Here is a 57,671-nt window from a genome sequence, read left to right on the forward strand (position 1 = left end):
GTTTGATTCATATTGATGTGTATTTTGATTTTATTTGCCCTTGGTGTCTGATTGGCAAACGGCAATTAGAAGTGGCCATTCAATTGCTGCAACAGAGCGATCCTGATGTAGAAGTCAAATTGCAATGGAAAGGCGTACAGTTATTAACTGAAATTCCAGAAGAAGGTGTTCCTTTTCAAGCTTTCTATTTAAAAAGATTAGGGAGTATTACCGCAGTTCGAATGCGTCAGAATCAAGTACGTCAAGCTGCAAAAGCTGTTTGCTTAGAGATAAATTTTGATCGTATTCAACGTATGCCGAATACAAGAAAAGCTCATCAGTTAATTAAGCATATCGAAACTAAGGGCGATCTGATGTTACGGAATCGGCTATTAGAAGGAATATTTTCAGCCTATTTCTTGCATTCAGAAGATATTGGGGATGTAACAGTTCTAAAGAGGATTGCAGCCTATTTAGGAGTCCCTGAAGAAGAATTGAACAATATAAGTAATACAACAACGACACCATTTTTGTCGGCAAATACAGGAGGAAAGGGCGTGCCATATTTTGTATTTGATAAAAGTTTTGCGATTGCAGGGGCTCAATCAGCAGATGTGCTTTATCAGGCAATGCTTGAGGTTCTTGCTACACAAGGACAAGCCGTATGACAGTTCGTTTTGAAGTACCACAAGAAAAAATTCCTAAGCTAGGTGAACGAGCCTTTTTAATCATAGGGAATAAGGCATTGGCATTATTTAACATTGCAGCTCAATTTTATGCCATTGATGATCGATGTCCACATCAAGGAGCTTCATTATTTGGAGGGAAATTAGACGGGCGTGTAATTCAGTGCTGTGCACATGGTTTGCGTTTTGATTTAGCTAATGGATGTTTGATCAATTCAACACAACTAAAAGTTGCCTCATACCCTGTAGAAGTCATTGGCGAACAAGTATTTATTAAGTTGAATGCTGGAGAATAGTGTGAGTAATTTGAGTCAACTTGATTATATGCAACAAATTGGTCTGCATCAAAAAATCCGAGAACTCACACCAGGGTTCACGGTCAGTTTAGTAGCCGCTGCAGCAGCAAGCTTTCTTTCGGAACATTATGGCGCACCTGTAATGTTGTTCGCGTTATTGCTAGGTATGGGATTGAATTTTCTGGCTGTGGAAGGAAAGTGTAAAGCAGGCATAGAATTTACTGCCAAAACAGTCATGCGGGTCGGTATTGCTTTGCTTGGTATGCGGATTACATTAGGACAAATTACAGCATTAGGTTGGCAACCGGTAGCATTGGTGATCATACTTATAATTGTGACGATTTCCGTATCTATATTCGTTGCGAAATGGATCGGTTTTCAGAAACTATTTGGTATGTTGACGGGAGGAGCTACCGCGATTTGTGGTGCGTCAGCGGCACTCGCAATTTCTGTTGCATTACCAAATCATCCCAATAAGGAAAAAGCGACATTATTTACAGTCATCGGTGTATCTGCACTGTCTACTTTGGCAATGATTGTATATCCAATGATTGCCCATTGGCTGGCTTTATCTCCAAAAGAAGCAGGTATTTTCTTAGGGGCAACTATTCATGATGTCGCTCAAGTGGTGGGTGCAGGTTATAGTATGTCCGCGGAAACGGGTGATACCGCAACTGTAGTTAAGCTTATGCGGGTGGCTATGTTGTTACCTGTTATTGTTTGTGCTGCCACGATTACACGTATGCAAGGCGTCTCATCAGATGGAAAGCGACCACCTTTATTACCATGGTTTGCTGTGGGATTCCTAATTCTTGCTTGTGTTAATAGTTCTGGTTGGGTTCCAGTTATGGTGCAAGGTGGTATTAATGAGTTATCTCGTTGGTGCTTGATTATTTCAATTAGTGCTTTGGGTATGAAAACACAACTGAAAGAACTCGCAACGGTGGGTATTAAGCCGATCCTTTTGATGATAGGTGAGAGTGTTTTCCTTGTTTTGCTGGTCTTAACCATAATGCATTGGCTGTTCTAATCTCTTTTATCAAGGTTATGGATAGAGGTTTCATGGTTTCAAATGTTTGTTCTATGAAACTTCATCTCAGCATCCTTTACTTAATAGAAGGGTTTTGTTGATTACGCCATGTTGTTGGTGAAACGCCAAATTGGCTAATAAACCAACGAGTAAATGAGCTGGGTACAGAATAGCCCAAAATATCGGAAACTTGAGCCAGTGAGTAATTTAAGTTATTCAAATAACGAACTACTAGTGTGCGACGTACATCGTTGATTAAGATGCTAAAGCTAGTTTCAGCAGTTTCTAATTTACGTTGTAGTGTACGTACATTCACGCCGTGTGTTTGAGCAACTTGTTCAATGGTCGCACGTCCCATAGGTAAAAGAACATAGATACTTTTACGAACTTCAAAAACAGTTGAAGATTCATTTTCATGTTGCAATATATCAATATCGAGATAACGTCGGGCATGATCTGCCATTGCAATATTGGCTTGTGGGTTTGCTTTATCCAATTCAGAAGATGTACAAACAATGCCATTGAACTCACTACCAAATTCGAGTAAACAACCAAAGACCCGTTGATGAATGTTTAAATTCTGCGGAGCATCATGTGTGAAGTGTATACTGAGTGGGCGCCATTTCTGTGATAATAAAGCAGCACAAAAGCGGTGTGTGATTCCTAGAGCGAGTTCAATTGCTTGGCGACTATATTGCTGGGTAGCAGAGATCACTTCGATGTGAATAATGACTGTATGGCCAACTTCTTCAATATATATTTCTAAAGCATTATTAATGAGGTTTCGATAGCGAACAATTGTTTGTAAAGCATCACGCAAGGTTAGCTGATAATTGAGCAATAAGCTTAGTTCCCCAAAATCTGCAATTTGGCGTTGTTCTGCCATATGTAAGCCAAAAGTTTCACAACCACTCTCCTGAGCAGATTGTTCTAAAAGCTGAATGGCTTTGTCTACAGAAATTCGTAATTTTGGATCATTGAGTTGAGTAGGATAAAGCCCGACATTTGACAATAAATGGTAAGGATTGAGGTTTAACTGTTGGCTCACATTTAAATAGTTTTTGAGCATAGCTGTATGCGCGAGAGGAACCACGATCTTTTTCCTTCTGTATTTTAACCATCCTGGTTAGTTTCTAGTTATAACGAAAATATCAGATTTAGCAAAGTATTCGATATTGCTTCTACACCATAGCTTAGACCAAACCCACTCAATTTCTAAAATTGTTAACACCTTATTGTCGTCAAATGAAAAGGCGTTGTCGCGAAATGTATATCGAGCGTTTAACTGAAAACTTATTGTGAATAAGAAATAAAAATAACCATTAGCCTGAAAGAGCAAGGAGCTCAGGGTGTAGAACTATGGAAAAAATATTCACACACGCGACAGTTTTGATTATTCCAGGGTTACGGGATCATGTAGAGGATCATTGGCAAACCATACTGGCATCACGTTTAGGTAAAGTTTATTCAGTACCGCCCGTGGAAACAGAGAAGTTAAATTGCGCAAACCGTGTGGCACGGATTGAGGCGGAACTCAGAAAAATTGAAGGGCCTGTTATTTTGGTGGCGCATAGTGCGGGTGTATTGATGACGATACATTGGGCTGCTTTGTATCAATATAACATTCAGGGTGCACTTCTAGTTACACCACCTGACTTGTCTGAAAGCTGGCCTGATAGTTACCTAAGTCCAGAGACGCTTAAAAAAGAAGGTTGGTGTCCATTACCGAGTCAAAAACTACCTTTTCCTAGCATTGTGGTTGCCAGTACCAATGATCATTTAGCAACATTTCAAGCTGTTGAAGCTATGGCGAAGATATGGGGAAGTCAATTGGTTAATGCAGGAATAGTCGGACACTTGAACCCCGCTTCTGGTTTTGGGTATTGGCCTCTGGCGGAGCAATTGATTTTGCAGCTAGATGCTCTGCAAATTAAAAGTGTTTCTTAGTTTGTAGATGAATTCCAATATCTAAAAATGATTCCGTGTAAATGACTGAACGACTAATTGGTATGACTTAAAGATAAATTCGTACATTTTAAAACAGTCAATTTAAATATCGGGCCAAAGGATGGCTTTACAGAATAAATAGAGATGTGGAGCAAAAATGTTGAATTTAAACAAAAATGCTGCATGGTCAGTCGTGGCAAAGTAAGCAGAATTTTCAGCATTCTTATTGAAATTAATCACAGTATTTAAATTAAATCATATCGATATGGAGATGATATGGTCAGTTATTTTGTGTCTTTGAATGGACAAAATCATCATATTTCACTGATGAAAAAAACGGTTCTTTGTTTAAGTCTGAGCTTGGTTATGTGTGAGGTTTTCGCTGCAAGTTTCGATTTAAATGGGGAATGGAAGCTTGAAAGCAAAACGTCGCTCAGCTATGGGACAAATTGGAGTACTCAAGGTGCTTCTAGTTCACTGGTCTATAAACCTGATGCGAACTACATTGGAAAAGATGGTCATAGCATTGATATTAATGGTGATGACGGTCGCGTGAATTTCAATGAAGGCGATGCAATATCTCAAGTGATCAAAGGCTTGAGTGAGCTCAGCTTAACAGGAAAACAGCAGGGTGCTGTTGTTAGTGCAAAGTATTGGTATGACCATGCCTATGAAACTGGAGAAGGTGACTTAAAAGCCTTTGATGATTCTGCGTGGCCACGACTTGCTAATTTTAAAGGTATCGACTTGTGGGATGCTTATATCTGGAAAAACTTTGCTTTAGATCAGGGTCAAACGGCGAGTATGAAACTAGGCAAGCAGACTTTGCAGTGGGGCAAATCACAATTCTTCCAAAATGGATTAAACAGTGTAAGTGCTTTTGATTATGCTGCGATGAATCGTCCAGGTGGTGATACTAGAGAGCGTGTGATTCCAACAGAAATGTTTTCTTTTGAAGCAGGCATAAACCCGTATTTAAAGTTTGCTGGTTTCTATCAGTTTAAATTTAGACCCTCTGTGGTCGATGGCTGCGGAACATTCTTTGCTATTTCAGACTTCGTACCCGAAAACTGTGGACCAATTCTGATTACGGTCATGCCAGGTGATAAACTGTCTGATACCGCTTTACAGAACAAATCTTATATTCCGCGGAGTGAAAGTCGATATGCCAAAGACAGTGGACAGTATGGATTTTCTTTAAAACAAACTTTGCCTAAGTTCAATAATGCTGAGCTTGGGTTGTATTTTGCAAATTATCATAGCCGCAATGCTAATTTTGATGGAACCGCTGTAACTGCAGTCGGCCCTACAAATTTTAATACAGCGCAATTTTTCTCAATCTATCCAGAAGATATCAAAATGTATGGACTGAGCTTGGCAGCAAAAGTCGGTACGACATCTGTTTTTAGTGAATTAAGCCACAAACCTAATCAGCCTTTGCAGTTTAATGGTACAGATATTGTTTATGCTCAGGTCTTAGACAAAAATACGCCACTGACGGATAGAGGAACTTCTGCTGAATTTGGACAATATTTACAAGGTTATGTGCGTGCACCTGTAACACAGTTTTCATTTGGTGTCAGTGATAGCTTGAACAATGTATTGGGTGCGAATACCCTGAATTGGGCTACTGAATTGGCCATGAATCATATTGGTGATATTGGTAACTATCGCTTTGGTCGAGTCGGTGCATTTGGACGCAGTGAACTGTCATCTGGTGCTTATAATCCTGAAACCAAGGAAAATCAATGCACGCCTTATGGTACAGCGCATCTATCCAATGATGAAATTGACCATTTAAATAAACGTTTTTGTAACACAGATGGCTTTTTTACCCAATGGTCATATGGATACCGTTTACGTGGCGCTCTGACTTATAAAGATGTGCTACCTGCCACAGTTATTATACCAAGTGTGTTGTTTCGCCACGACCTATATGGCTTTAGCCAAAATTTTCAAGAAGGACAAATGAGTTTGACTGCGGCTGTTTCGGCAACGTATCAGCAAAAATATAATGTAGAGTTTGCTTACGTAAACTTTTTTGGTTCCAATAATTTCAGTACTATTGATGATCGAGATTTTGCATCAGTTGCATTTAAAGTTAATTTTTAAGTGTCGGTGATTTTGTTATAGCAATCAGTTTCTCAAGGCGTATTCAGTAATTCAATAGTGTGTTCAATCAAAAAACTCAGCAAACTAGGGGTTCAAATCTATTCCGACAAGGCTATTAAATGTTGTCAGATGAATAAAGTCATATTTTGCTTGTTTTTATCTATGGTGATTGGCTTTGAATTCGATCTTATTAAATCAAATTTGGCTCAAGCAGTTCTCATCATCTAGTGAATGAAATCCATATACATTTGACAATTTTAGATGGATTTACACAATAAGATGGATCTTATTCCACAAACTGTTGCTATTTATATTGATGGAGGAGGTATTCATTTTGTAACAGGATTGTTGTTATGAATTAGCCGAGTGAATGGGCGTTGTGGTACGACGAAATATGCCGATTTGTATTGCTGTGCATTCTCTTTTAAAAATGCACAGTGAACTAGATTTTAATAAAGTTGATAATGCCGTAAAGACTAGGATGTATTTAATATCAAACGATGATATTAATATCAGCGAGTAACCCACTCCACAGTCTTTTGCATGGTTTCTTTCAGCTCGGTTGGAGGGATTTTCCATTGTTGATTTAGTCGATTGAATGCTCCCAGATCAAGCTGCTCAGTTCTGATAAAGTTTAGCATTTCAGGGGACATATCTAATTTTTTTGCTAACCATTGCCACTTTAAAAGCCATGTTAAAAAAGAGATAGAAATAAAATGCCGTGGAGGATTAATTTCTAATGACTGAGCAACGATTTGTACTAAAGTTTGAAGCGATATTTGCTGAGGATTCGCCACTAGAATTTCCTGCTTAACTGTTTCAGGGTCTTCACTAGCATGTACCATAGCATTCACCAACATAGTAACTGATACCAAAGGTAGAGAATGTTGTGGTGTACCAGGAAGAGCACTCATTTTTCTTTGTTGAAGCTGTTGAATTAGAGCAGTAATAGGTTGAGATGCTGGAATTTCTCCCGTTATTTCATCTCCAATCACGGTGGCAGGGTGGATGACTGTCCAAGGTATATTTAATAGGTTTGCTTGTTTAATCCAGTTAAAATGCCCTTCAATTTTTGAAGCTTCATAAGCGCCTAGTGCCTCATAAATTTTTGGCCAGTCAGTTTTTTCGATATGTTCTCGGAATATGCCCGCTGCTTTTAAATGCTGATCGAGGGTCAACATAAAGCCTGATAAGTGTACTGCACGTTCTAAATGGCAATGTTTGTTCACGCTATGAAGCAGATTGGTTAGTCCATCAACATTGACAGCTTTAGCCTGCTGCATAGACAGATGCCATTTGAATAATGCACTAGCATTATATAGATAATTCACCTCTTTCAATGTTTTCCAGTCTTCAGGTGATAACCCTAAATTGGGTAAAGTAATATCGCCTTGAATAAAACTCAGCTCTTGATCATTGATGTTTTGCTGTGTCAGCCAACGACGAAATTGAGGTTCTTGTTCATTGATATTGCGACATAAAGCAAACACTTTTGCACGATCTCTAAGTAATTGTGCGACAAGGAACTTACCAATAAATCCAGTTGCACCGACTACAAGTGCAGTTTGCGATGACATAAGCATAAAATTAAACTCGATTAATTGTTAATGCTTAAGCTAAACTGTGGAGTATAGTCCACGGTCAAGAGTTTTTTAAAAAATATAAAAGGAAACTGAATATGCTAATCGGCGAGCTATCACAACAAATTAATTTAAGTCGGGACACGATTCGTTTTTATGAAAAGATGGAATTGATTCAGCCTTTAGTACGCAATAATGGCTACAAGGATTATCCTGAACAAACGCTGCAACAACTAAAACTTATCCAGACTGCTAAAAATCTAGGCTTTACACTTGCTGAAATAAAACAAATTATTAATATCGTGGGAGAAAACGAGATTCCCGCTGAGCAATTTCAACTAATTTTGCGAGAAAAATTAGTGATGATTCAGGAGAAAATGGGACAATTGCAACATATACAAAATATGCTTGAAAATTTGCTAGGGGGCGAACCTTGTCCTTTAAGGAAAGGATGTGAAGTCATCGAATTGAAATAGTAATGAAAAAGACCTTATTTAAAATGGTCCTTTGATGTGACTTTTAAAAGAGTAATTGTGTGATGTCATATTTTAAGTTTAAGAAATTTTTATAAAAACAAGCTTATATAAAACTAATAAAAAAGCGCTTATCTTTTGATAAGCGCTTTTAAAATTTTGGAGCGGGAAACGAGACTCGAACTCGCGACCCCAACCTTGGCAAGGTTGTGCTCTACCAACTGAGCTATTCCCGCAATATGGATGTGCATTATAGAGAGTTTAATTTGACTGTCAACTCTCTATAATGCAATTGCTGAATTAATCAGCACGACGCCATACTGTACCTTGGCGTGTATCTTCCAAAACCACACCCTGATCCAATAGTGACTGACGAATGCCGTCAGCTTTTGCGAAATCCTTCGCTTTCTTCGCATCTTGACGTTGTTGAATGAGATCTTCAATGTCTGCTTCAGACAAGCCTAAAGCTTCTTGCCCAATATCTGACTTTAAAAACTCTTCTACGTCATGCTGTACCAGACCTAGAATGTTGGTGAGGTGACGCAACGTTGAATAATAAATTACTGCTTGTTCAGCATTTTCTTCTTTGACTGAACGATTGAGTTCTTTGTTAATTTCAAACAACACAGCAATTGCTTCGGCGGTATTAAAGTCATCGCGCATTGCAGTATTAAAACGTTCAACCAAAGTATCATCTAGCTGTTCAACCACATTGGTGCCGTATATTTGTTGATAGGCTTTGAATGAGTGGTAGAAACGGCTTAATGTGGTTTTTGCTTCTTTTAAAGCCACATCTGAGAAGTTCACTGGGCTACGATAGTGTGAAGACACAATAAAGTAACGAATGACTTCAGGATGGAATTTATCCATTACATCACGGATGGTGAAGAAGTTGCCTAAAGACTTCGACATTTTTTCGCCATCAACGTTAATAAAGCCCACGTGCATCCAATAATTTACATATTGTTCGCCTGTCGATGCTTCACTTTGGGCAATTTCGTTTTCATGGTGTGGGAACATGAGGTCCGAACCACCACCATGAATATCAAAATGGTTACCTAGGCAGCATGTTGACATCGCAGAACATTCAATATGCCAACCTGGACGGCCATTGCCCCAAGGCGAAGCCCACGCAGGCTCATTTTCTTTGGCATGTTTCCAGAGTACGAAGTCGAAAGGATGTTTTTTCTCAACTTCCACATCAACACGTTCTGATGCACCTGCTTGCATATCGTCAAGTTTACGACCTGAAAGACGACCATATTTTGCAAATTTTTCTACTTGGAAATATACATCACCATTATTTGCAGGGTAGGCTGTACCTTTATTAACCAAATTACCAATCATGCTTTGCATTTGGTCAATATATTCTGTCGCGCGTGGCGCTTCATCGGGGTATAAACAGCCCAAATTCTCGGCATCTTCATTCATAGCTTGAATAAAGCGGTCGGTAAGCGCAGTAATGCTTTCACCATTTTCGTTGGCGCGTTTAATAATTTTGTCGTCAATATCGGTAATGTTACGAACGTATTTGACGTTCCAGCCCTGACTACGTAAAAAACGAATGATATAGTCGAATGCAACCATTACACGCGCATGTCCAATATGACAGTAGTCGTAGACGGTCATGCCGCAGACATACATGTCGATATGACCTTCTTTACGCGGTACAAATTCTACTTTTTTACGTTGCTCTGAATTGTAAAGAACAAAAGGTTGCATAGGGCTTACATATTGCGATAACAAAAAGATTTCTCATCATAACGTAAGGTCCATGATTCACAAAGTTTTATACGTTATTTTTATAAGTAAGTGAAAACTTATACATTTAGAAACGATGCATTTGCATAGATATGATAAAATTGCGAAAATTATTTTTTGCTTGAGACTGGGGTAAGTCATTATTTCGATAATGATGAAATACCCTGAAATGAGCTCTTATCGAGTTTAAGGTTGCCAACGTTGAATTTACAAACCATGCCGAATCCAATCGATTTTCAGAAAGCCGCATTAGAAACTTTGCGCATTGAAGAACAAGCTTTAGGGGTATTAGCAACGCAAATAGATGAGCGTTTCAGTCGTGCCTGTGAAATTATCTTACAGTGCAAAGGGCGCTTAGTGGTAACAGGTATGGGGAAATCAGGGCATATTGGTCGTAAAATGGCGGCGACATTTGCTTCAACAGGTACACCTTCATTCTTTATGCATCCTGGTGAAGCGGGGCATGGCGATTTGGGCATGTTGGTTCGTGGAGATGTATTGATTGCAATTTCAAACTCGGGAAAGAGTGATGAAATTATGATGTTAATGCCACTAATCAAACATTTAGAAGTGCCTTTAATTACCATTAGCGGTGATGATACTGGTCCAATGCCGCAAAATGCTGATGTGGCACTCACTTTAGGCAACATTCAAGAAGCTTGCCCATTGGGTCTTGCACCAACATCAAGTACGACTGCCACTTTGGCATTGGGTGATGCTTTAGCTGTAGCTTTATTGGAAGCACGTGGCTTCACGGCGGATGATTTTGCACGTTCGCATCCTGCTGGTGCTTTAGGTAAACGCTTGTTGTTGCATGTAAAACACTTAATGCACACAGGTGCAGAACTACCGAAAGTTGCACCTGAAACGCCAATGAATAAAGTGCTATACGAAATTTCAAATAAACGTTTGGGTTTAACTACCGTTGTCGATTCAGAAAATCGATTATTGGGTATTTTTACCGATGGTGATTTGCGTCGTTTAATTGATAAACAGCAAGGTTTTGATGTCAATCTTCCTGTATCTGAAGTAATGATTCAACATCCAGCAACGATTTCGCAAGAAGCACGTGCGGTACAAGCTTTAGAAAAATTACGCGACAAAAAAATCAATCAATTTGTAGTTGTTGATGATGCCAATAAAGTCATTGGTGTGATTAGCATGCATGACTTAATTCAAGCAGGGGTAAATTAATCCATGGCATCTTATGTTTTATTAGAACAAGCACGTCATATTCAAGCGCTCGTATTAGATGTCGATGGTATTTTAAGTGATGGTTTTGTGACTTTAACCAATTCGGGGGATGAAATTAAATCCTTTGATATTCGTGATGGTTTAGGCATGAAGTTGGTACAAAAGTCTGGTATGAAAGTGATTATTATTACTGGCCGTAAAAGTAATATTGTAGAAAAGCGAATGTCAGATTTAGGTGTCGACTTAGTTTTTCAAGGGCGTGAAGATAAAGGTGTAGCTTTGCGTGAGGCATGTGCTCAGCTTAATCTTTCACCAGATGATTGTTTATATATGGGTGATGACTGGCCTGATCTTTCAGCCTTTGCTATCGCAGGGATGAAAGTCACGGTGCCGAATGGTCATGTTGAAGTACGTCGTCGCGCTGATTTAGTCACACAAGCGATGGGTGGTCGTGGTGCAGTACGTGAAGTTTGCGACATGCTGCTGATGGCGAAAGGGACTTACCAAGAGCTACTTGAAAAATTTATTACAATCCCGCATTAATGCTTATATACGTACATAATTGTTTTTAGTGAAGAACCACACTTATGGATACCAAAGTTTTATATGTCACGGCGATTGCAATTGCTGCTGTAAGTGGTGGTTATTACTATTACAGTGGTAAAGGGAATAAATTAGAAACTGCATCTGCGCGAAGTATGACGTATTCCGCAGAAAAAATTAATTTAACCCAAACCGATGATGCAGGAAATTTATATATTCGTGCTCAAGTTGATCGACTTGAGCAGGATATGCAAAAACAAACCACTAAGCTCGAGAACTTGAATGCTTCAATGTATAAAGATGGCGCTGTAAATGCGACATTTTTTGCTAAGCAAGCGAATGGTTATGAAGACAATAAAAAAGTTGTTTTGTCTCAACAGGTCGTTGCTACCAAGTTATTAGATCAAGGGCAGGGGAAAATGCAGTTTTTAACTGATGAGCTGACGGCGTTCCCGCAAACCCGAGTTATAGAAACAAACCATCAAGTGACCGTGCAATCTCCACAAGCAGAGTTTGTCAGTCAGGGATTGAAAGCCAATTTAAATGATGGTCAATACGAATTTTTTAATATTCGAGGAAAGTATGAACCAAAATCTTAAGTTTCAAGCTTATAAAGCTTTCCTTAAAAAAGCAGTTGTACTCAGTATAGCAATTGTTGCGGCATCTAGTGCTTTTGCAATTCCTTCGGATCGCAATCAACCAATTTCTTTGGTGGCAGACCGTGCGACTTTTAACGAAAAAACTGGGGTAACGACTTACTCTGGCAATGTGATTATTGAACAAGGTACGATGCGTTTACAAGCAAACTCAATTGTTGCCAACCTGAATCAGAAAAAACAGATCAGTTCAATTACTGCCACGGGAGGCCCTGCGCGCTTCCAGCAACAGCTAGATGCCAATAAAGGCTTAGCTAAAGGGCAGGCACAAAAAATTGTTTATAATGCGGAAACAGGTATCATCACCATGTCTGGTGGTGCACTATTAGAACAAGATGGTGCGAGTATTCGTGGTAATACATTAAAATACAGCATGAATAAGGGTGATATTGAAGCGACAGGAACACCAAATAGCACGGGTTCATCATCTGGTCGTGTACAAATTGTGATTCCGCCTTCAAGTACTAAATCCTTCCCAGGAGCGCGTGATTAATGGATCAGGTTGAGACTGCGACACAAACCCTTTGTATTAAGCACCTTGCGAAGAACTATAGTAAACGTTGGGTTGTAAAAGACGTTTCCTTTAGTATGCAAAGTGGGAAAATTGTAGGTTTGCTCGGTCCGAATGGCGCGGGTAAAACAACCAGTTTCTATATGGTGGTTGGACTGGTGCGTATGGATAAAGGTGAGATCCATCTAGATAATTTGGATATGTCCGACCTTGCCATGCATGAACGTGCACGTAAAGGCATTGGTTATTTACCGCAAGAAGCCTCAATTTTCAGAAAATTAACGATTTCTGAAAATATTATGGCAATTTTAGAAACCCGCAAAGATCTAAATAAGCAGCAACGACAACAGCGTTTAACAGAGTTATTGGCGGATTTTAAAATTACCCACATTAAAGACTCGTTAGGGATGAGTGTTTCGGGTGGTGAGCGCCGTCGTGCTGAAATCGCCCGTGCCTTAGCTGCAGATCCTAAATTCATGCTGTTAGATGAGCCATTTGCAGGGGTCGATCCAATTTCTGTAAATGACATTAAAGACATTATTCGTACGCTTAAAGATCGTGGTATTGGTGTACTCATTACCGATCACAACGTGCGTGAGACTTTGGCAATTTGTGAACGCGCTTATATTGTGAGTGAAGGTTCCGTAATTGCGGAAGGTACGCCACAAGAAATTTTAGAAAATGAAACCGTTCGTCAGGTTTACTTGGGTGAAGATTTCATGGTTTAAGCTTAAACGCTGAATAATCTTTAAGAGAAAAACCTCCATATATATGGGGGTTTTTTATCAACTCGTGTTTAGGTTGGGAATTGAAACACGTTACAATTGAGCTATTCCTGTTAGTTATCTTTGAATATGCCATTCACTATCGCAGCCCAAGTCAGTTATGAAGAAGAAATAAAGAAAAGCCGTTTTCAAGCGATAGCTGTTCCTGTCGAAAATGAAGAGGCTGTAAAAACTTTTCTTGAAGTAAACAAAGATATCACGACGACTCATCAATGTTGGGCATGGAAAATTGGGCATCAGGTTCGCTTTAATGATGATGGTGAACCTTCCGGTACAGCGGGACGCCCTATATTGGCAACGATAGAAGGCAATGAGCTGACGAATGTGCTAGTACTCGTAAACCGCTGGTATGGCGGAATAAAGTTGGGCACAGGTGGTTTGGTACGTGCCTATGGCGGTAGTGCGGGACAATGTTTACTTCTAGCAGAGAAAATTGAATTAATCGAGAAGAAAAAGGCATATTTTGGTTGTCAGTTTTCGGAGTGGTCGATCTTTCAATATGAAATGCAACATCAGGGAATTGATTTTCAAGAGCAATATACTGCGGAGGGAGTTGTTGTCGAGCTACAGTTACAAGTTCACCAAATTCCAGAATTGGCAGACAAAATTCGGGATGTCACTCGTGGTCGTGAACAACTTAAGTTAGTGGAAGAACAGCATGACTGAGCCAGATCCATTACTGAAATATCGTGAACAGCATAAACACCGACTTAACTACATGCCTTGGCTTTACTGGACTTTAAAGCCGAAACATCGTGCATGGGCGGAACAATGGCAAAATGAATATCAACAATATTTGAGAGAAATGGAAACGGTTGAGATTGGAAAGAACTGTTTTATTTCTCCATTGGCCCATATTTTTGCAGAGCGCGGACGTACCATCAAGATTGGTGATAATTGTTTTATTGCCGCAGATTGTACCTTGCATGGACCACTGGACATTGGTAATGAAGTAGCCATTAATCATCACTGTATTTTAGATGGTGGGCGAGTCGGGATTAAATTGCATGATCAGGTACGTATTGCTGCTTACAGTCATCTTTATGCTTTTGACCATGGCACGCAGTTAGATCAACCTATTTACCAGCAACCTGTACGCTCACAAGGAATTGAAATTGGGCGTGATGTTTGGTTAGGTGCACATGTCGGGGTAAAAGATGGTATCAAGATAGGGGATCATGCAATTGTTGGAATGCAAAGTATGGTCACCAAAGATGTCGGGGAAAGAGAAGTTGTGGCAGGTAATCCAGCCCGCTTTATTCGTTACCGTGAATAGAATAATTGTATATTTTTCATCAATCTCGGTTACACAAAAGATGCCAACTCATTATTAGATGTGCTAAGTTTAGAGACAACAACTAGACCTATAGTTCCTAGAGACTAATTGAGAGGCGAACAATGAAACGGGTAATAGCGTGTATAGATTCTTCTCCCTGCATCAATGCTGTCGCAGAAGCAGCAGCTTGGATTGCAAAACAAACACAACGCGAACTCGTGTTATTACAAGTGTTGGACTACTATCCTGCCAGTTACCATTTAGGTGAAATTAGCGGAGTCATTGGTTTTGAAAGTAATGCAATGTTACTCAAAGAGCTGGCAGAACTTGAGCAGAAACAAAGCCAACTCGCACTCGATTATAGTAACAACCTACTCAATCATATTTCTGAAATGGTCAAAGATAAATATGGCTTAGATACGACACATATTCAGGAAAAAGGGGACTTTCTAGAACAAAGTTTTCATGTACTTAAAGAAGATGATATTGCTGTGATTGGTCGGGTGGGTGAACGCTCGGCAGAGCGTAATAAACCCATTGGTGGTAATGTTGAAAATTTTATTCGTGGTGTAAGTAGTACTGTACTAACAGTCGGAGAGAAGTTTGTACCGCCGACTCGCTTTATTTTTGCCTACGAATATTCTCCTACTTGTACCAAGATGATGCATCGAATTGCGCAAAGTGATTTATTGCGCTTGTTACAATGTCATTTGCTTTATGTTGGAGATCATCCCGAAATTTTAAATGAACCCTCACAGTTCTTAAGAGATGCGGGTTTAGATGTCGTTGTAGAATACCGTTATGGCGATGTTTCAGAAAACATCTTGGAATATCAGCGAGAACATGATATTAAATTAGTGGTTATGGGGGCATTTAGCCACAGCAAGATTCACCAATTCTTTTTAGGAAGTATTACCACCACAATATTCAGAAATTCAACAGTTCCACTCTTGGTTGCAAAATAAGAATTTAGAATGGATTGCATAAATTTATAGTTATCCGCATTATATGTGGATAACTATATGGACAATATTTGTAAGTAATTGTATTTTAAATTAAAAATACAATAGAGTGTTTTTTGTGCTTTGATTGCTATTTTACAATCGCAATTGCAAAACCATCATGCCCTTTACTGCCAACCGTCTGTAACGCTGTGCAAGACAGCAATCTTGGATGGTTTTTTAAACGCACAAAAGTTTCTCGAATACCTTCTATACTTGGCTTATGATTTTCTGGATTCACAATATCACCAGCACGAATCACATTATCGAGCACAATAATGGTGCCTGAGTGAGATAAGTCTAAGCTGAGTTCTAAGTATTCGGGATAGCTTTGTTTATCTGCATCAATAAAAATAAAATCAAAAGGTTCAAAATCTGCTGGAAGTGCTTTAAGTACGTCAGCAGCGCGTCCGACTTTCAGTTCAATGGTTTGTGGCAAATTCGCGCGGTCAATATTTTCTTGACCTAATGCTGCATGAGTATCACGTCCTTCAATGGTAAGAATATAACCATCTTTAGGCAGTGCACGTGCTAGCCACATAGTACTGTAAGCTGCAAATGTGCCAAGCTCTAGGACACGTTTACATTGATTCATTTGAATAAGCATTTGCAACAACATGCCTTGATTAGGAGCAACAGCTAGATGATCAGGAAAACCTTTTTGAGCTGTATTTTCAAGTGTTTGTAACAGAATTGGGTCTTCAGGAATTAAATGTGAATCGATAAAATCATCAATCTCTGACCACATTTCTTGCATAATCTTAGCGCCTAAATATCGAATCAGTGCATTTTAAACATTTCTAGACAGAGTTCAATTCTCTCAGAATATTAATCACTGAAAATAAAAGACAGAGGTGCTTAGACCTCTGTCATGGAATACATGTTAATAATTACACATGGATGAGGAACGACTTAAATCAGGCCCCCAAGTACGAAAGCCTTGAGTATCAATATGGATTTGTCCAGAAGCATACAAACCTAGACCCATATTGAGACTTTGACCATATTGTTCCCAGAACTGACACAGCTTAAATTTGGTATTTTCAATAAACGTGTAATCTTCCGGTTGTGGATATTCGGGGCCAATACGGAAGTCGATTGCTGAATTAAACAAGTGGCGTGAAGAGCTTGCACCCCCAGCACATTGGTTTAGCGTTAAGTCACGGTAAACAGACGTGACTTCAAAGTCGGTTAATACTTTGGATGCGACAAGATATTTAAAAACCTTAAGTGTGGGGATCTGATTTGCCCACAACTCACGAGTTGGAATCATATATTGAGAACGTCCACACTTTTGCCAGTCACGTGCGGTACGTAATAATTCAAAAGTCGGAATAATATTCCCGACATTATTTTTTTCTAGGAAAACTTCATATTCACGTACGCGTCGCAAGTTATCACTGGCAGCGACCCAACTATTATAGGTATATGGAATAATTTTAGGAGGGATTGGGCGTTCGACGCTTACACGTTCGTGAGGAATGAAAATCCGTTTTCCATGAGGTGTGCCTTGCCCAGATTTATGAGGAGATGAACTACATCCGATCATAACCAGAGGGATGATACTCAAACTGAGCACGCCCTTGAAAAATTGCTTCATGTATGAAAATCAAATGCTTAGAAATATAGGTGCTTATTTTAATCGAAAAGGGGGGAGTAAATTTGGAAAATTTGCAATCAAATGTGTGTTTTTGGTATAAAAAAAGATCAGCAATTGCTGATCTTTTTTTATGGCTTATTTTTCAAGATATTGTAACTTGTCTGCCTTACCATTCCATTCTTCACGGTCGGCAGGTTGGTCACCAATTTGAGTAATGTTTGGCCATTTTTGTGCAAGTTCTGCATTTAGTTCGATAAATACTTCTTGACCTTCTGGCAACTCATCTTCAGAGAAAATTGCATTTGCAGGGCATTCTGGTTCGCATAATGCACAGTCGATACATTCATCTGGGTTAATCACCAAGAAGTTAGGACCTTCGTAGAAACAGTCAACAGGGCAAACTTCTACACAGTCTTGATATTTACATTTAATACAGTTTTCAGTGACAACAAAGGTCATGGCGACAGCTACCTAAATAATATGGTTTTAATTACTCATCCCGTATTTTAGGCAAAAATGGGGATAACTAACAATTGCTTTTATTGATATTTGTTATTTAAATGCGTGACATACATTTAAGTAAATGATAATTGATAGCAATAATATATTTGAGAAACTGACATAAATATTGTTTATATATAAAATAAATTATAAAAAACAGTTTGTTACGGTATTTTTTGGTTTTCGTATTATGGCGTAATAAAATTACAGAGTATATTGGAAATGAAAAATTTCAAAGTTAAAGTAAGTACCTGAATGATTAAATTCTTAATTTTTTTGCCTAGAAAGTCATCGATATACCATTAAAAAAGTAGTTCATTCAAACAAAAGTACCTATTCAATAAGGCGCTATAAGCTTCAATAGTCTCTTTCATTTTTTTATCTGTCATGGTGTTGAATGATTTTTGCCAACTGAGTTATAGCGTGCTCCATTTGTTGAATATCAAAGTCTCCTAATCCGAGTATAAGTCCAGAACGTTTCGTTTGATTTGAATAAGTGGGTGAAATGGCTTTAATGGATATACCTGACTCAAGTGCTGATTGGGCAATAGCACGGTCATCTAAATGATCGGCTAGCCATAGCAACATATGCATACCTTGATCACCTGACTGTAAAACGCCAAGGTGTTTTGGTATGTGGCGTTCTATCATATCGATTAATTGCAGACGATTTTCTGCATAAACTTTTCGTATACGCCGAATATGTCTTTCTAAATGACCTTCTTGAATAAAGGCTGCCAATACATGCTGATCGGCTGAAGGTGGGTGACGGTCAATCAATGCTCTTAGCCCACAAAATGCAGCAACCAGTTTTTTTGGCAGAATGGCATAACCTAAACGTAATGATGGAAAAAGGACTTTGCTAAACGTACCCAAATATATGACTTGATCCGATGCCATGCCTTGTAGTGCAGGAAACGGTTGGCCACTGTAGCGAAGTTCGCTGTCGTAATCATCTTCAATAATCCAAGCATTCTGCTGTTTTGCCCATGCGAGTAATGCGGTTCGTCTTGCTAAGCTCATCGGCATACCGATCGGGTATTGATGAGAAGGAGTCACAAATGCAGCACGGGCATTTTCCGCAAGTGTACGACCTATATTGACTTGAATGCCTTCTTCATCAACAGGTACACGTATGATTTTTAAATGATGTAATGAATGCTCAAGTATGGCTGTAGTCCCACGGTAAGCAGGATCTTCAACCCAAACGGTATCATTCGCATTGAATAAAATTTGACTGCAAATATAAAGTGCTTGTTGGATTCCGCTAGTAATCACAATTTGTGCAGGGTCACAATGCACAGAACGCGAACGCCGAACATAATCAGCAATAGCAATGCGTAAAGACAATATGCCTTGTGGATCATCATAACTTGACGGTGCTGCTATGCCACGGGCACGGTATTGATTGCCATATTTCCGCCACATATCATTCGGTTGAGTACGGCCTGTGGGCACAGAAACGGCAAAAGGTCGATGCGGTAATGGTCTAAATTCTTTGAGTATTTCTGCAAATGCTTGTGCAGCTGATGTAAGCGGGATGTCGGTTTCTTGTTTTTCTCTTTTTAACGTCTCTGTAGTCGAATGGTTTAAAGTTTGTGAAACAAAAGTCCCTTTTCGGGCATGAGATTCAAATACACCTTCTGCGATAAGTTGCTCATAAGCTTCAATCACAGTACCCCGGGCAACATTTAATGTTTGTGCTAGCTCACGGGAAGAGGGTAAGGCATCACCAGATTGTAAATCACCCTGTTGAACGGCTGCTCTAAAAATATGAATGAGTTGAGTGCTGATCTGCCCATTCGCCTTATTCAGTTTTGTCATCGATGGAAGATCTATTACTTTGGTCATTCTTGCCATAATTCTGGTCTACTAAAATTTAGATAAACTGGTTCTTTTTTATAATCCAATTAAAACTGAAAATTTACAACAGGAAATACAGACTGAGATTAGGAACATAAGAGGAGTTATAGACCATGTACGTCCCCGTTGAATTTGAAGAAACACAAATAGATATCCTGCATGAACTCATACAACAATATCCTTTGGGAATTTTGCTAACGCATGGGCAAAGTGGTTTAGATGCGAATCATCTGCCTTTTGAACTTGATACTGAGGTGACTGAATTGGGTATACTGCATGCACATGTAGCAAGGAAAAATCCAGTTTGGCAAGATGTTCAAGATGGTGATGAAGTGCTGGTAGTCTTTCGAGCAGGTGATGCCTATATTTCGCCACAATGGTATCCGAGTAAACAAGAGCATCACCAGCAAGTGCCCACTTGGAACTATCGAGTAATTCATGCGCATGGCAAGGTCAAAATACGTGATGATGAGCGTTATGTACGTGGAGTGGTGGCACGTTTAACCCGTACCCATGAAGCCATGCAAGCTGAACCATGGAAAATGTCAGATGCGCCAAAAAATTATATCGAGCCAATGTTAAAAGCCATCGTAGGGATAGAGATTGAAATTACCAAAATTCAGGGCAAATCCAAATTGGGGCAGAATAAAGAGCATCGAGATATAGTGGGTGTCGCACATGCATTATCTACAACAGGACAGCGGGAGATAAGCAAAGCAATGTACCAAGTGGCAGCATCCAAAAATTAACTCTAAAGGAAGATGAAACATGTCGTGGTTAATGCCAGTCACTTTGGTGGGTAAAAACATTAAATTGGAACCTTTGAGTTTAGAGCATGAGTTAGCACTGAGAGAAGCTGTGTGTGATGGTGAACTCTGGAAACTTTGGTATACCTTTATTCCTAAACCTGAACTTATACATAGCGAGATAAAAAGACGACTTGAGTTGCAGCAGATGGGAAGTATGTTGCCCTTTGTGGTGATTGAACAGCACAGTGGTCAGATCCTTGGCATGACCAGCTATATGAACGTGGTTGCTGAGCATCGTCGCGTGGAAATTGGTTCAACATGGTATAGACAATCTGTTCAGCGGAGTGCTGTGAATACAGAGGCGAAGCAATTACTGCTTAAGCATGCATTTGAAATATTAAACTGTATTGCCGTTGAGTTCAGAACATCGTCTTTTAATTTGAAAAGTCGTGCTGCAATTGAACGCTTAGGGGCGAAATTAGATGGCGTGTTAAGAAGCCATCAAATCGTGCAGGATGATATTTTACGTGATACCTATGTATACAGTATTTTGAAAAATGAATGGCCTGCCGTACAACAAAACTTAACGTGGAAACTTGAGCAATCTCGATGAGTGAAGTGATGCTCAAAATGAAAAGGTCGGTGATATTCAACCGACCTTTTTTAAAAGCTTAACTTTCTAATTGTTCTTTCAGTTGATACAAATGCTGTAAAGCTTCACGTGGGGTTAGGTTATCGACATCTAACGCTTTTAAAATTTCCAGTGCTGGAGAGACTTTTTCAACTTCAACAACGCGTTCAATAATATTAGGCTCCGCTTGCACGGCAGGTGCAAATAAATCACGTTGTACCGCAGTATTGACGTGCTGTTGCTGTTGGCGCTCTAAAATTCTTAAACGGTTTTGCGCTTCTTTAATCACATTGGCAGGAATACCCGCTAATTTTGCGACTTGTAGGCCATGACTCTGACTGGCAGGACCTTGTTGTACTTTATGCAGCAAAATCAAATTACCATTCAGTTCTTTGGCGCTGACATGATAATTGTAAATGCCCGATTCTTTACTCAGTTCAGTCAGTTCAAAGTAATGGGTGGCAAACAAGCATAAGCATTTCACTCGTTTACTTAGGTCTAAAACACAAGCCCAAGCCAAGGACAAGCCGTCATAGGTACTGGTTCCACGACCTACTTCATCCATGAGCACCAAGGATTGGTTGGTGGCATGATGCAGAATTTGCGAAGTTTCAGTCATTTCCACCATAAAGGTCGATTTGCCTGTCGATAAATCATCGGCGGATCCAATACGGGTAAAAATACGGTCAATCGGACCTAGCGTAGCGGACTGCGCAGGGACAAAACTACCACAATAAGCCAGTAAACTAATGAGCGCGGTTTGACGCATAAAGGTCGATTTACCGCCCATATTTGGACCCGTAATAATCGCCATGCGATGTGCATAATCTAGATGTGTGTCATTTGGGGTAAATGCAGTTTTATTTAATGCTTCTACCACTGGATGACGACCTGCCATAATTTTGATGCCCGTTTCTGGGCTAAATTCAGGTCTAGACCAGTTTCTTAAACGGGCTTGATGTGCAAAATTACTGAGCAAATCAATTTGAGCGATGGCTGCGCTCATAACTTGTAAATTTGCAATATCTTGACGTAGCTCATCTAAAAGCATTTCAAACAGCATTTTTTCACGCGCTAATGCACGAGATTCACTGGATAACACTTTATCTTCAAAACTTTTCAGTTCTGGCGTGATATAGCGTTCGGCATTTTTGAGGGTCTGACGACGAATATAGTGTTCGGGTGCCTGTTCTGCCTGAGCACGAGTTAACTCTATGTAATAGCCACTGACACGGTTATAGCCGATTTTCAGGGTAGGAATACCAGATTGTTCACGCTCTTTAATTTCTAAATCGATCAGGAACTGCCCAGCATGGTCACGTATTTTGCGTAATTCATCCAGTTCACTGTCAAACCCTTCTGCTATGACATTGCCATCACGTAACAGCACAGGTGGATTTTCAACGATTGCTGCGAGGAGGCGCTGGTATAAACCATTAAAATCACCTAATTCCTCATTTAACTGTTGAACCAATCGAGATTGTTGATTGGTTACAACTGGGTTTAAAGCATGACGTAAAAATGGAAGCTGGGCGCTCGCCTGACGCAGTTGTACCAAGTCGCGTGGACGCGCGCTTCCTAGAGCAACGCGGCTAAGCACGCGTTCAATGTCCCCAATTTCTTTCAGGACTAATCGAATAGGAGCTTCATGATAACCATCAATAAAAGCTTGAATGGCGTCAAGACGTGCATCAAGTAGAGCTGTATCGCGTAGTGGTTGCATGAGGGTTCGGCTTAATAACCGACTTCCCATAGCAGTTTGGCAATCATTGATGAGTTGAAATAATGACGTCCCATGTTCGAATAACGGATCCACAATTTCTAAGTTGCGACGTGTCACAGGATCAAGTGCAATAAAGTCACTGCTTTGTTCTAACTGAATACTTCGGATGTGGGGCAATGCGGTTTTTTGTGTTTCTTTGGCATAATGAATCAGTGCGGCCGCCGCAGCTTTTGCCAACGGCAAATGATCAATCCCAAAACCAGAAAGCGTTGAAACCCCAAGCTGATCACACAAGGTTTTTTGCGCATTATTTAAATTAAAGTCCACATTTGGGCGCTTAGTCACAGGACAGTCGAGTTGTTTTTTGACTTGTTCTAAAATGTTGGGGTCAACAATATCTTCATCGACTAGAATTTCACTTGGCATAAGACGTGCCAGTTCGATGCTCAATTGTTCTAGCTTGAAATCCTGCTGTTGGACTTTAAAAATACCTGCACTTAAGTCGAGTAGAGCAATACCAATTTGGTTTTGCTGTAAGCATAGTGCAACCAAATTCGAAGATTGATGACTATTGAGTAAGGCATCATCAGTGAGTGTACCAGGGGTGAGAATACGAACCACCTGACGATCTACAGGGCCTTTGCCTGTGACTTCGCCCACTTGTTCGCAAATCACGACAGTTTCGCCTTTTTTGACTAGACGTGCGAGATAACCTTCTGCGGCATGAAAGGGTACGCCAGCCATTGGGATTGGGTTACCATTGGTTTTACCACGGTGGGTAAGCGTAATGCCGAGCAGTTTGGCTGCTTTATGCGCATCGTCAAAAAAAAGTTCGTAGAAATCGCCCATACGATAAAACATTAAGGCATGAGGATGCTGCATTTTGACTTTTAAATACTGTTGCATCATAGGGGTGTGTGAATCAATATTGGCTATGATGTCTTGCAAGCTCATGTATATGAAATCCTTAAGTTTCAATAATATAAAATATAGGTTGAATTTTAGAATTTACAAAAATATAGATTTGTAGATTCTATTCTAAGTAGAAAAAAGACCATCTATAAACATGTAAAAGATCTTGGCGGAGTGAGCGAGTTAGTTCTCTACTGACTCAGGTGCGTATGGTAGCAAATTCAGGTCAATGAACAAAAGAGAAATGAAATCTTAGAAAAGGTTGAAACGGCTTTGTTGCACAAATCTATTTTAAAGGTTTCTTCAGCAATATAATTTCAAAAAGAAGAAGTCTGCACCGAAAACCTATCGTACAGCCAATTTGTCCTCCTATAACAACCGAGCTTTGTCGAAATCAGATCTATTCCGATACAGCTATTCAATGTTGTTTGATGATCAAATCTCTATTTAGACTTTCTTTAAGGATGGCTACTGGCTTTGTTCAAAGTCTCATTAAACGATCTGGTTTGAACTGGACCGCTCTGGATTATTCTACCCTTTGCAGAAAACAAAAGCATATTGATATTGCGATTAGCTATCAAAAAAGTAGTGATGGTCTTCATCTACTCGTCGACTCCACTGGCTTAAAGTTTTTAAGTGAAGGTGAATGGATCAGTGCGAGAAACTTTCAAAGCCAAGTCAATGAGATGCATGCACCTTGCGTAGCAATGCTGCTCAAGTCTTAAATGAATTTACGGAATTAGGCCGAGCTCACACCCAAATTGCCATGTAAATTTGAGTAGATATAGGAAATCTTAATTTTTAAATCTTTGTTCAACAAAGCCAGTTTAGTCTAAACAACTTCTTTGAAATAAAATCCATAAAAGCCCTGATTTTGGGAGAAAGATGACGGTTTGACGGCCATAATGCCCAGAACTGAACGAGTTCCCGTTCGGCATTATTCAATACAATTTGAAGCTTTCCCTCGTCGAAAGCTTTATGCACCAAGAAATCAGGCATGTAAGCAATCCCGTGCCCATCAATCGTAGCAGTCAATACAGCCTCCATGTTGTTAAACGTTAAGATGGTATTTAACCGTAGTTGTGACCAGAGGGGATCGGCTGACATCGTCCATGCCATGAGCTTCCCAGTATTTGGAAAGCGATAACGTATGCAGTCATGCTGTTCCAATTCAACAGGTGTGCGTGGGATGCCCCTATGTGCCAGATATGCAGGCGCTGCACACAATACGTGGCGACACGTTCCTAGCCGCTGCGACATCAGTTTAGAATCTGGCAGATCTCCACTACGTATGACGATATCAAAACCTTCCTTGATGACATCGACAAGTTGGTCATTAAAATCAATGTCTAGCTCAATTTCTGGATAAAGTCGGCGAAATTCAGGTAGCTCAGGAAGTAAGAAGTGGTAACCGATAGTCGGCAAGCTTAATCGTAGCTTACCGCGTGGTGTCTGAATGGGATGCGACAGCATGGCCTGTGCTTCGTCGAGATCGTCCAAGATTGATCGACAACGCTGATAGAACATCTCACCTTCAGCAGTCAAATTAACTTTGCGCGTGCTGCGCTGAAACAATCGTACTCCCATTGTTTGTTCAAGCTTAGCAATACTTTTACCCACAGCAGATGCTGAAACACCGAGTGCGCGGGCAGCGCCGACAAAGCTGAGTGCTTCAGCTGTTTTTACGAAGTAGACAATTCCATTAAAGTTATCCATGAAATACTCGATTAATTATAGAATTTTATTCCATTATAAGTGGAATTATATCGTATTTATCTAATATTAAGTCGAATTTATACTCATCATAGCAATCCATTCACTGAATCCATCCTTTTCAAAATAGGTATTTCCATGACAAATGCGACTTTCACCACTGACCGCAGCAAAGTGCTCATTCTGGTTTCGATCTGCCTTGCTGCGGTAGTCCTGCCATTGAGCTTTACCGGAGGAGTAGTTGCAACGCCTATGATTGGCCATACTTTGGGCGGTAGTGCCACAGCCCTTACATGGATCACCAACGCTTTTATGTTAAGTTTTGGCAGTCTGTTAATGGCCGCTGGGGCCTTGGCCGATAAATTTGGTCGGAAACGGATGTTTATTCTGGGTATGGCATTATTCATTATTACTTCGCTGGTTTTAAGCGTGTGCTCGACTGTAGCATGGCTTGATGTATTACGTGCCATACAGGGAGCTGCTGCAGCGGCATCGCTGTCTGGTGGTTCATCTGCGCTGGCACAGGAGTTCGAGGGACATGCGCGTACACGCGCTTTCAGTATGCTGGGCACAAGCTTTGGGGTAGGCCTTGCTTTCGGTCCTCTAATGGCCGGTGCATTGATTGATATATTTGGTTGGCCGTCAATTTTCTTTGCAATTGCAGGCATTGGTACTGTGGCACTGATTTTGGGAATGTCACAAATGCGTGAAACACGCGATCCCGATGCAACAGGATTCGACTGGTTAGGGATGCTGACCTTTACAGGGGCCTTGACGCTTTTCACATTTAGTGTCATTGAGGTGCCTGAAAGTGGCTGGATGAGTCCAAAGGTGATGACTTTATTGATTGCCTCATTGGTTTTGTCGGTCATCTTTATTTTAATTGAACTACGGGTGACGAAACCAATGCTTGATCTCAGTTTGTTTCGTTATCCACGTTTTATAGGCGTGCAGATGCTGCCTATCGGAACTTGTTATTGCTATATCGTGTTGATTGTACTATTACCGCTGCGCTTTATTGGCGTTGGTGGCTATTCTGAAATCGAAGCAGGTCAGTTGATGCTGGCTTTATCTGCACCACTGCTTGTGATCCCCATGCTGGTTGCTTCGTTGACACGCTGGGTCTCAGCCAGTGTTCTGTGCGGAATTGGTTTTTTAATCGCTGCCATTGGGCTTTATTTGCTTGGTTTGATCAATGATGGTCACTCTGGGTATGCCGTCATCATTGCAATGTTACTTATTGGGATTGGCGCTGGTATGCCGTGGGGACTCATGGACGGGCTTGCAATCAGTGTCGTGCCTATAGAGAGGGCAGGGATGGCGACTGGTATTTTTAATACCACGCGAGTTGCGAGCGAGGGTGTTGCGCTGGCCATTACCATAGCCTTGCTGTCGACTTTCGCTAGCATGAAGCTACAGTTTTTATTATCAAATAGTGCGAGCTCTGTTACAGCTTTGCGAATCACGGAAGCATCACAGCATATTGCAGTAGGCGATCTCTCTTCTGCATCTGCAATATTGCCGGAGATGAGTCGCAACCTTCTTCTCTCGAGTTATACCAATGCTTTCCAGAGTCTGACTCATGTTTTGATCGTCATTACTCTTTTGTCTGCTCTTATTGCCTTCTTCTTCCTGAATCGCACATCGCGTACGAATTGCAGTTATTCAGACAATAAGCATATTGAATCAAAGTCAGACACGATATGACGGTCGCTCCATTGATTAGTCAGTCTTTGGATATATTTGTATGTGATACAGTAATAGTGTAAATAGCGGAGCAAAAGTGCTTCTTTTTGCAGAATTAAGCAGACCGCATACCCAAGTTATCACTTAAATTTGAGTGACTTAGAAATGTTCTATCTTTAAAGGCTTTATGCAACAAAGCCATTTTGTACAGATTGAGGATAATGAAATTGGTTTGGATGAAGCACAAAACACCTCTGATTTTCCAAAGATTTTATAGAGTGAATCAAAACAGCGTCATTATTGACAGTAGCCTCGGCTTATCGATTGTTAAGCAAATTGTCGATTTATATCACGGAAAAGTTGAGTTACGTCGGACAAATGTTGTTGTGGCCTAATGGTTAGGATTGAATTTAACCATCAGAAGTAAATAATGGCACTATTTAAAGGGCTGAGGAGTAATTTTAAAAATTATAGATTGGGTTAGGCGATGACTTACCACATGATGAACGTGATGCACGTGCTACAGAGTTTCTAGATGTTGTAAAAGGATATTGGAATAATCCTTCATTTCACTATAAAGGAAAGTACTATTCGGTAGAAGGCGGTGGTTTAAAATATCCACTAAATAAAGCAAGCCTTCCCATTATTTGCACAGCAGGTTCTTCGGAAGCTGCTCGTGAGTTTGGAGCAAAACATGCCGACTATTATTTAATGCGAGCTGAAAAACCAGCAGAAATTGCAGCATTGATTGCCGATGTACGTGCTCGTGCAAAAAAGTATGGTCGTGAAAATATAAAATTTGGCCTATCAATCGATACGATTGCTCGCCGTACCGAACAAGAAGCATTGGCAGAGGCACAGCGCTTTCTCGATGAAGCTGCTGAAAAGCAACGTTTACACGCGGCGGCAGCCCATGCGGGTTTACGCTCAGCGCGGGTATTAAGCTTCGAAAAAGAGTATGCCGAAAAAGATGGCAGTAAAAATGTCAGTGACTTTTTTATCCATCCAAATGTTTGGTCTGGATTTGGATATATTGGTGTGCCACCCAGTGTTGCTTTGGTAGGCAGCTACCAACAGATTATTGAGCGTATTGAAGAATACAATAGCATTGGCATAGAGTTATTCTTTCTTGCTGGCTATCCACATCTTGAAGAGTCCTACCGTCTTGGTGAACACGTTTTTCCATACTTTAAAAAGCAACGTCAGGGATTGCAACGTATTCCAGAAGAGTCAAACTATCGTATTGCCTAGAATCGAACTCAATCATATAAAACCAAGACTTTGATTAAAAGTCTTGGTTTATTAAGGCGGATGGACTAAAACTATTATGATTGATGACAACTACGTTAAAGCTAATAGTGTTGACTTAAACGGTGGTAAGATTTTCGATAGCAGTAAAAGGCAACAAAGACCTAACAGTAAATCATTTGACCTTTTAGTTTTAGCCCATGTTCAAACCAGAAAAGTGTTATCCGAATTAACAGTTGCTTATGAATATTATATTAGTTTGGATTACTTCTCTCATACTTTCCGATTCTAGCCAAAATTGCTTGATCAGACCTGTAAGCTGATGACGTTGTTTAGATGTTCTGCTTATAGGCTGCTTCAGCCAAGCATAGTTACCACAATGATGGACAGCTCAAGTGGAACATACCTAAAAAGAAGTGTATGGATTTCATTTCTAATGAGCCAGAAGACTTGTTCTTAATAAATGCTTAGTTTTTTAAATCAGTCCATTCGGATATTTTTGGTTTTATGTTTTAGTAATAGGATTTCACACTAAATCTACGTCATAATTTTAGATGCTATTCATGCTGCTCAAAGAATTGACTCAACTATCTTGGACAGAAACTTCAAAGTCGAAAGCAAATATATCCCATGGTGATTGATTAGAAAAATTGAAAGCTACATAAATAGAAGATGTTATGAAAACCAAGTAAAACACTTGTAATTTAAATGTTTATGAATCCATTAAACGTTTTAAGACGCAATGCTTGCACAGTTTTTTTTAATTATTTACTATCAGTCTATGCATAAAAAATAAATGATGTAGATCAAGAATAAACAGGGGAGCAGCCAATGCGCATTATACCAACACAGACAGAATCCCCACCACTGAGAACAGCCCAAATAATGGTGCAAGTATACCGTTATCATGTCATGATTAAACCCTCGGGTGCACAGTGTAACTTAGACTGTAGCTATTGCTTTTATTTACATAAGCAAGACATGTTGCATCAACCCAAAATGCCACGTATGACAGAGTCACTGCTTGAGCTACACATTAAACAATACATCCAAGCGCAAACGGCCGATGAAGTGGTGTTTAGCTGGCAAGGTGGTGAACCGACGCTGATGGGTTTAGCATTTTTTGAAAGAGTGGTTGAGCTGCAACAGAAGTATAAGAAACCCAATCAGCGCATTGAAAATGACTTACAAACCAACGGCACCTTGCTTGACGAAGAATGGTGTGCTTTTCTCAAAAGACATAACTTTTTAGTGGGTTTATCTATTGATGGTCCTGCTGAGTTTCATGATAAACATCGTTATAACAAAGGCGGCAAACCGACCCATGCTAAAGTAATGCATGCAGCAGAGCTCCTCCATCACTACCAAATTCCGTTTAATGCGCTATGTGTGGTGAACCGAGATAATGCAAAGCGGCCCATTGATGTGTATCGCTTTATCCGTGACCACGTTCGACCACGTATGATTCAGTTTATTCCAGGGATGGAAAGCGCACAGTTCCAACAAACTGCGCCGGGGCATTGGAAGCTCGATGATTTACCGACCCTTGGCAGTTCAGCGGCTCAACCAGGTACGTCAGATTCGGTTGTGACCGATTGGTCGATTGCTGCCGATGACTGGGGCTATTTTCTTTCCCGCGTTTGGGGCGAATGGTTGAATAAAGATTTTGGCAAAGTTTTTATCGATCAGTTTGAAAATATGATTTCTATGATGTTTGGCTATGGTCCACAAAAATGTGTTTCAGGGCAAATTTGCGGAAAAGCATTGGCAGTTGAACATAATGGCGATCTCTTTTCCTGTGACCATTTTGTCTATCCTTAATATAAACTGGGCAATATTCAGGATATTCATCAAGGGGATCTGGTTTTTTCCGAACAGCAAAAGAAATTTGCTTATGATAAATATAAAACACTGCCTAAATATTGTACAAGCTGTCCTTATGTGCAGTATTGTTGGGGGGACTGTCCTAAAGACCGCTTTTTAAAAACTCCCGATGGTGAAGCAGGTTTACATTACCTTTGTTCAGGACTAAAAAAGTTTTTCCATACCGCAACCTTATCTAAAAACGAGATTTCAAAGCGTTTACAACCCTATTAAAACAACTGTTGTAACTGATGCAGAAGAGTATCTCTGCTTCCAAAAAGAAGTAAAAAAGCTGTGACGAAGTCACCCATAAAACTAGACTTCGTGAAATAAAAAAAACTCTAGTGCTTCATAACAATCCGAATAAGGAGAAATACCATGCGGAAAAGTCTAATTGCACGTTCCGTCGCCCTCATTGGAGGTGCGTTGCTGTCAGCAACAACCTTTGCAAAACAACCCAATATTTTAGTCATTTGGGGCGATGACATTGGCTGGCAGAATGTCAGTGCCTATGGCATGGGAAAACGATGGGCTACACTACGCCCAATATTGACAGTATTGGAAAACAGGGGATTCGGTTTACCGATCACTATGCCCAACCCAGTTCAACTGCAGGCCGTGCTGCCTTTATTACAGGGCAATATCCGATTCGTAGCGGTATGACCACGGTTGGTCAACCGGGAGATCCATTAGGACTTCAAGCCAAATCGCCAAGTTTGGCTGAAGTGTTAAAAGGTGCGGGTTATGCCACAGGTCAGTTTGGTAAAAACCATTTGGGGGATCGAAATGAGCACTTGCCGACTGTACATGGTTTTGATGAGTTCTACGGTAACCTTTACCACTTAAATACGCAAGAAGAAGCGGAACAGCGCGACTATCAGGCCTTTGGTAAGAAATATGCGGGCAATCTTGAAGACTATGAAAAACAATTTGGAACACGTGGGGTTCTACATTGTTATGCCACAGCTAAAAGTGACAGTACGACAGACCCTCGCTTTGGCAAAGTAGGTAAACAGAAGTGTGAAGATACTGGGCAATTAACCCAAGAACGTATGAAAGACTTTGATGCCAGCGAGATTATTCCAAATGCAGAACGCTTTATGAAACAAGCTAAAGCAGATGGGAAGCCATTTTTTGTCTGGATGAATACCAGCCGTATGCACCTATATACACGCTTGAATGATAAGTGGAGATACGCAGCAGAGAAATATACTTCTGAGGCCGATTACCATGGTAGCGGGATGTTGCAGCATGATCATGATATTGGCTTGGTGCTGCAATTCTTAAAAGACAATGGTTTGGATGAAGATACGATTATCTGGTATTCAACCGATAACGGTCCAGAGCATTCTTCATGGCCATATGGTGGTACAACACCATTCCGTGGTGAGAAGATGTCCACCTATGAAGGGGGGGGTCGTGTTCCATCTATGTTGAAGTGGCCGGGTACAATTAAAGCAGACCAAATCAAAAATGGTATCCAAACCCATATGGACATGTTTACATCATTGGCAGCTGCAGCGGGTATACCGGATGTGGCTGAAAAGGTCATGAAGGAGAAGAAGCAGTATATCGATGGTATCAATAATGTACCGTACTGGACTGGTCAGAAAGAGGATTCTGCCCGTGAGAGTATGTTCTACTACTATGAAAACAAATTAACCGCAGTTCGCATGGGACCATGGAAATTTCACTTTTCCACCAAAGAAAACTACTATGCGAATGTAGTTCCATTGACTGTTCCAAAAGTCTTTAACTTGCGTATGGACCCAATGGAGTCATATGACAGTATTGATTCTGAAGGGCATTTAATGCAGAAAGTCAGTTGGTTAATGCAACCAATGAATAAATTGGTGGCAGCACATATTAAAACCTTACAAGACTACCCACCGGTGCAGGGCAGTAAGTCCTTTGATATGTCGAATATCGTTGGTGATACTTTATCGAAAGGCAGTCAGTAATCGTATGGGCTAAACTTGAATTGTTCTCGTTTGGCCTCTTTTTCTGATTAAAAGTGCGTCTGAAAGTTAAAGCCATATAAACTCTATATGGCTTTTTTAGTGCCTTATTGCATTGTAACTGAATGGCGATGCAAATGGTCCGAATCACGTTAGCTATGTTTTTGTAGGACTCGATGTTTGGCGTTGGTGGCTCGAAATAATCATAAACTGACTAGAGAAAATATTTAGGTAGCTTTCTTTACAAACGAGATTTATAGGAACAAACCTAATTGTTTTAATACGGTGACTTATGGTGAATGATCTGATGCTTTTTAGTCATTGTGGTGTACGACGATGCTGCATGTGCAACATTACTGCTCATTCATGAAATGAATAAATATAGGTTTGTCTAATAATAAAAAAGGCCTTTAGTTTTAACTAAAGGCCTTTAAGTGCTTATTCGTTAGTCGCTGAAACCAACAGCAGCACCGGGCTTAATATAACGCGGCATTTTTTGCCCCGATTGTTGTGCAACGGCATGAAGGGTACGTTCGATCCAACCTGCATCCATAATGAACATCAAGGAATCGTCATCATTTAAGTTCACATTTGCGCCTTCAATAATCATGAAGCCTTCAGCACCTTCTGGCGTTGATAACGTATGGATAGAACCTGCTGGTTCAAATAAATAGCTGCCAGCTGTTTGAACATCTTCAGGATATTCCACATAATGCCATGAACCTGCTGTGGTATAAAAATGTACAACACCTGTATGGAAGTGGCGTGGAAGAACTGTACCTGCATCAAAACGTGCACGAATAACCCATACACCATTATCTGGGTCTAAAAAGCAAGGGGTTACATGTACGCCCGGTAAAGCATTTTTGATTTCGCCATCATTAACATTAATAGTTAATAAGCGATCTTGATGATTGATTGACTGTGCAATACTCATGACAAACTCCATGTATGTCTTAAATTTAGAATTTGATAATTAAAATCGGTATCAAATGTTTCCATGAAACTCAGCATAGCAATGTTTGACTGGATATAAACCTCTCGAAAGAATGGATTTACTTTTGTTTAGTAAATATCCATTTCTTAACGAGTCGTAAAACATATTCAAAATATAAATACTTAAACAGTATCCTGTTTTTAAAATGTTTTTATCATTTTAGAAAATTGAATATGCACCATCAACTTTCACAATCGCGCCATTTACAAAGCTTGCCGCATCAGATGCTAGGAAGATCACCACATTGGCAATTTCTTCGGGTTTACCTAAACGTTGCATTGGTGAGCGTTGCATAATGCCATTGAATACTTCAGGCATATCTTTCAATGGTTGGATAAGTGGCGTATCGATCCAACCCGGTGCAACCGCATTGACGCGAATTTTGGCTTGAGCCATGCTCAGAGCATGTGAGAAGGTCAGTTGATCAATGGCACCTTTAGAGCAAGAATAAGCGGGTGCAATGCCTGAACCAAATTGTGCATACAGTGAAGACACGTTAATGATTGATGGATTGTCCGATTTAGCTAAGGCTGTAGCCGCGACTTCACTGATATAAAAAACAGAGGTAAGGTTAACTTCTAGCACTTTTCTATAGGTATCTAATTCGTGCTCTGAAACAGAACCCATACCTGCACCGTTGAATAACGTATCAATGCGATCTACTTTTGCGAAAAAAGCATCGACAGCGGCTTTATCCGTGACATCCATCTCGACAGCTTCAATATCCAAACCAGCAGGAAAAATAGCCTTGGCTGCTTGTAAGCCCAGCGCCCATACTTTTGCACCACGCTCAGCAAATGCAACTGCAACGGCTTGACCAATACCAGATGTGCCACCTGTCACGACGGCGATTTTATTTTCAAACATTTTTGTGTTGAAAGCATCCATTTCTTTCTTTCCTATTTCTTTCAGTTTTTGAGTTCAGCCTGTGCTGATAGTTTTACCCTAGAACGTTAAGTACCGAATGAAAAGAATGGTCTTTAAAAACCATTCTTTCGCATGGTTGCTTCAAGTCATGAGGCTGTTAATCTTCAGACATAAATTTGATGGATCAATAAGTGAGCAATATCCATGTTTTCTCATTCTTTGGAAGCATGATTAAGCGTTTACAACCACATTAAAAAAACTGTTGTACTCAGTGGGCAGGGTTGAGCCCTTTATGCTGAATAATTAAAACAGCTGTCTGAGTGAGACTGTCTGAAAATAAGTTTTTAGTTCCCAAAACTGTTAAGGAAAACACATGCGTAAAAAGATCATCTCACGTGCTATAGCGTTGGCTGGAGGTACTTTACTTTCGACCGCCTTAATGGCCAAACCGCCCAATATTTTAGTGATTATGTCGGATGATGTAGGCATGACCAACGTCAGTGCGTATAGCCATGGCATTATGGGTTATAACACGCCGAATATTGACCGAATTGCCAAAGAAGGCATCATGTTTACTGACCATTATGCACAGCCTAGTTCAACAGCTGGTCGTGCTTCCTTTATTACGGGTCAATATCCAATTCGTTCAGGTCTAACCACTGTGGGACGCCCAGGTTCACCTTTAGGGCTGAAAGCAGAAACACCAACGCTCGCAGAAGTACTCAAACCATTGGGTTATATGAATGGCCAGTTTGGTAAAAATCACTTGGGCGACCGTAACGAACATTTACCAACTGTACATGGCTTTGATGAGTTTTACGGTAATTTGTATCATCTCAATACCGAGGAGACTTTTGAGCAGGTTGATTATCCAAAAGATCCTGAGTTCCGTAAAAAATTTGGTACCCGTGGTGTTCTGCACTGTTATTCATCTACAACAGATGATGAAACGACAGATCCGCGTTTTGGTAAAATGGGCAAGCAGAAATGTGAGGATACAGGCGAACTTTCACGTAAACGTATGGAAACTGTGGATGATGAATTTATCGCAGCCAGCGTAGACTTCATGAAGCGCAGTAAAAAAGCAGACAAGCCATTTTTTGTTTGGTTAAACCCAAGTCGTATGCACATGTTTACCCATTTACGTCCTGAGCATCGTTATTTAGCAGCGAAAGCAACATCTGAAGAGGATCTGTATGGTAGTGGCATGATTGAACACGATATGCAAGTCGGTCATGTGTTGGATGAAATGAAGAAAATGGGAGTGTTAGATAACACTATCATTATTTATACCTCCGATAATGGTCCTGAACACAGTGCGAAAAATCATGGTGGAACCACACCATTCCGTGGTGAGAAAATGACCACGTATGAAGGTGGTGTACGTGTTCCAATGATGATCCGCTGGCCTAAAAATATTCCTGCTGGACAAGTGAAAACAGGCATTCAGGCCAATATGGATCTTTTCACAACTTTGGCAGCCGTAGCAGGTGATACAAATGTTGTGGAGGAGATGAAAACCAATCATAAGCAATACATTGATGGTTTAAATAATATTGATTACTGGACAGGCAAATCTGCTGAAAGTAAGCGTAATAATTTCCTGTATTACCATGAATCATCACTTCGTGCTGTTCGAATTAACCAGTGGAAGATTCATTTAGAAACCAGTGAAAACTATTATGATGGCTATCAAAAACAAAAGATTCCATTGGTATTCAACCTGCGTCAAGATCCATATGAGTCATTTGATAGCACAACAGATCGCTCTGAAATTGCTCAAAAAAAATTATGGCTAGGTGAACCAGTAGAGGCATTAATTGGGGAGCATATTAAATCTTTGATGGATTATCCACCAGTACAAAAAGCTTCAACGCTTGAGTTTAGTAAGTTGGTTGATAATTTAATGTCACAAAAGAAATAAAATGCATCATGCTTGATCAAGGCAGTCCAGTTTTGGGCTGCTTTTTTTTTATTAATGTCGCAGGATATCTGTTGGTTAAAAAACTATAAAATTGGATAGGGGGGAATTTTAAAATAGGCAGCATATGAATTTATTTTAATGAAATTTAGGCACTGTACTTAGAGTTTATTTAAAAAATAGAGGCCCAATAGTTTTTAAACTGCATGATATCATCATGATTTGGACCGTCTACAGGACGTGGATGAAGTTTAATTTTAATAAGATATTGATAATAAAAATAAAATAAAGCCTTGTGCAACAAAGCGTTCAGCAAATTGGGGGAGCCCCACTTCTTTAATCAGACCAAAGCCTTGCGCCATGATAATCACGGGGGCTTTACGATTACATTCAGGTAACTGGAGTGTGCCCGTGCAACGTGTGCCTTGACTGATAAAATTGAGTTGTGAAGTTTTCATCATTATTTTCCATTTTTTGTTGTTCACACTAGATTCATATGAAGAATCTCCATATGAATCTATGATCAATGATGGCTTAAGCTACTTTTGATTTAGCCTTCGCTTTAGGCTGTTGCGCAGCGCTAGTCCAAACCAGATGCTGGCTTTCGATTGGCAAGTTATACATCGCTTCATCTTTTTCGAAGTTATGGCTTACAAACCACTCGGTAGATTTACCTTGGCGCGGCAAGACCCAATCTCCACGTTGTACATAACCTGATCGCATACCGTGAACAATACTGTTGCTTGTTTTTTCATTTGCAGGTGCAACAGGTTTGACTGCCGTCATTTGACGAATATCGAGCTCATTGATTAAACGACAAATATAGTCGCTGGATAAATCAATTTTTAAGGTCCACGGTGCATTGGTATAACCAAATAAGTAAGCAAAATTCGGGACATCTTCAATTAATGTACCTTTGTAGCTCATTTTCTCATTAGGTTTGATCTGCTCTTGATCTACAAAAAGTTGAATACCACCAAACAACTGTAATTCAAGACCTGTTGCTGTCACAATGATGTCTGCTTCTAGGGTTTTACCCGATTTGAGTAAAATACCATTTTCAGTGAAACGTTCAATTTGATCGGTCACAACAGATGCTTTGCCGTCACGAATCACGTCAAATAAATCGTTGTCTGGAATGGCACAGAGACGCTCATCCCAAGGCATATATTCTGGTGTAAAGTGGGACATATCATATTGATCACCCAAGGCTTTTTGAACATTTGAAAGCAAGAATGAACGCATTTGTTTCGGGAAGCGACGACAGACTTTATAAATACTGCGCTGCATAAAAATATTACGCTTACGGAAAATTTTATACACCAGTTTTTCAGACAGGACTTTTCGACAAGCATCGACCAGTTTGTCAGTATTTGGCACATTAATGACATAGCTTGGTGAGCGCTGTAACATGGTGATATGTGCAGTATCATTGGCCATTGCAGGAATTAAAGTCACCGCTGTCGCACCGCTACCAATCACCACGACTCGCTTATTGCTATAGTCTAAATTTTCAGGCCAGTGCTGTGGATGAACGATTTGGCCTTTAAAGTTTTCAACACCTTCAAACTTAGGCGTATAACCTTGGTCATGGTTGTAGTAACCCGTTGCAGCAATGAGATAATTACAGTTAAATTGGCAACTTTCTCCCGTTGTTTCATTAACCGTTTCTACCGTCCATTTATTGGTTTGGGTTGAAAAATTAGCAGAGATAATTTTGATGCCGTAACGAATTTTTTGATCAATCTTAAATTTCTGAGCTGTTTCTTGCAAATACTGCTTAATCGACTCACCCGCAGCAAGCACTTTATCGCTATTCCACGGACTGAATTTATAGCCAAAGCTAATCACGTCTGAGTCTGAGCGAATGCCTGGATAGCGAAACAGATCCCACGTTCCACCTAGTGCTTGTCGGCGCTCTAATATTGTGAATGATTTATTGGGGTTCTGTTGTAAAAGTTGGCATCCCATGCCAATTCCACCTAAACCTGCTCCGATGATGACTACATCATATTCCATTTGCATTTTGCGGCTCCTTGTCGCTTTTGTTTTTTTCCTTCTTTAATACTAGCGGTTGATCAAATTTAAACTTGACTTTAGGAGACAGATATTTAACTCTAGAAGACATGACAATTATGGTACATGCCAGTGGGATTCGTGGTTATCTTGAGGTCATGCAAGATCTGAATTTTGACCCAGAACCGCTACTCGCACAGCACAATATTACGCTGGATCAACTCAAACAGGATGATGCTTGGCTATGCCAAAGAAGCGTCATAAATTTGTTTGAGCAAACTGCAGCAATTGCGCAATGTCCAGATTTGGGGCTACGTGTTTCGCGCCATCAGGACATCAGTGTTTTAGGGGTTTTAGGGATTATTCTCCAAAGCGCATCGTCTATACGTGGTGTGATTGAATACACTTCAGATTTTATGTTTTTGCATGGTCCAGGTTTGGTGATGTCACTAAACCAACCTAGTCCACTTTTTGAAGATGCCGCAGAAGTTATATTTGAAATTCAAATCAATGGCTATGCACCCCAGCGGCAAACGATTGATAACTGTTTGGGGACTACCCATCGTATTTTAAAATGGCTTGCTGCTGAAAACTATGAATTAAAGGCCGTTTCCTTACCACATAAACCTATTGCTGCAATTAGTGAATATCAACGTTTTTTTGGTGCGCCTATTTTGGTTAATCAAGAAAGAGCAGCATTACATTTACATAGACGAACCCTTGAAAGTCAGCCACACAGCAGTAATCCTGCCTTACGGGAAATCGCACAAGATTATATTACTCGGCACTTTCGAAATCCTGCTGAAATGGTCAGTTCTAGTGTACGCAAAGCTTTAAGAATTCATTTAGCCACACCGCGTGCAGATAAAATTCGCATCGCAGCTATGTTGGGCTTACATCCACGTACTCTACAGCGTAAGCTTGCCAGTGAAGGGACAAGTTTTGATGAGATTAAGGACGAAATTCGTAAAGAGCTTGCCTTACAGTATTTGTGGGAAACAAAAATTCCGATGAGCCAGTTGGCCAATATCTTAGGATTTTCTGAACAATCTGCTTTAAGTCGTGCCACTAAACGCTGGTTTGGTCGTTCTCCTAAAGAAGTCCGTAATGCTAAAGGGCAACTGAGTATTTAAAATAATGAACTTGAATTGTGTCTAGATAAAATTCAAGTTCAGTGCTGAATGGTTTTAAGATAGATTTTTGTTGCTGGCAGTGATGATAAAATCTGGGCGGTTTAGGTTAGCCTATAAAATTTTTTTTATATCATATACAAAGCACTGTTGTATCATCAGTCCAAATCTGAGCAAAATGAAGTAACAGGAATGCTCCATGGTTGTAATAAAGTAATCTAAAAACATAAAAAACACAGAATCCAACCCAATAAAGTTAGGTTTAATGGGATCTTACTTTATTTAGAGAGATAGGCTTAGTTATTTCCTCAATCGCGATTGATTCAAAGATGCAGATCATCCAGCATCATTGAAATCTGTTCAATCAAGAGATCAAGTGCTTGAATGATGGTTTCATTCATTTCAAAAGAACAATTGATACGAATGTGGTTATGCTTTTTATTCTTGCGATAAAAAAGAATACTTGGGGAAATACCAATATCTTTTTGAATCATTTTTTCATAAATGCTGCTGCTGTCTACTTCTTCAGGTAGTGTTACCCACAGAAAATAGCCCGATGGATAATAATTGATAGTACAATTTTCGGGTAAGTTCTTGCTGAGATATTGATGATATTGATTTTTAAGCTTTTTTAAGGTTGTACGAAGACCTTTTAAATGTTTTTCATAATGACGATGTGAGAGATAATCGACTAAAGCATTTTGAATGAAAGAGTTGACAGAGATGGTACTCATTAATTGTAGATGTTGTATATGTTCAGAAAATTTTCCCGCATAAACCCAACCAACACGGAAACCTGCTCCCAAAGTTTTGGAAAAAGAAGAGCAGTGCAAGACCAAGTTTTGTTGATCATAATACTTCATGGATAGCGGTCGTTTTTGATCATAATAAAGCTCTTCATAGACATCATCTTCAATCAAATAAATTTCATGCTGGTGTAACAGTTTAGCCAATTCAAATTTAATCTCATCACTGACTGTAAATCCAATCGGATTATGGCTGTTCAGCATCAATAGACAGACTTTAATTGGATAGCTTGTAATGGCTTTCTTAAAGGCCTCCAAATCCAATCCATGTTCTGGGTGTTCTGGAATGGTAATGACCTTTAAGCCCAGATTTTCAGCAACTTGCCAAGCTCCATAGAAAATAGTTTCTTGCAGAAGAATATAATCACCTGCTTGAGTCATGGCTCTTAAAGACAGATTTAAAGCATCTAGACCACCTGAGGTAATCACAATGTCAGAGGGATCGGTGGGAATGCCTTGCATACAATAGCGTTGAGCAATTAGTTTTCTGAGCTCGTAGTTTCCAGGTGGTAAACTCGGCATCTGCTCATAACCAACACGGTATTTTGCCTGTTGTGCTAAAGTCTGCATTAGTTTTGGAGAATAAAGCAGTTGGCTATCGGGAAAAGCACTTCCTAAGGGAATGATTTTTTCAGATTGAATGGATTTTAAATAACGAAATACCAGTGAGTTAATCTCAATTTTTTCATTCACAATGACTCTTTTTGCGAGTGCAGTTTGTAAGGGATTCTCTGTAACAAAGTAACCTAATTTTTCTTTTGAATAGATCAGCCCTTGTGCTTCCAGTTCCTGATAGGCGTTCATTACTGTAATTAAGCTAAACCCAGAAATTTCGACTTGTTGTCTTAAAGAAGGAAGTTTCTCATCTGTTTTCCAAGTCCCTGTTTCAATAAGATGTTTGAGGCTTAAGGCGAGTTGTTCTGATTTATACATAAGGACATGCTCATATGAGAAGGGGATAGCCATGATTGCATGGCTATCCGAGGTTTTATCAAAGATGCTTTTAATAAGCCAAGCTGAGTAGCAGTCTAAAAATTCCTGCAATTAAGCCTAGGGATAGGAAACCAAAACACCATAATAAGATGAACCATGTTGTAGGATTCAAACGATTTTGCATTTTTTTCATCAGGGTCACCTTGCTTAATGATAGCCTTCATCACCAATACGCACTTTGTCACGGAACACCCAGTAGGATAAAAAGGTATAAACCAGAATAATCGGAATTAGAATGACAGCACCTACCAGTGCAAATTTCATACTTGATTCAGGAGCAGCAGCTTGCCAGATGGAAATAGTTGGTGGAATGATGTTGGGCCATAAACTAATTACAAAACCCGTAAAGGCTAAAAATACCAGACCCAGCGTTAAAACAAAGGGTTGAGCATCTTTTTGCTGTGCACATGCTTTCAAAATAAGCCCAGAACAGATCAGTACCAACACCGGTACAGGGCTGAAATAGAACAGATTTGGTAAGCTAAACCAGCGCTGTGCAATTTCAGGATGGCTGATGGGTGTGTAGATACTGACTGCACCAAAGACAATTAATAAGGTAATAATTAGCTTAGGCATCAGCCTATACATTTTTGCTTGTAAATCTGCCTCGGTTTTCATGATGAGCCATGCGCAGCCTAATGCGCTATACATGATAACTACACCCAAGCCCACAAACAAAGAGAATGGAGTCAGCCAGTCGAGTGTGCCACCGCTATAAATGCCATTTTGTGTTTCAATTCCTTGAATATAAGCTCCCAGAATAACTCCTTGGAAGAAGCTAGAAAAGAATGAACCCCAAATAAATGCTTGATCCCATAGCGGCTTGCTACGGTGGGCCTTAAAGCGGAATTCGAAAGCCACGCCTCGGAAAATTAAAGCCACTACCATAAAAATGATCGGTAAATACAAGGCAGATAACACGGTGGAATAGACTAGCGGAAAGGCAGCAAATAAACCTGCACCACCCAAGACCATCCAAGTTTCGTTGCCATCCCAGACAGGGGCAACGGTGTTCATCATCACGTCGCGTTCTTGATGCCCTTGAATAAATGGAAACAGTATGCCTATGCCCAGATCAAAGCCATCCATAACCACGTAAATCAATACACCTAAACCAATGATACCGACCCAGACTAATGCAAGATCAATCATGATGCTGCTCCTTATTTTCAGGTGTTTGGCTTGCTGAACCATCAATTGTTTCATCAACAGCACTTAATGGTCGCATTGGCGTTTTAAAGTGCCCAGGACCTGCAAGTTGCTGATCAACACTGTCTATATGTAAAGGACCTACCTTGATTAATTTCAGCATGTAATAGATGCCTGTGCCGAAAACGACGGTATAGACCAGTACAAAAATAATCAGACTAAGACCCACTTGTTCTGCAGTCACGGTATGTGATAATCCATGCTGAGTACGAATTACTCCATAGACCACCCAAGGCTGTCTGCCGACTTCCGTGGTGACCCAACCTGCGAGCAAGGCGATATAACCTGTGGGTCCCATAACGGTAGCAAACTTATGAAACCAGCGACTTTCATATAATCGGTCTTGTTTACGTAACCATAAAGCAGTCAGTGACATCAACACCATGAGCATGCCGAGTCCCACCATCACGCGGAAACTCCAGAACACGATTGGAACAGGTGGACGATCTTCAGGGGCAAAGTCTTTTAAGCCAGTGACTTTGCCATCCATAGAATGGGTTAAAATTAAGCTACCTAAGTTTGGGATGCCTAGTTCAAAGGCATTACGTTCATTCTCCATATCGGGTAAAGCGAATAACAGTAACGGCATACCATGATCATGGTTGGTTTCCCAGTGACCTTCAATTGCAGCCAATTTAGTCGGTTGATGCTCAAGGGTATTCAGACCATGCTGATCCCCAATCACCACTTGCAGGCATGAAGTTACGAGTACCATCCAAAGTCCCATAGAGAAGGATTTCTTGACTAACTCATCGCGACGACCTTTGAATAAATGCCAAGCAGCTGTACCAACAACCAATAATGAAGATACAAGGAAAGCTGCGGTTGCCATATGGGCAAAGCGATAGGGGAAGGATGGGTTAAACACAATTGCCCACCAGTCAGATGGAACAATAATACCATTTTCAATGGCAAAGCCTTGTGGGGTCTGCATCCAACTGTTGGACGATAAAATCCAGAACATGGAAATACAGGTACCAATGGCGACCATCAAGGTAGCAAAAAAATGTGCCTTAGGACCAACACGCCCCCAACCGAACAGCATGATGCCGAGAAAGCCAGCTTCAAGGAAAAAGGCGCTTAGCACTTCATAAGTCAGCAATGGACCAGTGACTGAACCAGCAATTCGAGAAAATTCACTCCAGTTGGTACCGAACTGATACGCCATGACTATGCCTGATACGACCCCCATGGCAAAGGCGACGGCAAAAATCTTAATCCAGTATTTGAACAGATCTTTATAAATTGGGTTTTGGGTGCGCAGCCATTTCCATTCCAACAGTGCTAGAAAGCAGGCCAAGCCAATCGAAGTAGCGGGAAAAATGATGTGAAATGAAACTGTAAAGGCAAATTGAATTCGTGCGAGTTCAAGTGCGGTTAAACCGAGGCTCATAGGACCTCCCATTTTAGACATGGGTTTCTGAGATTTTTTAAATCAACACTATTTATTTTAGTGTTATAAAAAATTATAGATCGTTTCATCAAAACTACCTACTTTGAATAATTATCAAGATTTTGCAGGACACAGAATTCAAGATGTAGGTACAAAAATATGTTATATAAAATATAACAGAGAAAGTAGATAAAAATACTCTGTTATATTTATACAGCACAATTCTGTAGCTACTGCTGATTTGAAAAAGAATCAAAATAACAAATATGAATCAATCTGGATGGTGATGAAATGTTTGTTACAGAAAGTCTGAATAAAATTCCTGAGATAGTTGAACAGGGAGCTTTTTCAGCGAAGTTGAAAAAGAAGCTGGCACAGAAATTCGTGAATTTAGAAGCAACACTACTCCGAGCAAAAGTCTTGCGCGAGCTTTCCAAGGCGAAAGCAAACTATATTGTACAGTCGGCAATTCAGCATGAACAATCTAGTTTGGCTTACTTATTTGCGCCATTTATTCTAGGGAATTTAAATCAAACCACTATCTACCATAGCCAAGCGACCGCGCCTGTACTGAATCTATTAAGCCGTTACTATCAGGCAGAGAAAAAACCGCACCTAAAAATTGATGATGTGCTGCAAGCTTTAAATATCTATTTGGATCTGCATGACAATGACCTAGATGATATTGAGTTTTTTTATTATGCCTTGCTAAACGCCTTGTGCAGAGCTGATGTGACTCAAATTTTTTTAATCACCCATTTAAATGTTGATATGCAAAAAATTGCTGCAATTGCGCAGTTTTTTAAGATCAAAATCTATTGTATTCAGACTAATCCATTAGACAAGATGATGGACAGTGCTGAATTAAATATGCGTAAGTTATTATTTAAACACAAAGATCAAAGCTATATCGAATTGTGTGAAAAGTTATCCAAACTCAATGCGCAGTTACTCAGTGTGAATGGAAGTTACAACCAAGAACAAGCCACGCAATTGGTCGAAGACATGTTCTATGCAGAGCATGTTTATGAAAAGTTATCTGTTTATGCTGAATATATGCAGACCTGTCTACAGAATGCTGTCTCTAATCATCCTGTAACTTTTTCAGCTTGATCCATTCCATTCTCATCAAAAATGCATTTATTTCATATTTATCGCATAAATAGATAGGTAGCCCAGATGTTTCTATATACAGATTTTGACCAGAATTTATTGAATGAACGTGTTGCACAATTTCGTAATCAAACCCAGCGTTATTTAGAGGGAAAACTGACCGAAGAAGAATATAGACCATTACGGTTACAAAATGGTCTATATATTCAGCGTTATGCACCGATGTTACGTTTAGCTGTGCCTTATGGCTTAATGAATTCAAAGCAATTGCGTAAGGTAGCTGAGGTTGCACAGAAGTATGATCGTGGTTATGCACATATTTCAACCCGTCAAAATATTCAACTGAATTGGCCGCAGCTTGAAGATGTACCTGATATTTTGCAGGAACTGGCTACGGTACACATGCACTCCATTCAAACGAGTGGGAACTGTATTCGAAACACCACTACAGATCAGTATGCAGGTGTTGTTGAAGGGGAATTGACCGATCCGCGTCCTACCTGTGAACTGATTCGCCAATGGAGTACCTTCCATCCTGAATTTTCATTCCTGCCACGTAAATTTAAAATCGCAGTTTGTGCACACCCAGAAGAGGATCGAGCTGCAACAACATTCCATGATGTTGGGGTGTATATTGTAAAAAATGAAACAGGGGAAATTGGCTATCAAATTAAAGTAGGTGGTGGTTTGGGTCGCACACCTTTAGCTGGGCATGTGATCAAGCACTTTTTAGCGCGTGAAGACTTAATTGCTTATTTAGATGCCATCATGCGCGTATATAATTTACATGGTCGTCGCGATAATAAATATAAAGCACGCATCAAAATTCTCGTTAAAGCATTAACTCCTGAGGGCTTTGCTGAAAAAGTTGAAGCAGAATTTGCCTATACTCAGACTCAACTAAAAGTTCAACAAAGTGTTTTAGAGCAAATGGATGCCGTATTTCAGCCATTTACGTATGAAAACTTAGAACAGTATGATTTTGAAGCTTTATTCAAGCAATATCCGAAATTTAAACACTGGTTCAATATCAATACTCATCCTCATAAAGTGGCAGGCTATCGTATAGTCACAATTAGTTTAAAAAGGGCTGGTGTGGCCCCCGGAGATATGACTTCCGATGAAATGCGTTTAATTGCAGATTTAGCTGATCAATATACTTTTGGTGAACTCCGCACGACACATGAGCAAAATATAGCTTTAACTGATGTGCGACAAAAAGATTTATTTGAACTGTGGCAAGTTTTGGATCGTGCCAATCTAGCCCGTGCACACATTGGTTTTCTGACCGACATGATTTGCTGCCCCGGCGGTGACTTTTGTTCATTGGCGAATGCGAAATCTATTCCTGTTTATGAAGCGATTGCTCGTCGTTTTGATGATCTAGACACTATATATAATTTAGGCAAGGTTGATCTGAACATTTCTGGCTGTATGAATGCGTGTGGGCATCACCATGTCGGCAATATTGGCATTTTAGGTGTCGATAAAAAAGGTGCTGAATATTATCAAATTACTGTAGGAGGTAACTCAGACCATGACGCAGCTATTGGCGATATTTTAGGACCGTCATTTCCAGCAGAAGATATTCCTGATGTGCTCGAAGAAATTCTGAATACTTATTTGGATTTGCGTTTAGCGCATGAATCTTTTTTAGAAACCTACCAACGTGTCTCGATTCAGCCATTTAAAGAACGGGCTTATGCGGACATAGGCTGATGTTGGATATCTTAACTCTGCCCAGCAGGCTAAAAAGCTCAAGCTACCAAATCATCATCATTTTGGCGGTTTGGAGCTGTGCTTATGTATTGCAAAGGCTACTGAGCTTGCCTCTGGCATCTGGTGTGTTGGGCTTTTTCCTGTTGTTGTTCTTGCTTGAGATGAAGTGGTTGAAATTAGCTCAGGTTGAACATGGTGCCGACTTTTTACTTGGCGAGCTGTTACTGTTTTTTATTCCACCTGTGGTCGGTGTGATTCAGTATCAGGACTTATTGATTATCAGTGGTTGGAAAATACTGTTGGTGATTTTGATCAGCACAACTCTGGTCATGATGGCTTCTGTATATGCGGTGCGGATGTTCTTAAAGCGTGAAGATCTAAAACAGGAAGGTCAGTATGACTGAGTTCTGGGGGATTTTTTACTTAGTTTGGACCGTAGTGTGTTATTTCATAGCAAAGCAGTTCTTTGTTCGAACACAAAAAATCTATTTATCGCCAATTATTGTCGTCCCTATTTTGAGCATCGTGCTGATTTTTATGTTACGGCATCAGTTCCAAGACTATTACCGCTATACCCAGTATTTGGTCGCTATGCTTGGTCCCATCACAGTGGCTTTTGCGATTCCTGTATTTCGCTATCGCAGCATGATTCAGCAACATTTTAAAGTACTCATGTTGACTTCTAGCCTTGCTATGTTGGTGGGTATTTTCAGTAGCTGGTTTTTGGCCAGTCTGATGAATTTCGATGACATTGTCAAAAATAGTCTATTGGCACGTTCCATTTCAATTCCCTTTGCTTTTGTGCTGACTGAAAAAGTTGGCGGTTCAATTAGCTTAATTCCGCTCTTTACCGTGATTACAGGTTTGGTTGGCATGTTGTTGGGAGATGCTCTGCTGTTATGGATACGGTTCAAGAACAAGATTGCTTCAGGGGCAGCATTTGGCAATGCCGCACATGCCATGGGGATTGCCCGTGCAAGACAACGGCATGAATTAGAAGGTGTGTTTGCCAGCCTTTCCATGATTATTTCAGGAATCATCATGGTGCTATTTGCTCCTACAGTGATCGCACTGACGAAACACATCCTTGGCGCTATATCATTTTAAATCAAAATAAGGAATCGCAAATGAATCCTATGTCACATGTAAAGATAACTTTAAGCTCTAAAAGTTATGTTGCTGCTTTTCTCTTTATTTTGCTCATGGTAGCAGCCGCTTATGGCTTGCATGACCGAGAAATTATATTACCTGAAATAGTCGCGATGGCTGTTGGGTTATGGGTTTATCGAGATAAACAGTGGTTGAATCAACCCGATAAAATTTTTATTTTGCCTAGTTTGACGGCAGTAATTGGCTTTTGCATTAATCTAATGCCAGTTTCGTACCTGTTTAAACTGGTTTTGGTGCTATGTGCCATGCTGCTGGTCATGTGGACGTTTAATTATATCTTACCACCCGCACTGGCCACGGGTTTCTTGCCGATTGTAACCCAAGCCGATGAACTATCATTTTTGATTTCCATCTTGGTCACCAGTTTTATCCTGATGTTGGGTGTTGTGTTATTTAAACTGAACCAAGGTTTGGAACGGAAAGGGAACTTTGATCGAAGAAAGATAGGGGTGTATGCCAGTATTACATTAATGGGTTTTGCACTCGCTGCGATATTCAAGGTCGAAGCGATGGCACTCATTCCTCCAATTACGGTGGTGGTGTATGAGTCTCTGAATATGATGATGTATTCGTTGAAAATGTATCTTAAGCAGGTTGCTCTATTGACACTGTCTATCTCTATAGCCGTTGCAATGCAGTTCTTGATTCAAGATTGGATGCTGCTCACTTTCATTTATATGCCCTTAATGTTTGTTTTGCTCAAGTTGTTTGATATGCGGATTCCTGCGGTGTATGCCTTTCCATTTTTGGTCTTTGTCTTTCCGCAAGACAGTGTGATGCATTTACCAGTTGCTTCATGTTTGATGGTGAGTTTTTCACTCGGATGCGTTTATCTCTATCGAACTTATTTTCAACATATTGCTATTGAGAAATCGTATTCATAGTTTTATGGTGATGTAGCCATCGAAGGCTTTTCATCATGATTGCATACTTGAATTGTAGGAAAAACTGGAAAAGTCATGGTTAAACGTGATGAAAACTAGGATGCTACCTATGCTTGGATGGAATGTCGTTTAATGTTCTTAAATGTCACTGGCCTAAACCTTATAAATGGGTCGTTGAAGAAGATTCAAAATGCATTCCAATCTATCTGTATTTGGTTTAAAGAAATGGATTGGTTTGGAATATGCTCATGGATAGTTTATCTGAATTTTCTTGGCAAAATATAAAATATAATTTTTACACTACAGGTGCACTACCTGAGCTGGTGGAGCGGGATTCACCGATTTTACAAGCATGGGAAAGTGCTAAAAAATCAGGCTTAAGTCCTTTTTCTAAACTGACGTCTTTATATGATTTTCCTGTCGACCACCTTTCTAAAGAAGATATGAAATTCGCGGAATTGGCAGAAGTGGTTTTAAATGACATTTGGCAGTTATTTGGACAGCAGGATGTCAGTGTTTTCTTAATTAATCAGCAGTTGAAGATTATTGCAGAACGACACAACCCAAACTTAGATGAACAATATCATTTTTTACGGACAGGTCGGGTGATAGATCCCTCTATCTTTGGTGCGATTGCTCCTACATGTAGTGTTCTGTCGAAACAGCCGATGATCATGACTGGACATCAGCATTATTTAGATGAGTTTGCCAATTATTCTTGCGCCTCAGTCCCCGTGTTTAATGGGGCAGGAGCGGTTTTGGGTGCTTTGGATATCACTTCACCGCAAGGGCTTTTAGCAAGCAATTGGCTCAGACATTTGCTTTATCAAAGTTATATTTTAGAAAATAAAGTGATTCTTGCTGAAATCAAACCAAATCAGCGCATACTTTATTTTCAGCACTCCAAAGATTTACTCGAAAATGCCTATACAGGCATGATCGTACTGGATGAGCAGCGTAGAGTTATTAAAGCCAACCAAATGGCATTGAAATTACTCAACTGTTCCATTGAGCAGGTCTTGGATCAAACGATTTATAATTTCTTTGTTATTGAGCATTTGACTCAGGTTGATACCAATAATGCCTTTTTTATTCAAAGTCATGACCATGCTTTTTTCTACGCACAATTTCATCAGTTCAATGTAAATGTTCCTAGTCCAGCCAGAGCCATTACTGCACTTCATTCGCTTGATCAGGCACTGAAAGCCTTAAAGGCAGATATTCCAGTGCTGATTACAGGAGAAACAGGGACAGGAAAAGACCACTTTGCACAGCAATTACATCAAAAGCTCGATGCTGATTTACCTTTTATTTCCATTAACTGTGGTGCGATACCTGATCATTTATTGGAGGCAGAACTGTTTGGTTATGAGGGCGGTGCTTTTACAGGGGCGAAAAAACAGGGTGAAAAAGGTCTCATTGAGTTGGCGGATCAAGGAATTCTATTTCTCGATGAAATTGGTGATTTGCCCTTACATTTGCAAGTCAAAATTTTACGCGTCTTGCAAGACCAACGGTTTTATCGGGTTGGGGGACGCAAACCGATTAAATCAGCATTTAAGTTATTATGCGCAACCCATCAAGACTTAAAAATGAAAATTGAACAGCAGACATTCCGTAGCGATTTATATTATCGGATCTGTGGCTTTCAAGTGCATCTGGAGCCTTTACGTTTACGTCAGGATAAGCAGGCTATTTTCCATAAAATTCTGCATCAATTCGGTATATCACAATGGTCAGCCAAGGTTGAGCAGCAGTTTCAGACCTATACATGGTCGGGGAATATTCGTGAGCTCATTCACATTGTATAAGGTTATCGGTGGCGTTTAATGAGGGCGATGTTCTGACACGACTTTATTTGCCTGAGTCCTCAGTCAGTCTTCAAACAATGAATCAGCCTATGCTAGCAGCGAAAAACCAACATTTAAATGCAATGACCAAACACATGGTCATGCAGGTATTAGATGAAGAGAATGGCAATATTGCACGCACAGCAAAGCGCTTAAATATTTCGAGAACGACGGTGTATAAATATATCAGCAGTTAGGTTCTTTTGTATTTAGCTTAAAATGAAGTGTTTATTGAATGACATAAATAGATGTTTGTGCAGCATTGTGTAGGAACTATTCATCCCGCTGTTTTTTTTTAAGATACTTAATATCAAAGGACTGTTCAGGAACTGAACAGTCCTTTTTTAATGTGTCTATATGATGGACATGGTAAATCCTTGTCTAACTTTAAGATATTGATTTTAAATAATTAAAAACTTGGCATGCAAACTGCAATTATTCTCTGACTCATATTTGATTAATCGCTAGATTGAACTGATTAGCACATCGGCTATGGATGGAATGTCCATAAAAATTTTCAGTCTTCGGAATGAGTAAATAAGGACAAATTAAAGAAAAGGGAACAGGTTATGCATTTTGCGAATAAAAATGCGGGATTACTCATATTGGGTGCATTGCTTACTCAACAGAGTTACGCCATTGATGTCAATGTCGGAGATTATACAACCCTCCCAAGAGGAACCAATGTTGGTGTCTTTTACTATCAACATAGTGAAATGGATGGCTATTATCAAAGGGATGATAAAACCGATGCCGACTCCCGTTCAGATATTGGGATTGCACGCTTCATTCATTACACCGACATCGCTGGATTATGGGCAACACCTCAGGTGGTCATTCCGTTTGGTTCAGTGCGAAATACTCAAATTGGCGATGTGCATTTAAATCATGCATCTGGTTTTGCAGACCCGATTATTGCTTCTGCATTTTGGTTGATTAATCAACCTGAACAAGGAGCTTCAGGACGTTATCTTGCCCTTACACCGTTTATTTATTTGCCACTGGGCCAGTATGACAAATATGACGCCGTGAATCTGGGAGAAAACCGCTTTAAATACGATGTGCAGTTGGCTTGGGTACAACCGCTCTCTGGCAAATGGGGTTTCGAATTTTATCAAGATGCCATCTGGTATGGGGATAATGATGAAGCGGGCAAGGGTAATCAGACCTTGTCTCAAGACACCAGTTATCAAACACAGGTCAATTTACGTTATGACTTGAATGCCAAGCAACGCCTGGCATTCGGTTATGCAGCAAACTATGGTGGCGAGCAATTTTTGGATGGCATCAGACTCAATCAGAACATGGAAAAGCAGCAAGTACGATTTGAGTTTCAACACATGATGAATGCCAAAACTCAATTGAGTGCACAGCTAGTTTCAGATACTCAAGTTGAAAGCGGCTTCAAGAAAGAACTAGGACTAAACTTTCGGCTTTTTTACATTTTCTAATTCAAAACATGTGTGATGACAACACATCCATTGCTTCAATTTTGCCACGATGAAAGTGAAATGATGTATGGGTTGTTCAAGACAATTTTAACGAGGTCATTATGTCGATATTAACAAAAGAGATTTGGGATAAAAAACTGTTCAATGGCTTATGGCAGTCAGCCCCGCAGTTATACAAGGTTGTTGAAGTGGCAACTGGTCAAGAGCTGGGCGAGATTGGCTATGCTGCTGCTCAAGATGTGGTAAATGCAGCCAAACAAGGTAAATCAGCACAACAGGCATGGTGGGCATTGAGTTATCAAGAGCGCCAAGCAGTCTTTGAACGTGCAGCAGCTTTGCTCACAGAGCATCAAGCCGATGTGATTGATTGGCTAGTTAAAGAAAGCGGCTCTTTACAGCTTAAAGCAGGTTTTGAAGTGAGTATCGCCATTCAGGTACTTAAGCATTGTATCGGATTGCCTGCTATGGATCAGGGCACAGTCTTGCCAACTCAAAATGGAAAACTCAGTATTGCAAAACGCGTACCGCTTGGTGTGGTCGGGGTCATTTCACCGTTTAATTTTCCACTGTATTTGGCTTTACGTGCTGTAGCACCAGCTTTAGCATTAGGCAATGCAGTCGTACTTAAACCTGATGAACGTACAGCCGTGTGTAGTGGTTATGCCATAGCACGTATTTTTGAGCTAGCAGGTCTCCCGAAGGGGTTATTGCATGTATTACCAGGCGGTGCAGAGGTCGGGGAAGCACTGACACTGGATAAAAATATTGCCAGTATTCAATTTACTGGATCAACGAATGTCGGGCGTATAGTCGGTGCCAATGCTGCAAAAACTTTGAAGAAAGTCTCTTTGGAGTTAGGCGGTAAAAACTCACTGATCATTTTGGACGATGCTGATATTGAATTGGCTGCTGAAAATATCGCATGGGGAGCATTTTTGCATTCAGGTCAGATTTGTATGACTTCTGGCAAAATTCTGATCCATCAGAAAATTTATGCACAAGTCAAACAACGTGTGATCGAAAAAGTCAAAAAATTTGTAGTTGGTAATCCGTGTGAAAGTCATGTCACCATTGGCCCTCTGATTAATGCTAAACAAGCGCAACGTGTCGAACAACTGGTGAATGTCGCAGTTGCGGAAGGCGCAACATTAGAAGTGGGTGGGCGTGCTGATGGCGTATTTTTTGAACCAACTGTGCTTTCGAATGTAACTTCAAATAATCCAATTTTCAGTGAAGAAATTTTTGGACCTGTGGCTGTACTAATTCCTTTTACTACTGATGAACAGGCAATTGAACTTGCTAACGATGGAGACTTTGGGCTTTCAGCAGGTGTGATTAGTTCAAATGTTGGACGTGCGATGCAGCTTGGTACACAACTTAAAGTCGGTTTACTACACATCAATGACCAAACTGTAAATGATGAAACGGTCAACCCATTTGGTGGTTTTGGTGCATCAGGAAATGGGACGCGTATTGGCGGTCCTGCCAATGCGGATGAGTTTACCCAGTGGCAATGGATGACCGTACAGGCGCAAGCACCACATTATCCTTTTTAATCAGTTAAATTATTTATTACAGGAAGTAATCGCATGAACGAAATGAAAGACATCGTTGCCGCTGTGACGGCATGTAAAGGCGCGGATTTTGAATTGCAACCCCTTAAAATCCGTCAACCTCAAGGTGATGAGGTGCTGGTGAAAGTTGTCGCGACGGGGATGTGTCATACCGACTTAATTGTCCGTGATCAGTATTATCCTGTGCCATTGCCTGCTGTGCTTGGACATGAAGGCGCGGGAATTATTGAAGCGATTGGACCAAATGTGACTGACCTGCAAGTGGGTGATCATGTGGTGTTAAGTTATGGTTATTGTGGAAAATGCACCCAGTGCAATACAGGTAATCCTGCTTATTGCTCAGAGTTCTTCGGACGTAACTTCAGCGGTGCTGACTTAGAAGGTAAAAGTGCGATTTGTAGGCATGATCATACCGTAGTACACGATCATTTTTTTGCCCAGTCTTCCTTTGCGACTTATGCCTTAAGTCGTGAAAATAATGCAGTGAAGGTAACCAAAGAGGTTCCTATTGAGTTACTGGGACCATTAGGCTGCGGTATTCAAACGGGTGCAGGGGCATGTATCAATGCGCTTAAAGTAAGCCCTGCCAGTAGTTTTGTGACATGGGGCGCTGGTGCGGTAGGTTTAAGTGCATTGCTTGCGGCGAAAGTCTGTGGCGCATCAACCATTATTGCTGTTGATATTGTCGAATCACGTTTGGAGTTGGCAAAACAGTTGGGTGCAACCCATGTGATCAATAGTAAAACGCAAGATCCTGTGGCTGCAATCAAAGAGATTACGGGCGGTGGAATTAACTTTGCACTTGAGTCTACGGGACGCCCTGAAATCTTAAAACAAGGCATAGATGCTTTGGGTATTTTAGGCAAAATAGCAGTTGTTGGCGCACCCCCTTTAGGAACCACGGCACAGTTTGATGTGAATGATTTATTACTCGGTGGAAAAACCATTATGGGTGTGGTTGAAGGCAGTGGTGCACCGAAGAAATTTATCCCAGAGCTAGTTACACTATATCAACAAGGAAAGTTTCCATTTGATCGGTTAGTGAAATTCTATGCCTTTGATGAAATCAATCAAGCAGCACTAGACAGCCATAAAGGAATCACACTAAAGCCTATTATTAAAATTGGCTGATTTGGGGTTAATTGGGAGTGACCTGATTATATTGATGTCATCAGGTTATTCCATTTAAAAATTTAAAAAAGAACGCTGGGAAGAATAGAAAATGACGGATAAACCTTTTGTGCGAAATACCAATACCATGCCATGGGAATTTATTCCTATTCCATTTAAAGAGTGAATTACCAGTAAAAACCTGTTTGCAAAGCCCAGATACAGGCATAATGATTTGGAGGTTGCGCTATCCTGCTGGGTTTAGCACGGTAGAGCATTGGCATAATTGCGCACACGGCATGTATGTATTAGAGGGATATTTGGCTACGAGCGAGGACGAGTTTGGACTCGGAAGTTTTGTCTGGCTTCCTGAGGGGGCAATCATGTTTCATGGTGCGCGAAGTGATAATGATGTTTTGATGTTATTTATTACCAATAAGCCTTTTGATATCCATTTTACTGCTGAGGCAGGAATGCCTCTGTCTTAAGTCCCAACCCCACGCAAGTAATGAAACATTAATCTTTTTAGATACATAAGGGATTTAAGATTTAATTTCTGGTTGAAAAGCATGATCATGCTTTCAAGAGTGGGGTTTAATATTTAATTCCCATTTGTTTAATTTTAAAATCAGTGTCGTTTGATTAAAACCTAACAGTTTAGCTGCACCGACATCACCAAAAATTTTACCTTCACATTGTTTGATTGCTGATTTAAGATTTTCAGTTTCTAACGGTTTGAGTTGTTGTATCGTCAGTACTTGCTCGATTGTAGAGACGTGATTGGACTATATGGTCTGAGATGGTTCTTGTTCAAGCAAATATTGAAAAGAAACAGCATCGTGTATGGTCGTGATTAATGCATATTCCAACACATTTTGTAATTCACGAATATTACTGGGTCAGTTTCTATTTTCGATTAGTGGCGACAATAATCCTAACATCAACGTGTCGTATTTTTTCTTCTCCAACTCTTTCGAAAGTACCTTCATGCATGTAATACGTGTAGCAATTTACTTTGTAATTCGAGTGGCTCGAAAATTTAATCTAAAAATAAAATCCCTTAATCGGCAAGTTCAAAGCATCCAGCCCAATCACGAACTGCACCTGTAAATGATGATTCGCGCAAATGCATAACTTGACTGCACGCTGTACTTAACTTTATAGAGTCAAATACAGCGTTAAGAAACCAATAAAATTAAATACTCGTTGCTTGCTTAATAAAACCTAGTAACTGGTTAGTTTCGGCTAAGCTAGCCTTTTGTAAAGGTTTTCTAGGGTCTCCGACACAGAAACCTAGTTCATTCAATCCAGCCTTCACTGTTTTGGGTAAACCACCTTGCACAATAAACCGCAATAAAGGAAGTTGCTTATAGAAAAGGTTTTGTGCCTGAGTTAGATCTCCATTTTTGACTGCTTGATAGAGTTGATTGGGGAGTTTGCCTAACAGATTTGGGGCAACGGTACACCAACCACTTGCACCAGCACAAAATGCCTCAAGAGCCAAAGGATTACAGCCATTATAAAAAGGCAATTTCCCTTGTGTCAGCTCATGGAATTTATGCATACGTTGAATATCCCCCGTACTGTCTTTGACCATAGAAATGTTTTCAATCTCTTCAAACATTTTGACAATTAATTCAGGCGACATATCCAAACCACTCGTTGCAGGGTTGTTATAGACCATAATCGGGAGTTTAGTTGCTGCTGCAATTTGTTGATAATACTCATAAACTTCTTGATCCGTCAGTTTCCAATAGGAAACAGGAATGACCATAATCACATCTGCGCCTAACTCTTCAGCCTTTTGAGCTTTTTGAATTGCCATTGAGGTCGTGAGTTCGGAAATTCCTAAAATGACAGGGACACGATGATTAACAACTTCAATACTTTTTTGAGCGACTTGTTGCCATTCCTGCCAAGATAAATAAGCACTTTCCCCAGCACTGCCCAGTGGTGCAATCGCATCACATTGATGCTCAAGCAATGCATTTAGCGTAATCGTCAACGCATCAAAATCAACTTCGTGTGTTTCAGCTTTAAAAGGAGTAATGGGGTAAGCAATAATGCCTTCTAACTTCATGGTTATTCTCCTTTAATGCAATCTGAGTGATTTTTCAAAGCTTTACGAGCGTAATAAGCGAAATTGATTTTGTTACGTTTATCTGTAGACACCCAGTCGTGCCCTTCTTTGGCTAAGTCGTGTGGAATCTGTTGAATTTGACCTGCCGCCATGGCCAAAAGTTGTAAGCGTGCCGCACGTTCAATCAAAATCGCGAGATTACAAGCTTCCTCGATGGTTTTTCCTGTGACCAACTGTCCATGGTGAGACAATAAAACAGCACGATTTTCACCCAATGCTGAAGAAATAAAGATCCCTTCTTCATTGCCAACAGGAACACCAGGCCAATCTCCAACGAAAGAACAATCTTCGTACAAAGCACAGGTATCCATATGTGAGATAACGAGTGGCACACGGAGCATAGACAACGCAGCGACATGCGTTGGATGGGTGTGAATAATACAATTCACTTCGGGATGTTCTTTATAAATCCAAGTATGAAAACGGTTGGCTGGGTTTGCCATTCCTTCGCCATTTAAAGGTTTCAGGTCTTGATCTACTTCTAATAAGTTGGCCGCAGTGATTTCATCAAAGCCTAGACCAAAACGTTGAGTAATAAAGGTATTCCCTTTATCGGTTCGGCTGGTGATTTGTCCAGCAAGTCCAGCATCATGACCATGATCAAATAAAATACGGCAAGTTAAGGCCAGTTTTTGTGGATCGGTGTAGTCTTCATCTTGAAAATGTTGTTGCATACTTTGTTGAGCGTTGTGCATGAGCTGCTGTTTATCAAGTAGTGCAGTTTCCATAAGACCTCCTATTCGGTTGATTTGTCATTTGGACATGGGCAGAATAAGAAACTTGTGGATGGTAGAAAATATCCAGTTTTTAAAACTTATATGGTCCAGATAATCATGCAACAATCGTGGGAAATGCGACTACATCTAGCTGAACGTAAAGAAAAAACCATTTTTCTTAAACTGACAAACCAGATTATTCAGGAAATCTTGTCAGGGCGATTAAAGCAGGGCACACGTTTGCAAGGTTCGCGGACCTTAGCGGATGAGTTGGGAATTAATCGGAAAACAGTACAATCCGTTTATGAAGATTTAGAAGCTCAGGGCTGGTTAGT

The 57,671-nt window shown here is 40.2% G+C and carries 51 protein-coding genes, 1 tRNA gene and 4 pseudogenes (2 of these 56 only partly in view); 35 read left to right on the forward strand and 21 right to left on the reverse strand.

Translation table 11 applies throughout. The features are described 5' to 3' along the window. The 3 genes in view from F4W09_RS02845 to F4W09_RS02855 are tightly spaced (at most 28 nt apart) and all read left to right on the forward strand, a layout consistent with a single transcriptional unit that may run on beyond the window. Window positions 1–647 carry the 3' portion of a DsbA family oxidoreductase gene (locus F4W09_RS02845; RefSeq protein ID WP_151503952.1) on the forward strand. The gene continues 7 nt to the left of window position 1, outside the view, so only the last 647 of its 654 coding nucleotides appear in the window; the start codon falls outside the window, past its left edge; the stop codon is at window positions 645–647. Then, the gene (locus tag F4W09_RS02850; RefSeq protein WP_044740627.1) at window positions 644–961 is read left to right on the forward strand and encodes a Rieske (2Fe-2S) protein; all 318 of its coding nucleotides are present in this window, start codon (window positions 644–646) and stop codon (window positions 959–961) included. Before F4W09_RS02845 ends, F4W09_RS02850 begins: the two co-directional genes overlap by 4 nt. Window positions 962–989: 28 nt before the next feature. After that, complete coding sequence (locus F4W09_RS02855; protein ID WP_044740636.1) at window positions 990–1,991, forward strand: YeiH family protein; 1,002 nt, start codon at window positions 990–992, stop codon at window positions 1,989–1,991. Between the two features lie 76 nt (window positions 1,992–2,067). Here F4W09_RS02855 and F4W09_RS02860 read toward each other — a convergent pair whose 3' ends face one another. Further along, window positions 2,068–3,084: an AraC family transcriptional regulator gene (locus F4W09_RS02860; protein WP_151503953.1), complete on the reverse strand. Its 1,017-nt coding sequence runs from the start codon at window positions 3,082–3,084 to the stop codon at window positions 2,068–2,070. A 266-nt stretch (window positions 3,085–3,350) separates the two neighbouring features. Here F4W09_RS02860 and F4W09_RS02865 point away from each other — a divergent pair, with 266 nt between their 5' ends. Together F4W09_RS02865 and F4W09_RS02870 are read left to right on the forward strand one after the other, a co-directional pair. Beyond that, a complete protein-coding gene (locus F4W09_RS02865; RefSeq protein ID WP_151503954.1) occupies window positions 3,351–3,938 on the forward strand; it encodes an RBBP9/YdeN family alpha/beta hydrolase in 588 nt (195 codons plus the stop codon). A 276-nt stretch (window positions 3,939–4,214) separates the two neighbouring features. Next, the gene (locus F4W09_RS02870) at window positions 4,215–6,050 is read left to right on the forward strand and encodes a DUF1302 domain-containing protein (RefSeq protein ID WP_151503955.1); all 1,836 of its coding nucleotides are present in this window, start codon (window positions 4,215–4,217) and stop codon (window positions 6,048–6,050) included. Between the two features lie 512 nt (window positions 6,051–6,562). Here F4W09_RS02870 and F4W09_RS02875 read toward each other — a convergent pair. Then, window positions 6,563–7,633, reverse strand: coding sequence for an SDR family oxidoreductase (locus F4W09_RS02875; RefSeq protein ID WP_151503956.1), 1,071 nt, complete (start codon window positions 7,631–7,633; stop codon window positions 6,563–6,565). A 95-nt stretch (window positions 7,634–7,728) separates the two neighbouring features. Here F4W09_RS02875 and F4W09_RS02880 point away from each other — a divergent pair, with 95 nt between their 5' ends. Then, window positions 7,729–8,106: a MerR family transcriptional regulator gene (locus tag F4W09_RS02880; RefSeq protein WP_016166517.1), complete on the forward strand. Its 378-nt coding sequence runs from the start codon at window positions 7,729–7,731 to the stop codon at window positions 8,104–8,106. 157 nt (window positions 8,107–8,263) lie between these two features. On the opposite strand, the gene F4W09_RS02885 is transcribed toward F4W09_RS02880, so the two are convergent. Together F4W09_RS02885 and cysS are read right to left on the reverse strand one after the other, a co-directional pair. Beyond that, window positions 8,264–8,339: transfer RNA gene (locus tag F4W09_RS02885), tRNA-Gly, on the reverse strand. A gap of 64 nt (window positions 8,340–8,403) precedes the next feature. Then, entirely contained in the window at window positions 8,404–9,825 is a 1,422-nt protein-coding gene (gene cysS, locus F4W09_RS02890) for a cysteine--tRNA ligase (protein ID WP_151503957.1), read from the reverse strand. Between the two features lie 255 nt (window positions 9,826–10,080). Here cysS and F4W09_RS02895 point away from each other — a divergent pair, with 255 nt between their 5' ends. The 8 genes from F4W09_RS02895 to F4W09_RS02930 all read left to right on the forward strand — a co-directional run bounded on the left by F4W09_RS02895 (window position 10,081) and on the right by F4W09_RS02930 (window position 15,794). Further along, window positions 10,081–11,058 (forward strand): KpsF/GutQ family sugar-phosphate isomerase, encoded by a 978-nt coding sequence (locus F4W09_RS02895; RefSeq protein ID WP_151504002.1) that lies wholly within the window; start codon window positions 10,081–10,083, stop codon window positions 11,056–11,058. A gap of 3 nt (window positions 11,059–11,061) precedes the next feature. Next, the gene (locus tag F4W09_RS02900) at window positions 11,062–11,601 is read left to right on the forward strand and encodes a KdsC family phosphatase (RefSeq protein ID WP_044737935.1); all 540 of its coding nucleotides are present in this window, start codon (window positions 11,062–11,064) and stop codon (window positions 11,599–11,601) included. A 44-nt stretch (window positions 11,602–11,645) separates the two neighbouring features. After that, window positions 11,646–12,200, forward strand: coding sequence for an LPS export ABC transporter periplasmic protein LptC (lptC, locus tag F4W09_RS02905; protein WP_016166513.1), 555 nt, complete (start codon window positions 11,646–11,648; stop codon window positions 12,198–12,200). Next, window positions 12,184–12,750 (forward strand): lipopolysaccharide transport periplasmic protein LptA, encoded by a 567-nt coding sequence (lptA, locus tag F4W09_RS02910; RefSeq protein WP_016166512.1) that lies wholly within the window; start codon window positions 12,184–12,186, stop codon window positions 12,748–12,750. Before lptC ends, lptA begins: the two co-directional genes overlap by 17 nt. Next, on the forward strand, window positions 12,750–13,496 hold the full coding sequence (gene lptB, locus F4W09_RS02915) for an LPS export ABC transporter ATP-binding protein (protein ID WP_151503958.1): 747 nt from the start codon (window positions 12,750–12,752) through the stop codon (window positions 13,494–13,496). Before lptA ends, lptB begins: the two co-directional genes overlap by 1 nt. 126 nt (window positions 13,497–13,622) lie before the next feature. Further along, window positions 13,623–14,219 (forward strand): IMPACT family protein, encoded by a 597-nt coding sequence (locus F4W09_RS02920; protein ID WP_151503959.1) that lies wholly within the window; start codon window positions 13,623–13,625, stop codon window positions 14,217–14,219. Further along, complete coding sequence (locus F4W09_RS02925; protein ID WP_151503960.1) at window positions 14,212–14,829, forward strand: DapH/DapD/GlmU-related protein; 618 nt, start codon at window positions 14,212–14,214, stop codon at window positions 14,827–14,829. Before F4W09_RS02920 ends, F4W09_RS02925 begins: the two co-directional genes overlap by 8 nt. 122 nt (window positions 14,830–14,951) lie before the next feature. Next, complete coding sequence (locus F4W09_RS02930) at window positions 14,952–15,794, forward strand: universal stress protein (protein WP_016166508.1); 843 nt, start codon at window positions 14,952–14,954, stop codon at window positions 15,792–15,794. 127 nt (window positions 15,795–15,921) lie between these two features. Here F4W09_RS02930 and F4W09_RS02935 read toward each other — a convergent pair whose 3' ends face one another. The 4 genes from F4W09_RS02935 to pdxR (F4W09_RS02950) form a co-directional block, all read right to left on the reverse strand. Further along, on the reverse strand, window positions 15,922–16,587 hold the full coding sequence (locus tag F4W09_RS02935; RefSeq protein WP_044737940.1) for an O-methyltransferase: 666 nt from the start codon (window positions 16,585–16,587) through the stop codon (window positions 15,922–15,924). Window positions 16,588–16,713: 126 nt separating this feature from the next. After that, entirely contained in the window at window positions 16,714–17,430 is a 717-nt protein-coding gene (locus F4W09_RS02940) for a M15 family metallopeptidase domain-containing protein (protein WP_044737941.1), read from the reverse strand. Between the two features lie 135 nt (window positions 17,431–17,565). Beyond that, window positions 17,566–17,889 carry a ferredoxin FdxA gene (fdxA, locus tag F4W09_RS02945; protein WP_004938070.1) on the reverse strand — a complete coding sequence of 108 codons (324 nt, stop codon included), beginning with the start codon at window positions 17,887–17,889 and terminating at the stop codon, window positions 17,566–17,568. Window positions 17,890–18,309: 420 nt separating this feature from the next. Further along, entirely contained in the window at window positions 18,310–19,791 is a 1,482-nt protein-coding gene (pdxR, locus tag F4W09_RS02950; protein ID WP_151503961.1) for a MocR-like pyridoxine biosynthesis transcription factor PdxR, read from the reverse strand. 116 nt (window positions 19,792–19,907) lie between these two features. Between pdxR (F4W09_RS02950) and F4W09_RS02955 the strand changes: the two genes are divergently transcribed. Both F4W09_RS02955 and F4W09_RS02960 read left to right on the forward strand, forming a co-directional pair. Further along, window positions 19,908–20,543: an FMN-binding negative transcriptional regulator gene (locus tag F4W09_RS02955; RefSeq protein ID WP_151503962.1), complete on the forward strand. Its 636-nt coding sequence runs from the start codon at window positions 19,908–19,910 to the stop codon at window positions 20,541–20,543. A gap of 19 nt (window positions 20,544–20,562) precedes the next feature. Then, window positions 20,563–21,156 (forward strand): GNAT family N-acetyltransferase, encoded by a 594-nt coding sequence (locus tag F4W09_RS02960; protein WP_151503963.1) that lies wholly within the window; start codon window positions 20,563–20,565, stop codon window positions 21,154–21,156. A 58-nt stretch (window positions 21,157–21,214) separates the two neighbouring features. Here the strand turns inward: F4W09_RS02960 and mutS are convergent, their stop codons facing one another. Continuing rightward, entirely contained in the window at window positions 21,215–23,851 is a 2,637-nt protein-coding gene (gene mutS, locus F4W09_RS02965; protein ID WP_151503964.1) for a DNA mismatch repair protein MutS, read from the reverse strand. A gap of 319 nt (window positions 23,852–24,170) precedes the next feature. Here mutS and F4W09_RS02970 point away from each other — a divergent pair. Beyond that, a pseudogene (locus tag F4W09_RS02970) lies at window positions 24,171–24,459 on the forward strand (transposase); the annotation flags it as partial. A gap of 163 nt (window positions 24,460–24,622) precedes the next feature. Here F4W09_RS02970 and F4W09_RS02975 read toward each other — a convergent pair. Then, complete coding sequence (locus F4W09_RS02975) at window positions 24,623–25,525, reverse strand: LysR family transcriptional regulator (protein WP_151503965.1); 903 nt, start codon at window positions 25,523–25,525, stop codon at window positions 24,623–24,625. Window positions 25,526–25,660: 135 nt separating this feature from the next. Here F4W09_RS02975 and F4W09_RS02980 point away from each other — a divergent pair, with 135 nt between their 5' ends. The 5 genes and pseudogenes from F4W09_RS02980 (at window position 25,661) to F4W09_RS03000 (ending at window position 32,280) form a co-directional block, all read left to right on the forward strand. Further along, complete coding sequence (locus F4W09_RS02980; RefSeq protein WP_151503966.1) at window positions 25,661–27,229, forward strand: MFS transporter; 1,569 nt, start codon at window positions 25,661–25,663, stop codon at window positions 27,227–27,229. Window positions 27,230–27,688: 459 nt separating this feature from the next. Next, window positions 27,689–28,459, forward strand: a pseudogene (locus F4W09_RS02990) (LLM class flavin-dependent oxidoreductase); the annotation flags it as partial. Between the two features lie 828 nt (window positions 28,460–29,287). Continuing rightward, complete coding sequence (locus F4W09_RS02995; protein ID WP_244948530.1) at window positions 29,288–30,277, forward strand: anaerobic sulfatase maturase; 990 nt, start codon at window positions 29,288–29,290, stop codon at window positions 30,275–30,277. A gap of 6 nt (window positions 30,278–30,283) precedes the next feature. Next, the gene (locus tag F4W09_RS17270) at window positions 30,284–30,553 is read left to right on the forward strand and encodes an SPASM domain-containing protein (RefSeq protein ID WP_335878862.1); all 270 of its coding nucleotides are present in this window, start codon (window positions 30,284–30,286) and stop codon (window positions 30,551–30,553) included. 293 nt (window positions 30,554–30,846) lie between these two features. Beyond that, window positions 30,847–32,280, forward strand: a complete 1,434-nt coding sequence (locus F4W09_RS03000) for a sulfatase-like hydrolase/transferase (protein WP_151503967.1) — start codon at window positions 30,847–30,849, stop codon at window positions 32,278–32,280. Between the two features lie 442 nt (window positions 32,281–32,722). Here F4W09_RS03000 and F4W09_RS03005 read toward each other — a convergent pair whose 3' ends face one another. Together F4W09_RS03005 and F4W09_RS03010 are read right to left on the reverse strand one after the other, a co-directional pair. Further along, window positions 32,723–33,214, reverse strand: a complete 492-nt coding sequence (locus tag F4W09_RS03005) for a 2,4'-dihydroxyacetophenone dioxygenase family protein (RefSeq protein WP_151503968.1) — start codon at window positions 33,212–33,214, stop codon at window positions 32,723–32,725. A gap of 219 nt (window positions 33,215–33,433) precedes the next feature. Further along, a complete protein-coding gene (locus F4W09_RS03010) occupies window positions 33,434–34,162 on the reverse strand; it encodes an SDR family NAD(P)-dependent oxidoreductase (RefSeq protein WP_151503969.1) in 729 nt (242 codons plus the stop codon). A 352-nt stretch (window positions 34,163–34,514) separates the two neighbouring features. Here F4W09_RS03010 and F4W09_RS03015 point away from each other — a divergent pair, with 352 nt between their 5' ends. Next, complete coding sequence (locus F4W09_RS03015) at window positions 34,515–36,065, forward strand: arylsulfatase (RefSeq protein WP_171492380.1); 1,551 nt, start codon at window positions 34,515–34,517, stop codon at window positions 36,063–36,065. A 254-nt stretch (window positions 36,066–36,319) separates the two neighbouring features. On the opposite strand, the gene F4W09_RS03020 is transcribed toward F4W09_RS03015, so the two are convergent. After that, a complete protein-coding gene (locus F4W09_RS03020; protein WP_215899315.1) occupies window positions 36,320–36,520 on the reverse strand; it encodes an alpha/beta hydrolase family protein in 201 nt (66 codons plus the stop codon). 76 nt (window positions 36,521–36,596) lie between these two features. After that, window positions 36,597–38,087, reverse strand: a complete 1,491-nt coding sequence (locus F4W09_RS03025; protein WP_151503970.1) for a flavin-containing monooxygenase — start codon at window positions 38,085–38,087, stop codon at window positions 36,597–36,599. 101 nt (window positions 38,088–38,188) lie between these two features. Between F4W09_RS03025 and F4W09_RS03030 the strand changes: the two genes are divergently transcribed. After that, window positions 38,189–39,211, forward strand: a complete 1,023-nt coding sequence (locus tag F4W09_RS03030) for an AraC family transcriptional regulator (RefSeq protein ID WP_044737980.1) — start codon at window positions 38,189–38,191, stop codon at window positions 39,209–39,211. Window positions 39,212–39,531: 320 nt separating this feature from the next. On the opposite strand, the gene F4W09_RS03035 is transcribed toward F4W09_RS03030, so the two are convergent. From F4W09_RS03035 to F4W09_RS03050, 4 genes are all read right to left on the reverse strand, one after another. Further along, the gene (locus F4W09_RS03035; protein ID WP_151503971.1) at window positions 39,532–40,947 is read right to left on the reverse strand and encodes an aminotransferase-like domain-containing protein; all 1,416 of its coding nucleotides are present in this window, start codon (window positions 40,945–40,947) and stop codon (window positions 39,532–39,534) included. A gap of 70 nt (window positions 40,948–41,017) precedes the next feature. Beyond that, on the reverse strand, window positions 41,018–41,140 hold the full coding sequence (locus F4W09_RS03040) for a DUF2474 family protein (RefSeq protein WP_104441935.1): 123 nt from the start codon (window positions 41,138–41,140) through the stop codon (window positions 41,018–41,020). Window positions 41,141–41,154: 14 nt separating this feature from the next. Next, window positions 41,155–42,159, reverse strand: coding sequence for a cytochrome d ubiquinol oxidase subunit II (gene cydB, locus F4W09_RS03045; protein ID WP_044737982.1), 1,005 nt, complete (start codon window positions 42,157–42,159; stop codon window positions 41,155–41,157). Next, window positions 42,152–43,609: a cytochrome ubiquinol oxidase subunit I gene (locus tag F4W09_RS03050; RefSeq protein ID WP_044737983.1), complete on the reverse strand. Its 1,458-nt coding sequence runs from the start codon at window positions 43,607–43,609 to the stop codon at window positions 42,152–42,154. Before F4W09_RS03050 ends, cydB begins: the two co-directional genes overlap by 8 nt. Window positions 43,610–43,900: 291 nt before the next feature. Between F4W09_RS03050 and F4W09_RS03055 the strand changes: the two genes are divergently transcribed. The 10 genes and pseudogenes from F4W09_RS03055 (at window position 43,901) to F4W09_RS03100 (ending at window position 54,968) form a co-directional block, all read left to right on the forward strand. Next, the gene (locus F4W09_RS03055; protein WP_151503972.1) at window positions 43,901–44,722 is read left to right on the forward strand and encodes a hypothetical protein; all 822 of its coding nucleotides are present in this window, start codon (window positions 43,901–43,903) and stop codon (window positions 44,720–44,722) included. A gap of 66 nt (window positions 44,723–44,788) precedes the next feature. Next, complete coding sequence (locus tag F4W09_RS03060) at window positions 44,789–46,441, forward strand: nitrite/sulfite reductase (protein ID WP_151503973.1); 1,653 nt, start codon at window positions 44,789–44,791, stop codon at window positions 46,439–46,441. Further along, window positions 46,441–46,845 carry a CidA/LrgA family protein gene (locus tag F4W09_RS03065; RefSeq protein WP_104441938.1) on the forward strand — a complete coding sequence of 135 codons (405 nt, stop codon included), beginning with the start codon at window positions 46,441–46,443 and terminating at the stop codon, window positions 46,843–46,845. The genes F4W09_RS03060 and F4W09_RS03065 overlap by 1 nt, the downstream gene beginning before the upstream one ends. Then, entirely contained in the window at window positions 46,838–47,548 is a 711-nt protein-coding gene (locus F4W09_RS03070; RefSeq protein ID WP_151503974.1) for an LrgB family protein, read from the forward strand. The genes F4W09_RS03065 and F4W09_RS03070 overlap by 8 nt, the downstream gene beginning before the upstream one ends. Before the next feature lie 20 nt (window positions 47,549–47,568). After that, window positions 47,569–48,495: a hypothetical protein gene (locus F4W09_RS03075; protein WP_151503975.1), complete on the forward strand. Its 927-nt coding sequence runs from the start codon at window positions 47,569–47,571 to the stop codon at window positions 48,493–48,495. Between the two features lie 248 nt (window positions 48,496–48,743). Beyond that, window positions 48,744–50,542 (forward strand): annotated as a pseudogene (locus tag F4W09_RS03080) (sigma-54-dependent Fis family transcriptional regulator). 372 nt (window positions 50,543–50,914) lie between these two features. Next, window positions 50,915–51,796: a transporter gene (locus F4W09_RS03085; protein WP_151503976.1), complete on the forward strand. Its 882-nt coding sequence runs from the start codon at window positions 50,915–50,917 to the stop codon at window positions 51,794–51,796. Between the two features lie 101 nt (window positions 51,797–51,897). Continuing rightward, window positions 51,898–53,352 carry a benzaldehyde dehydrogenase gene (locus tag F4W09_RS03090; protein WP_151503977.1) on the forward strand — a complete coding sequence of 485 codons (1,455 nt, stop codon included), beginning with the start codon at window positions 51,898–51,900 and terminating at the stop codon, window positions 53,350–53,352. A 33-nt stretch (window positions 53,353–53,385) separates the two neighbouring features. Next, window positions 53,386–54,501: an NAD(P)-dependent alcohol dehydrogenase gene (locus F4W09_RS03095; protein ID WP_044737992.1), complete on the forward strand. Its 1,116-nt coding sequence runs from the start codon at window positions 53,386–53,388 to the stop codon at window positions 54,499–54,501. A 209-nt stretch (window positions 54,502–54,710) separates the two neighbouring features. Continuing rightward, window positions 54,711–54,968, forward strand: a complete 258-nt coding sequence (locus F4W09_RS03100) for a cupin domain-containing protein (RefSeq protein WP_244948531.1) — start codon at window positions 54,711–54,713, stop codon at window positions 54,966–54,968. Window positions 54,969–55,074: 106 nt separating this feature from the next. Here F4W09_RS03100 and F4W09_RS03105 read toward each other — a convergent pair. From F4W09_RS03105 to F4W09_RS03115, 3 genes and pseudogenes are all read right to left on the reverse strand, one after another. Further along, a pseudogene (locus tag F4W09_RS03105) lies at window positions 55,075–55,600 on the reverse strand (sigma 54-interacting transcriptional regulator); the annotation flags it as partial. 75 nt (window positions 55,601–55,675) lie between these two features. Continuing rightward, window positions 55,676–56,560: a dihydrodipicolinate synthase family protein gene (locus F4W09_RS03110; RefSeq protein ID WP_151503978.1), complete on the reverse strand. Its 885-nt coding sequence runs from the start codon at window positions 56,558–56,560 to the stop codon at window positions 55,676–55,678. A gap of 2 nt (window positions 56,561–56,562) precedes the next feature. Continuing rightward, entirely contained in the window at window positions 56,563–57,348 is a 786-nt protein-coding gene (locus F4W09_RS03115) for an aldolase (RefSeq protein ID WP_151503979.1), read from the reverse strand. 90 nt (window positions 57,349–57,438) lie between these two features. On the opposite strand from F4W09_RS03115, the gene pdxR (F4W09_RS03120) reads away from it, so the two are divergent. After that, window positions 57,439–57,671, forward strand: partial view of a MocR-like pyridoxine biosynthesis transcription factor PdxR gene (gene pdxR / locus F4W09_RS03120; protein WP_171492381.1) — the 5' portion only. 1,231 nt of this gene lie beyond the right edge of the window; only the first 233 of its 1,464 coding nucleotides appear in the window; its start codon is at window positions 57,439–57,441; its stop codon lies off the right edge, out of view.

It is taken from the genome of Acinetobacter tandoii (assembly GCF_008867985.1).
Lineage (GTDB): Bacteria > Pseudomonadota > Gammaproteobacteria > Pseudomonadales > Moraxellaceae > Acinetobacter > Acinetobacter tandoii.

What these genes read in the sequence shown, in the direction of transcription:
- F4W09_RS02850 (WP_044740627.1), top strand. Translation starts at nt 644, where the DNA reads ATGACAGTTCGTTTTGAAGTACCACAAGAAAAAATTCCTAAGCTAGGT.
- F4W09_RS02855 (WP_044740636.1), top strand. Translation starts at nt 990, where the DNA reads ATGCAACAAATTGGTCTGCATCAAAAAATCCGAGAACTCACACCAGGG.
- F4W09_RS02865 (WP_151503954.1), top strand. Translation starts at nt 3,351, where the DNA reads ATGGAAAAAATATTCACACACGCGACAGTTTTGATTATTCCAGGGTTA.
- F4W09_RS02870 (WP_151503955.1), top strand. Translation starts at nt 4,215, where the DNA reads ATGGTCAGTTATTTTGTGTCTTTGAATGGACAAAATCATCATATTTCA.
- F4W09_RS02875 (WP_151503956.1), bottom strand. Translation starts at nt 7,633, where the DNA reads ATGCTTATGTCATCGCAAACTGCACTTGTAGTCGGTGCAACTGGATTT.
- F4W09_RS02880 (WP_016166517.1), top strand. Translation starts at nt 7,729, where the DNA reads ATGCTAATCGGCGAGCTATCACAACAAATTAATTTAAGTCGGGACACG.
- cysS (WP_151503957.1), bottom strand. Translation starts at nt 9,825, where the DNA reads ATGCAACCTTTTGTTCTTTACAATTCAGAGCAACGTAAAAAAGTAGAA.
- F4W09_RS02895 (WP_151504002.1), top strand. Translation starts at nt 10,081, where the DNA reads ATGCCGAATCCAATCGATTTTCAGAAAGCCGCATTAGAAACTTTGCGC.
- F4W09_RS02900 (WP_044737935.1), top strand. Translation starts at nt 11,062, where the DNA reads ATGGCATCTTATGTTTTATTAGAACAAGCACGTCATATTCAAGCGCTC.
- lptC (WP_016166513.1), top strand. Translation starts at nt 11,646, where the DNA reads ATGGATACCAAAGTTTTATATGTCACGGCGATTGCAATTGCTGCTGTA.
- lptA (WP_016166512.1), top strand. Translation starts at nt 12,184, where the DNA reads ATGAACCAAAATCTTAAGTTTCAAGCTTATAAAGCTTTCCTTAAAAAA.
- lptB (WP_151503958.1), top strand. Translation starts at nt 12,750, where the DNA reads ATGGATCAGGTTGAGACTGCGACACAAACCCTTTGTATTAAGCACCTT.
- F4W09_RS02920 (WP_151503959.1), top strand. Translation starts at nt 13,623, where the DNA reads ATGCCATTCACTATCGCAGCCCAAGTCAGTTATGAAGAAGAAATAAAG.
- F4W09_RS02925 (WP_151503960.1), top strand. Translation starts at nt 14,212, where the DNA reads ATGACTGAGCCAGATCCATTACTGAAATATCGTGAACAGCATAAACAC.
- F4W09_RS02930 (WP_016166508.1), top strand. Translation starts at nt 14,952, where the DNA reads ATGAAACGGGTAATAGCGTGTATAGATTCTTCTCCCTGCATCAATGCT.
- F4W09_RS02935 (WP_044737940.1), bottom strand. Translation starts at nt 16,587, where the DNA reads ATGCAAGAAATGTGGTCAGAGATTGATGATTTTATCGATTCACATTTA.
- F4W09_RS02940 (WP_044737941.1), bottom strand. Translation starts at nt 17,430, where the DNA reads ATGAAGCAATTTTTCAAGGGCGTGCTCAGTTTGAGTATCATCCCTCTG.
- fdxA (WP_004938070.1), bottom strand. Translation starts at nt 17,889, where the DNA reads ATGACCTTTGTTGTCACTGAAAACTGTATTAAATGTAAATATCAAGAC.
- pdxR (WP_151503961.1), bottom strand. Translation starts at nt 19,791, where the DNA reads ATGGCAAGAATGACCAAAGTAATAGATCTTCCATCGATGACAAAACTG.
- F4W09_RS02955 (WP_151503962.1), top strand. Translation starts at nt 19,908, where the DNA reads ATGTACGTCCCCGTTGAATTTGAAGAAACACAAATAGATATCCTGCAT.
- F4W09_RS02960 (WP_151503963.1), top strand. Translation starts at nt 20,563, where the DNA reads ATGTCGTGGTTAATGCCAGTCACTTTGGTGGGTAAAAACATTAAATTG.
- mutS (WP_151503964.1), bottom strand. Translation starts at nt 23,851, where the DNA reads ATGAGCTTGCAAGACATCATAGCCAATATTGATTCACACACCCCTATG.
- F4W09_RS02975 (WP_151503965.1), bottom strand. Translation starts at nt 25,525, where the DNA reads ATGGATAACTTTAATGGAATTGTCTACTTCGTAAAAACAGCTGAAGCA.
- F4W09_RS02980 (WP_151503966.1), top strand. Translation starts at nt 25,661, where the DNA reads ATGACAAATGCGACTTTCACCACTGACCGCAGCAAAGTGCTCATTCTG.
- F4W09_RS02995 (WP_244948530.1), top strand. Translation starts at nt 29,288, where the DNA reads ATGCGCATTATACCAACACAGACAGAATCCCCACCACTGAGAACAGCC.
- F4W09_RS03000 (WP_151503967.1), top strand. Translation starts at nt 30,847, where the DNA reads ATGGGCTACACTACGCCCAATATTGACAGTATTGGAAAACAGGGGATT.
- F4W09_RS03005 (WP_151503968.1), bottom strand. Translation starts at nt 33,214, where the DNA reads ATGAGTATTGCACAGTCAATCAATCATCAAGATCGCTTATTAACTATT.
- F4W09_RS03010 (WP_151503969.1), bottom strand. Translation starts at nt 34,162, where the DNA reads ATGGATGCTTTCAACACAAAAATGTTTGAAAATAAAATCGCCGTCGTG.
- F4W09_RS03015 (WP_171492380.1), top strand. Translation starts at nt 34,515, where the DNA reads ATGCGTAAAAAGATCATCTCACGTGCTATAGCGTTGGCTGGAGGTACT.
- F4W09_RS03020 (WP_215899315.1), bottom strand. Translation starts at nt 36,520, where the DNA reads ATGAAAACTTCACAACTCAATTTTATCAGTCAAGGCACACGTTGCACG.
- F4W09_RS03025 (WP_151503970.1), bottom strand. Translation starts at nt 38,087, where the DNA reads ATGCAAATGGAATATGATGTAGTCATCATCGGAGCAGGTTTAGGTGGA.
- F4W09_RS03030 (WP_044737980.1), top strand. Translation starts at nt 38,189, where the DNA reads ATGACAATTATGGTACATGCCAGTGGGATTCGTGGTTATCTTGAGGTC.
- F4W09_RS03035 (WP_151503971.1), bottom strand. Translation starts at nt 40,947, where the DNA reads ATGTATAAATCAGAACAACTCGCCTTAAGCCTCAAACATCTTATTGAA.
- F4W09_RS03040 (WP_104441935.1), bottom strand. Translation starts at nt 41,140, where the DNA reads ATGAAAAAAATGCAAAATCGTTTGAATCCTACAACATGGTTCATCTTA.
- cydB (WP_044737982.1), bottom strand. Translation starts at nt 42,159, where the DNA reads ATGATTGATCTTGCATTAGTCTGGGTCGGTATCATTGGTTTAGGTGTA.
- F4W09_RS03050 (WP_044737983.1), bottom strand. Translation starts at nt 43,609, where the DNA reads ATGAGCCTCGGTTTAACCGCACTTGAACTCGCACGAATTCAATTTGCC.
- F4W09_RS03055 (WP_151503972.1), top strand. Translation starts at nt 43,901, where the DNA reads ATGTTTGTTACAGAAAGTCTGAATAAAATTCCTGAGATAGTTGAACAG.
- F4W09_RS03060 (WP_151503973.1), top strand. Translation starts at nt 44,789, where the DNA reads ATGTTTCTATATACAGATTTTGACCAGAATTTATTGAATGAACGTGTT.
- F4W09_RS03065 (WP_104441938.1), top strand. Translation starts at nt 46,441, where the DNA reads ATGTTGGATATCTTAACTCTGCCCAGCAGGCTAAAAAGCTCAAGCTAC.
- F4W09_RS03070 (WP_151503974.1), top strand. Translation starts at nt 46,838, where the DNA reads ATGACTGAGTTCTGGGGGATTTTTTACTTAGTTTGGACCGTAGTGTGT.
- F4W09_RS03075 (WP_151503975.1), top strand. Translation starts at nt 47,569, where the DNA reads ATGAATCCTATGTCACATGTAAAGATAACTTTAAGCTCTAAAAGTTAT.
- F4W09_RS03085 (WP_151503976.1), top strand. Translation starts at nt 50,915, where the DNA reads ATGCATTTTGCGAATAAAAATGCGGGATTACTCATATTGGGTGCATTG.
- F4W09_RS03090 (WP_151503977.1), top strand. Translation starts at nt 51,898, where the DNA reads ATGTCGATATTAACAAAAGAGATTTGGGATAAAAAACTGTTCAATGGC.
- F4W09_RS03095 (WP_044737992.1), top strand. Translation starts at nt 53,386, where the DNA reads ATGAACGAAATGAAAGACATCGTTGCCGCTGTGACGGCATGTAAAGGC.
- F4W09_RS03100 (WP_244948531.1), top strand. Translation starts at nt 54,711, where the DNA reads ATGATTTGGAGGTTGCGCTATCCTGCTGGGTTTAGCACGGTAGAGCAT.
- F4W09_RS03110 (WP_151503978.1), bottom strand. Translation starts at nt 56,560, where the DNA reads ATGAAGTTAGAAGGCATTATTGCTTACCCCATTACTCCTTTTAAAGCT.
- F4W09_RS03115 (WP_151503979.1), bottom strand. Translation starts at nt 57,348, where the DNA reads ATGGAAACTGCACTACTTGATAAACAGCAGCTCATGCACAACGCTCAA.